At 52.8% G+C, this 57,671-nt stretch carries 55 protein-coding genes (2 of these 55 only partly in view); 31 read left to right on the plus strand and 24 right to left on the minus strand.

Translation table 11 applies throughout. From position 1 onward, the window contains the following. The 7 genes from HCH_RS23750 to HCH_RS23780 form a co-directional block, all read left to right on the plus strand. On the plus strand, positions 1–1,009 hold the 3' portion of the coding sequence (locus HCH_RS23750; RefSeq protein WP_011399026.1) for a cation:proton antiporter. The gene continues 779 nt to the left of window position 1, outside the view; the window shows 1,009 of its 1,788 coding nt (coding positions 780–1,788); its start codon lies beyond the left edge, outside the window; its stop codon occupies positions 1,007–1,009. 117 nt (positions 1,010–1,126) lie between these two features. Further along, positions 1,127–2,128, plus strand: coding sequence for a DUF3187 family protein (locus HCH_RS23755; RefSeq protein ID WP_011399027.1), 1,002 nt, complete (start codon positions 1,127–1,129; stop codon positions 2,126–2,128). A gap of 206 nt (positions 2,129–2,334) precedes the next feature. Further along, on the plus strand, positions 2,335–2,898 hold the full coding sequence (locus tag HCH_RS23760; protein WP_011399028.1) for a YfaZ family outer membrane protein: 564 nt from the start codon (positions 2,335–2,337) through the stop codon (positions 2,896–2,898). A 198-nt stretch (positions 2,899–3,096) separates the two neighbouring features. Next, on the plus strand, positions 3,097–5,433 hold the full coding sequence (locus tag HCH_RS23765; protein WP_011399029.1) for a hypothetical protein: 2,337 nt from the start codon (positions 3,097–3,099) through the stop codon (positions 5,431–5,433). A gap of 133 nt (positions 5,434–5,566) precedes the next feature. Further along, the gene (locus tag HCH_RS23770; RefSeq protein ID WP_011399030.1) at positions 5,567–6,391 is read left to right on the plus strand and encodes a glucosaminidase domain-containing protein; all 825 of its coding nucleotides are present in this window, start codon (positions 5,567–5,569) and stop codon (positions 6,389–6,391) included. A gap of 107 nt (positions 6,392–6,498) precedes the next feature. Next, positions 6,499–6,915, plus strand: a complete 417-nt coding sequence (locus HCH_RS23775) for a YkvA family protein (protein WP_011399031.1) — start codon at positions 6,499–6,501, stop codon at positions 6,913–6,915. Between the two features lie 159 nt (positions 6,916–7,074). Then, the gene (locus tag HCH_RS23780) at positions 7,075–7,977 is read left to right on the plus strand and encodes an acyltransferase (RefSeq protein WP_011399032.1); all 903 of its coding nucleotides are present in this window, start codon (positions 7,075–7,077) and stop codon (positions 7,975–7,977) included. A gap of 153 nt (positions 7,978–8,130) precedes the next feature. Here HCH_RS23780 and HCH_RS23785 read toward each other — a convergent pair whose 3' ends face one another. Then, positions 8,131–9,507 carry a DUF1329 domain-containing protein gene (locus tag HCH_RS23785; protein WP_011399033.1) on the minus strand — a complete coding sequence of 459 codons (1,377 nt, stop codon included), beginning with the start codon at positions 9,505–9,507 and terminating at the stop codon, positions 8,131–8,133. A gap of 39 nt (positions 9,508–9,546) precedes the next feature. Then, positions 9,547–11,349, minus strand: a complete 1,803-nt coding sequence (locus tag HCH_RS23790) for a DUF1302 domain-containing protein (RefSeq protein WP_011399034.1) — start codon at positions 11,347–11,349, stop codon at positions 9,547–9,549. 500 nt (positions 11,350–11,849) lie between these two features. Here HCH_RS23790 and HCH_RS23795 point away from each other — a divergent pair, with 500 nt between their 5' ends. Next, positions 11,850–13,031 (plus strand): thiolase family protein, encoded by a 1,182-nt coding sequence (locus tag HCH_RS23795; protein ID WP_011399036.1) that lies wholly within the window; start codon positions 11,850–11,852, stop codon positions 13,029–13,031. Between the two features lie 64 nt (positions 13,032–13,095). Here HCH_RS23795 and zapE read toward each other — a convergent pair whose 3' ends face one another. Then, on the minus strand, positions 13,096–14,208 hold the full coding sequence (gene zapE / locus HCH_RS23800; RefSeq protein WP_011399037.1) for a cell division protein ZapE: 1,113 nt from the start codon (positions 14,206–14,208) through the stop codon (positions 13,096–13,098). Between the two features lie 380 nt (positions 14,209–14,588). Between zapE and HCH_RS23805 the strand changes: the two genes are divergently transcribed. Further along, positions 14,589–15,074, plus strand: a complete 486-nt coding sequence (locus HCH_RS23805) for a YhcB family protein (RefSeq protein ID WP_011399038.1) — start codon at positions 14,589–14,591, stop codon at positions 15,072–15,074. A gap of 26 nt (positions 15,075–15,100) precedes the next feature. On the opposite strand, the gene HCH_RS23810 is transcribed toward HCH_RS23805, so the two are convergent. After that, positions 15,101–15,862 carry a Nif3-like dinuclear metal center hexameric protein gene (locus HCH_RS23810; protein ID WP_011399039.1) on the minus strand — a complete coding sequence of 254 codons (762 nt, stop codon included), beginning with the start codon at positions 15,860–15,862 and terminating at the stop codon, positions 15,101–15,103. A gap of 66 nt (positions 15,863–15,928) precedes the next feature. On the opposite strand from HCH_RS23810, the gene HCH_RS23815 reads away from it, so the two are divergent. After that, a complete protein-coding gene (locus HCH_RS23815) occupies positions 15,929–17,017 on the plus strand; it encodes a S1C family serine protease (RefSeq protein WP_011399040.1) in 1,089 nt (362 codons plus the stop codon). A gap of 7 nt (positions 17,018–17,024) precedes the next feature. Here the strand turns inward: HCH_RS23815 and hisC are convergent, their stop codons facing one another. From hisC to HCH_RS23865, 10 genes are all read right to left on the minus strand, one after another. Continuing rightward, positions 17,025–18,116, minus strand: a complete 1,092-nt coding sequence (gene hisC, locus HCH_RS23820) for a histidinol-phosphate transaminase (RefSeq protein WP_011399041.1) — start codon at positions 18,114–18,116, stop codon at positions 17,025–17,027. A 4-nt stretch (positions 18,117–18,120) separates the two neighbouring features. Beyond that, complete coding sequence (gene hisD / locus HCH_RS23825) at positions 18,121–19,416, minus strand: histidinol dehydrogenase (protein ID WP_011399042.1); 1,296 nt, start codon at positions 19,414–19,416, stop codon at positions 18,121–18,123. A gap of 76 nt (positions 19,417–19,492) precedes the next feature. Beyond that, complete coding sequence (hisG, locus tag HCH_RS23830; protein WP_011399043.1) at positions 19,493–20,128, minus strand: ATP phosphoribosyltransferase; 636 nt, start codon at positions 20,126–20,128, stop codon at positions 19,493–19,495. Between the two features lie 29 nt (positions 20,129–20,157). Beyond that, a complete protein-coding gene (gene murA, locus HCH_RS23835; RefSeq protein WP_011399044.1) occupies positions 20,158–21,420 on the minus strand; it encodes a UDP-N-acetylglucosamine 1-carboxyvinyltransferase in 1,263 nt (420 codons plus the stop codon). A 26-nt stretch (positions 21,421–21,446) separates the two neighbouring features. Beyond that, positions 21,447–21,689: a BolA family protein gene (locus tag HCH_RS23840; protein ID WP_011399046.1), complete on the minus strand. Its 243-nt coding sequence runs from the start codon at positions 21,687–21,689 to the stop codon at positions 21,447–21,449. 136 nt (positions 21,690–21,825) lie between these two features. After that, positions 21,826–22,158: an STAS domain-containing protein gene (locus tag HCH_RS23845; protein WP_011399047.1), complete on the minus strand. Its 333-nt coding sequence runs from the start codon at positions 22,156–22,158 to the stop codon at positions 21,826–21,828. After that, entirely contained in the window at positions 22,158–22,811 is a 654-nt protein-coding gene (locus tag HCH_RS23850) for an MlaC/ttg2D family ABC transporter substrate-binding protein (protein ID WP_011399048.1), read from the minus strand. Before HCH_RS23850 ends, HCH_RS23845 begins: the two co-directional genes overlap by 1 nt. A gap of 81 nt (positions 22,812–22,892) precedes the next feature. Continuing rightward, positions 22,893–23,342: an outer membrane lipid asymmetry maintenance protein MlaD gene (mlaD, locus tag HCH_RS23855; RefSeq protein WP_011399049.1), complete on the minus strand. Its 450-nt coding sequence runs from the start codon at positions 23,340–23,342 to the stop codon at positions 22,893–22,895. 1 nt (position 23,343) lies between these two features. Further along, entirely contained in the window at positions 23,344–24,123 is a 780-nt protein-coding gene (gene mlaE / locus HCH_RS23860; protein ID WP_011399050.1) for a lipid asymmetry maintenance ABC transporter permease subunit MlaE, read from the minus strand. Next, positions 24,095–24,934: an ATP-binding cassette domain-containing protein gene (locus HCH_RS23865; RefSeq protein ID WP_011399051.1), complete on the minus strand. Its 840-nt coding sequence runs from the start codon at positions 24,932–24,934 to the stop codon at positions 24,095–24,097. Before HCH_RS23865 ends, mlaE begins: the two co-directional genes overlap by 29 nt. Positions 24,935–25,244: 310 nt before the next feature. Between HCH_RS23865 and HCH_RS23870 the strand changes: the two genes are divergently transcribed. The 12 genes from HCH_RS23870 to yjgA all read left to right on the plus strand — a co-directional run bounded on the left by HCH_RS23870 (position 25,245) and on the right by yjgA (position 34,566). Then, positions 25,245–26,222, plus strand: coding sequence for a KpsF/GutQ family sugar-phosphate isomerase (locus HCH_RS23870; protein ID WP_011399052.1), 978 nt, complete (start codon positions 25,245–25,247; stop codon positions 26,220–26,222). Continuing rightward, a complete protein-coding gene (locus HCH_RS23875; RefSeq protein ID WP_011399053.1) occupies positions 26,222–26,758 on the plus strand; it encodes a KdsC family phosphatase in 537 nt (178 codons plus the stop codon). The genes HCH_RS23870 and HCH_RS23875 overlap by 1 nt, the downstream gene beginning before the upstream one ends. Before the next feature lie 4 nt (positions 26,759–26,762). Beyond that, on the plus strand, positions 26,763–27,341 hold the full coding sequence (gene lptC, locus HCH_RS23880; protein WP_011399054.1) for an LPS export ABC transporter periplasmic protein LptC: 579 nt from the start codon (positions 26,763–26,765) through the stop codon (positions 27,339–27,341). Next, the gene (gene lptA / locus HCH_RS23885) at positions 27,325–27,849 is read left to right on the plus strand and encodes a lipopolysaccharide transport periplasmic protein LptA (RefSeq protein WP_011399055.1); all 525 of its coding nucleotides are present in this window, start codon (positions 27,325–27,327) and stop codon (positions 27,847–27,849) included. Before lptC ends, lptA begins: the two co-directional genes overlap by 17 nt. Beyond that, a complete protein-coding gene (gene lptB / locus HCH_RS23890) occupies positions 27,846–28,571 on the plus strand; it encodes an LPS export ABC transporter ATP-binding protein (protein WP_011399056.1) in 726 nt (241 codons plus the stop codon). Before lptA ends, lptB begins: the two co-directional genes overlap by 4 nt. A 122-nt stretch (positions 28,572–28,693) precedes the next feature. Next, positions 28,694–30,190: an RNA polymerase factor sigma-54 gene (locus HCH_RS23895; RefSeq protein ID WP_041598896.1), complete on the plus strand. Its 1,497-nt coding sequence runs from the start codon at positions 28,694–28,696 to the stop codon at positions 30,188–30,190. 115 nt (positions 30,191–30,305) lie between these two features. After that, positions 30,306–30,614 (plus strand): ribosome hibernation-promoting factor, HPF/YfiA family, encoded by a 309-nt coding sequence (hpf, locus tag HCH_RS23900; protein ID WP_011399058.1) that lies wholly within the window; start codon positions 30,306–30,308, stop codon positions 30,612–30,614. A gap of 6 nt (positions 30,615–30,620) precedes the next feature. After that, a complete protein-coding gene (ptsN, locus tag HCH_RS23905; RefSeq protein ID WP_011399059.1) occupies positions 30,621–31,085 on the plus strand; it encodes a PTS IIA-like nitrogen regulatory protein PtsN in 465 nt (154 codons plus the stop codon). Positions 31,086–31,111: 26 nt separating this feature from the next. Then, on the plus strand, positions 31,112–31,972 hold the full coding sequence (gene rapZ, locus HCH_RS23910; protein WP_011399060.1) for an RNase adapter RapZ: 861 nt from the start codon (positions 31,112–31,114) through the stop codon (positions 31,970–31,972). A gap of 94 nt (positions 31,973–32,066) precedes the next feature. Continuing rightward, positions 32,067–32,336 carry an HPr family phosphocarrier protein gene (locus tag HCH_RS23915; RefSeq protein WP_011399061.1) on the plus strand — a complete coding sequence of 90 codons (270 nt, stop codon included), beginning with the start codon at positions 32,067–32,069 and terminating at the stop codon, positions 32,334–32,336. Positions 32,337–32,574: 238 nt separating this feature from the next. Continuing rightward, positions 32,575–33,936 carry a magnesium transporter gene (gene mgtE, locus HCH_RS23920; protein WP_041598897.1) on the plus strand — a complete coding sequence of 454 codons (1,362 nt, stop codon included), beginning with the start codon at positions 32,575–32,577 and terminating at the stop codon, positions 33,934–33,936. A 90-nt stretch (positions 33,937–34,026) separates the two neighbouring features. Next, entirely contained in the window at positions 34,027–34,566 is a 540-nt protein-coding gene (gene yjgA, locus HCH_RS23925) for a ribosome biogenesis factor YjgA (RefSeq protein WP_011399063.1), read from the plus strand. Positions 34,567–34,572: 6 nt separating this feature from the next. Here yjgA and HCH_RS23930 read toward each other — a convergent pair whose 3' ends face one another. From HCH_RS23930 to HCH_RS23960, 7 genes are all read right to left on the minus strand, one after another. Then, entirely contained in the window at positions 34,573–35,406 is an 834-nt protein-coding gene (locus HCH_RS23930; RefSeq protein ID WP_011399064.1) for a carbon-nitrogen hydrolase family protein, read from the minus strand. Then, a complete protein-coding gene (locus HCH_RS23935; protein WP_011399065.1) occupies positions 35,406–39,278 on the minus strand; it encodes a YhdP family protein in 3,873 nt (1,290 codons plus the stop codon). Before HCH_RS23935 ends, HCH_RS23930 begins: the two co-directional genes overlap by 1 nt. Positions 39,279–39,390: 112 nt before the next feature. After that, positions 39,391–40,875 carry a ribonuclease G gene (rng, locus tag HCH_RS23940; protein ID WP_011399066.1) on the minus strand — a complete coding sequence of 495 codons (1,485 nt, stop codon included), beginning with the start codon at positions 40,873–40,875 and terminating at the stop codon, positions 39,391–39,393. A 4-nt stretch (positions 40,876–40,879) separates the two neighbouring features. Further along, positions 40,880–41,485: a Maf family protein gene (locus HCH_RS23945; RefSeq protein WP_011399067.1), complete on the minus strand. Its 606-nt coding sequence runs from the start codon at positions 41,483–41,485 to the stop codon at positions 40,880–40,882. Then, on the minus strand, positions 41,478–41,951 hold the full coding sequence (gene mreD, locus HCH_RS23950; protein WP_011399068.1) for a rod shape-determining protein MreD: 474 nt from the start codon (positions 41,949–41,951) through the stop codon (positions 41,478–41,480). Before mreD ends, HCH_RS23945 begins: the two co-directional genes overlap by 8 nt. Before the next feature lie 5 nt (positions 41,952–41,956). Continuing rightward, positions 41,957–42,868, minus strand: a complete 912-nt coding sequence (mreC, locus tag HCH_RS23955; RefSeq protein ID WP_337998594.1) for a rod shape-determining protein MreC — start codon at positions 42,866–42,868, stop codon at positions 41,957–41,959. Between the two features lie 65 nt (positions 42,869–42,933). Continuing rightward, on the minus strand, positions 42,934–43,971 hold the full coding sequence (locus tag HCH_RS23960; RefSeq protein ID WP_011399070.1) for a rod shape-determining protein: 1,038 nt from the start codon (positions 43,969–43,971) through the stop codon (positions 42,934–42,936). A gap of 331 nt (positions 43,972–44,302) precedes the next feature. On the opposite strand from HCH_RS23960, the gene gatC reads away from it, so the two are divergent. The 3 genes from gatC (at position 44,303) to gatB (ending at position 47,612) form a co-directional block, all read left to right on the plus strand. Next, entirely contained in the window at positions 44,303–44,590 is a 288-nt protein-coding gene (gene gatC / locus HCH_RS23970) for an Asp-tRNA(Asn)/Glu-tRNA(Gln) amidotransferase subunit GatC (RefSeq protein WP_041598898.1), read from the plus strand. Between the two features lie 72 nt (positions 44,591–44,662). Further along, positions 44,663–46,117, plus strand: a complete 1,455-nt coding sequence (gatA, locus tag HCH_RS23975; protein WP_011399073.1) for an Asp-tRNA(Asn)/Glu-tRNA(Gln) amidotransferase subunit GatA — start codon at positions 44,663–44,665, stop codon at positions 46,115–46,117. 52 nt (positions 46,118–46,169) lie between these two features. Next, positions 46,170–47,612 (plus strand): Asp-tRNA(Asn)/Glu-tRNA(Gln) amidotransferase subunit GatB, encoded by a 1,443-nt coding sequence (gene gatB, locus HCH_RS23980; RefSeq protein ID WP_011399074.1) that lies wholly within the window; start codon positions 46,170–46,172, stop codon positions 47,610–47,612. A gap of 56 nt (positions 47,613–47,668) precedes the next feature. Here gatB and rimO read toward each other — a convergent pair whose 3' ends face one another. Then, positions 47,669–48,988, minus strand: a complete 1,320-nt coding sequence (gene rimO, locus HCH_RS23985; protein WP_011399075.1) for a 30S ribosomal protein S12 methylthiotransferase RimO — start codon at positions 48,986–48,988, stop codon at positions 47,669–47,671. A gap of 261 nt (positions 48,989–49,249) precedes the next feature. Between rimO and HCH_RS23990 the strand changes: the two genes are divergently transcribed. The 3 genes from HCH_RS23990 to cysN all read left to right on the plus strand — a co-directional run bounded on the left by HCH_RS23990 (position 49,250) and on the right by cysN (position 52,565). After that, a complete protein-coding gene (locus HCH_RS23990; RefSeq protein WP_148212651.1) occupies positions 49,250–49,630 on the plus strand; it encodes a PilZ domain-containing protein in 381 nt (126 codons plus the stop codon). Between the two features lie 305 nt (positions 49,631–49,935). Next, positions 49,936–50,844 (plus strand): sulfate adenylyltransferase subunit CysD, encoded by a 909-nt coding sequence (cysD, locus tag HCH_RS23995; RefSeq protein WP_011399078.1) that lies wholly within the window; start codon positions 49,936–49,938, stop codon positions 50,842–50,844. A gap of 65 nt (positions 50,845–50,909) precedes the next feature. Further along, positions 50,910–52,565, plus strand: a complete 1,656-nt coding sequence (gene cysN, locus HCH_RS24000; RefSeq protein ID WP_011399079.1) for a sulfate adenylyltransferase subunit CysN — start codon at positions 50,910–50,912, stop codon at positions 52,563–52,565. A 64-nt stretch (positions 52,566–52,629) separates the two neighbouring features. Here cysN and HCH_RS24005 read toward each other — a convergent pair whose 3' ends face one another. Beyond that, the gene (locus tag HCH_RS24005; protein WP_011399081.1) at positions 52,630–53,754 is read right to left on the minus strand and encodes a pyridoxal-phosphate-dependent aminotransferase family protein; all 1,125 of its coding nucleotides are present in this window, start codon (positions 53,752–53,754) and stop codon (positions 52,630–52,632) included. Between the two features lie 202 nt (positions 53,755–53,956). Between HCH_RS24005 and HCH_RS24010 the strand changes: the two genes are divergently transcribed. Beyond that, positions 53,957–54,997: a nucleoid-associated protein gene (locus tag HCH_RS24010; protein WP_011399082.1), complete on the plus strand. Its 1,041-nt coding sequence runs from the start codon at positions 53,957–53,959 to the stop codon at positions 54,995–54,997. A gap of 55 nt (positions 54,998–55,052) precedes the next feature. Here the strand turns inward: HCH_RS24010 and HCH_RS24015 are convergent, their stop codons facing one another. Beyond that, positions 55,053–55,388, minus strand: coding sequence for a DUF1820 family protein (locus HCH_RS24015; RefSeq protein WP_011399083.1), 336 nt, complete (start codon positions 55,386–55,388; stop codon positions 55,053–55,055). A gap of 223 nt (positions 55,389–55,611) precedes the next feature. On the opposite strand from HCH_RS24015, the gene miaB reads away from it, so the two are divergent. Next, positions 55,612–56,952 (plus strand): tRNA (N6-isopentenyl adenosine(37)-C2)-methylthiotransferase MiaB, encoded by a 1,341-nt coding sequence (miaB, locus tag HCH_RS24020; RefSeq protein WP_011399084.1) that lies wholly within the window; start codon positions 55,612–55,614, stop codon positions 56,950–56,952. A gap of 35 nt (positions 56,953–56,987) precedes the next feature. Further along, positions 56,988–57,671 carry the 5' portion of a PhoH family protein gene (locus tag HCH_RS24025; protein ID WP_011399085.1) on the plus strand. The gene runs 285 nt beyond the window's last position, so 684 of the gene's 969 nt are visible here — the first part of the coding sequence; its start codon is at positions 56,988–56,990; the stop codon falls past the right edge of the window.

The raw sequence follows: 57,671 nt of genomic DNA on the forward strand, positions 1-57,671 counted from the left end.
GGTATCGATCCGCAATCTGGTCGGTTTTAAAGAAGACCTGCGGGTTCTATTGCTTTCCTCTATGTTCATCGTCCTCGCTGCACGCCTTGATGTACAGGATCTGGAGCATATCCACGCCGGCAGCTTCGCTTTCCTTTTACTTCTGGTCTTTCTGGTGCGCCCCATCGCGGTATGGGCGTCCACGGTGAAAAGCAACCTAAGCTGGAAGGAAAAGTTGTTTCTATCCTCCATGGCGCCTCGAGGCATCGTCGCAGCTGCGGTGGCGTCTCTCTTCGCAGTACGTCTGCAAGGCATCGGTTATGAGGAAGCGGAGGCGTTGCCTCCCACCATGTTCCTGATCATTATGGGCACGATCCTCATCTATGGGCTGGGAGCCAGGCCTCTGGCGAAAAAGCTGGCGTTGTCCGACGACAATCCGCAGGGTTGCATCATTCTCGGCTCCAACGCTTTCACCAATGCGCTTGCGAAAGCGTTGAAAAATGAAAATGTGAGCGTGCTGATCGTCGACGCCCGGTGGAGCAATATTAAAGAAGCCCGTATGGAAGGAACGCCAACATTGCTGGGCAACGTGCTTTCCGAACAATTACTGGAGCGCGTTAACTACACTGGTATGGGACGTTTTCTGGCGCTGACGCCCAATCTGGAGCTGAACTCTCTCGCTTGCATCCGTTTTTCTGACATATTCGGCGTTAAAGAAGTGTATCAGCTCGGCGAACCTGAGGATAAAGACAAGCCCGCTCAGTGGATACCCGAGGATTTGTCCGGGGTCGCCCTGTTCTCCACTCAAGCCACTTACAACCACATCATGAAACGGCTGAATCATGGCGCCGTCATCAAGCGCACTCCTCTTACCAAAGACTTCACCTACGAACAGTTTAAGGAAAAGAATCAAGACCAGGACCCATTGCCGCTATGTTTAGTGGGTGAAAACGGGGGGCTAAGCTTCTTCACTGTGAAGAAAAACCTGCAGCCCAAACCGGGCCAGGTATTGATCAGCCTCGTGGGTTAACGCTCGCAGCTAAAATTTCTGAATCGCCCCGCCAGTTTCACTTCCTTCCGTGAGAGAGAATGAAACGGGCGGGGCGACTCATATAACTTGGCATGACATGAAGGAATCATCCAACCGATGACGTCGTTAAAAAAAATAACTTACGGGATAGTTCCCCCCTGCGTCTGTGTACTCTTGTCCTCCCACGCGATGGCGCTGTCTCCCACTCCTTTCGAAGTGGGAAACTTTTCCCCCCTTGCCCAGACATTTGGACTGCCGTCTATTCAAACGGCGCTGAACACGGCGCCATCCGGCTTTGAGATCAGTTTGCAACACGCCACCGCAAACACGTATGTCACACACGAGAACATTAACGAAATTTCCTATTTTGACGGCGAGGTGGCGATAACCTCGTTATCGCTGCGCTGGCGCTTCACAAATGACGCCGAACTTACCTTGAGAGCGCCCTATGTCGACCACAGCAAAGGCCTATGGGACGACTTCATCTACGATTGGCATGAATGGTTCGGCCTCCCTCAGGGCGGCAGGACACAGGACGCCAACGATCAGTTCGCCTATGTGTACCAACGCAACGGCGAGCGGCTGCTGAACTTTCGTGAAGAAGCTTCCGGCATTGGCGACGTCCGTGTCGGTTACTCACAACAGTTGCGCTTCTGGGAACAGGATTGGCTGGCGCAACTGGAAGTAAAAGCGCCAACCGGAGACGCAGACAAACTCACTGGCAGCGGAGCCTGGGATCTCTCGGCAGGAATAGGTTGGGAAGGCGCGGTAGCAAGCCCTGAACAACGCTTTATTCCATTCGCCGGAGCCGCCGTCAGCTACCTTGGCGATAGCGACCTCGACCTTGCGCCATTACAAAAAAACTGGGCGCTGTCCCTGCGGGCCGGCGGCCATTGGCGCGCCTTGCCTTACCTCACCCTAACCGCACAGATAGACAGCCATTCAGGGCTTTACCACAGCCAATTACGCGAGTTAAGCAATTTCTCGTTGCAGTTGACCACCGGGGGACAAATAGCCCTTAGTGATTCACTGGTATTGAATATTGCTATCGCAGAGGACCTTAACACCACCATCACACCAGACTTTGTCGCCATTCTAGGCATGACCTACGGTTGGTGACTTATTAATAGCCAGGCCGTCAGATAACCGGTTATTAATTTGAGCCGACATTCGCCTGTGGTTAAGATGTCGGCTTGTCGCCTTTAGCGCCTGAGGGCGTATTTCCGCAATCCGCTACTTGTTATTTCGTAGATGGACACATTCCGCAAACGGAAGTTCGCCGGAAACTTTTTCTCAGAATGATTAAACCAGGAGCAACCATATCCATGAGATTTTTAGGGCTTAACGCGGCTATCGGCGCCGCCGCACTGTTGGGAGCCAACATCGCAACCGCTTCCGAACTAGACTTCAACATTGGCGATGAGTCCGTTAACGTGCAGGTCAATATGTTGCCGCAATCCAGAGATTTCGAAACAGGCCTTGGCTACCTGTACCACAAAGGCGGCGGTCACCTGCTCAACGGCGATCTGCATGCTCGGGGACAAACCGCCATCGGCAACCTGCCGACTACTGTTGGAATTGGCGCCCAACTCGACGTTTTTACCGAAGGTGACGTCGACGGCTCAGCCATTGCATTAGGCGGCTACGCGCACATCAAGATTCCCGCCGTCCCTGGATTGGGGCTCAAAGTAGCAGGCCATTTCGCGCCATCCATCACGTCCTTTCAGGACGCCGAGCAGTTCTCCCGTTTTGACGTAAAAACCACCTATCGCGTTATTCCCAACGCCGATATTTATCTGGGATACCACGTCATCAAAGCGGACATTGAACGAAATAATGACATCACGCTGGATGAAGGTTTGAACGTCGGATTCGCCTTGCAATTCTAGTCTCTGTAGAAAGCTTATCGCTTTCACCTGGACAGTCTCCCGCCGCAGAAGGCGCCTCTTCGTCTTCTGCGGTGATTTCTTCCCTTCCATCCCTGCGCCTCTCCGGCTGGGACTGCTTCACAGAATCCTCATACCAGGGTTTTCCGCCCTCCGTAAAAACCCTTAGACTAGCCGCAACAGCCTCAATAAGAATCAACAATGGAATTGCCTATGTCATTGCGCGAGCTGAAAAAAATTTCCGGGCTCCTGCTGCTTGCATCCGTACTCTCCGCCTGCGGCGGCGGCGACGAATCTCTTGATGGCGCCGGTGGTTATACACCGCCCAAGAACGACAACAAAGTTGATCCTCCCGCTGGCGACGCCAGTGGAGAAACGCCACCCGACCCCATTGACGCCAGACAAGTCAATGTCGCAGTGCTCGCCACCCCAGGCATGCAAGAAGCCACGGTCGCACAGAAAATATTAAACGCTTTTCTGCCGGCTTCGGCCTACGCCATCTCCGCAGGAGACAAAGTTGCAGCCAACCTGAGCGTCCAACAGCTGGATTATCGCGGCAATGTCATTTCCGGCGGTGTGATATCAAGCAATGACTATTCCGTCAATCGCTCCAGCGACGGCAGCTACACCATCACCTTCGACGGCTCTATTCCTCAGAGAATTGACTTGGTTATTGCCGCGGAGCTCAGTAACGGCTCAGTGATTCGCACCGGCCTGCCCAACGCAAACAAAGGGATACTGATCACCGCCGCGTCGGAATATGCGGTCAGAGACTTCTTTAGCAGCCTGAGTTCTCAGGCCGAGCTTGACGGCATGATGCCCTGCAATGACGGAGGGGACTCCTGTGGTTCACAAGCAGCCGCGCGCATGCTGAACTGGGCGGCGTTGATGAACGGGGTGCAGGATTTTGAAGTGACCCTGCCGGACAACGCAGATCTGGAAGAAACGATGGCGTTTCTTGGCGACAACGAATTATTTGACGACTTCGTCGATCAGTTCATCGCCACCATTCGCGAAACAAAGATCGACGGCGCAACCTCAACCAGCATTGCCCCCGTACTGGAAAACAGAGCTGGGCTGTATAACTCCGTTTTATTCGCCGCCGGCTTGAATCAAGGCTTGCCCAACGGCTCCCCAACCGTTGTGTTCTCTAACCGTATCGCCACCATCAAAACCAACACGTCCGCAGAGGTCACCACTTACTCCTACCCCATCGCCAGCTTCACCGCCACCGTATTGGGCATTATCAATAACATTATCGTCGAGCAGGTCCCCTGGGAGCGTCATAGCCTGACGCAAGTCTCCGACGACGTTTTTAACCCGGGGGCGCAAGCAGAAGAGGACGATATCAACGCCCATGTCGGCTCAACGTTGACCTACCTGTCCCCAAGCGGCTTTTTCGATATGGCGCGTCTGCAAACGCAGTTCATTACCCGGGAGGACAGCGTCAGCCCCACCGGCTGGCTGACCAACCCCTTCTACACTCGTCTGTACACGACGAAGTCGACCAACGACGACAGCACATCCTCACCTTCTATGGCCTCCGCCTACCTAAGCGATGGATTTGCGATTGAGCTGGCCGCTAAATCAACTGGAGGATATAGCCGCGAGCTGACGCTGGAAAAACTAAATACTTTCGGCTGGCTTTTCCACAGCCGGCAATCTTCAGATTTCAGTACTTCCGTTATAGACGGCGGCGACTATGGCGTGATCAGCCTGCGACAAAAACTCGATACAGACCCGGTTATGTCTGTCACTGGCACCATTCACCACTGGCAAGCGACGTCGAGCAATATTGCGCAAACTCAACCCGCTCCGGTTGCTGGCGATCCCGACATTTATCATACCTATCAGATGAGCCGCAGCGCCGACGGCTCCGCGTCCGGCGTAGGCGTATCAACGGAAACCCCAGAGTCTCTGGCGCTGGAGCGACTGCCCACTATCAAGTACAACAATGACGACAAAGCCTATGAAACGCAGTACACCGGACGTATCAAAGCGGGCGCGGCAACTGGGGTCAGTGATCCTTCCGGCAATGTACTGTCGTTCAATATCGACAGCGAAACGGAAGGCCAAGGCATCATTCATGCTGTAAGGCTGTCGGACACTGACATCAACTACACCGGCGCAAGCTATGTGTTGTACGGCAATAGCTTCGGCATCAGCGCAGGCGCAACAGTGTTCGGGAATCACAACCTCTCCACCTTGACCTTCGACGACGCCTCTGTCGCCACCTTACACCTGAACGAACGTCGGGTAACGCAGACCATTGGCAGCCAAACGCTCAGCGATATTGAAAATCACGATGGGGACTACTCTCTGACGCCACAGGCGTCTCCAGCCGCCAATACTGGAGCCGACAGAAACCTTCTCAAGTTGGATTTCACCGACCCGCAACCCGCAGGCGGAGAAACGCTGACAATGGAAGGATTCGCCGCCAGCGGCGGCAATCTGCTGGTGTTATTAGTCCGTTACGGTGACCGTATCGGGCTGGTATACGGCTTCAAGCAACAAGCGTTAACCGCAAATTCAGATTAAACGACGACTCCCGCCCCTGCTCTCCGCACTAATTGCGCGGGGAGCAGACATTACCGCCCACTACCCCAAAGTGTTGAATCAGCTAAACTAAATACGCACAATAAAATCTGCTCGCAAAAACGATGGGTAGTACATGAAGAATTACCGCAGTTATGCCGTTATTGCCTTTAGCGGCGCTTTGGTTTGGCTTTTTACATTTTCGCTCTGGTATGACTTACATGCTCTAGTAGTTAAGGAAGATAAGAAAGAGCTCAAGCCTCAAAACGTCAACCTGACGCCAACAGCCCCACTTCCGGATTTCAGCAGTTATCAAGATGTCGGAGAAAAGAAAGAGGCTTTTTTCTCTTATTTGTTGCCTCTGGTGCAACAAGCCAATCGACAAATCAAGGAAGAGCGTCAATTCATCCAAAAGATGCAGCGTCAGACTACTTTCTCCACTGAAGACACCGCACGCCTGCAACGCTTGGCGGAAGCCTATCGGGCGCCATTTGATAACGCTTTTAATAACGACTTTTTCAAGCTTATGCTACGCAGAGTGGATACCATCCCCCCCTCTCTGGTGCTGGCGCAAGCCGCCAATGAATCCGGCTGGGGCAGTTCCCGCTTCGCCCGTGAAGGCAACAACTTGTTCGGACAATGGTGCTTCAAACCTGGATGCGGCATAGAACCCGCGCAAAGAGCCTCTCACCTGAAACACGAAGTGGCGCGCTTCGATACCATCTATCACTCTGTGATGAGCTACATGCGCAACCTCAACCGGAATCTGCACTATATCGATCTCCGCAAGACCAGAGAAAAGCTAAGGGCGCAAGGACTCCCTGTCACCGGGCAAAGCCTGACTCCAGGTCTGGCGAAGTATTCTACCCGGGGAGAAGCCTATATTGCAGAAATACAGGGACTGATCCGCGCCAATGACTTGGAAAAGTATGACCAACCCAGTGACGCCGCAATGCTTTGATTATTCAGGCTTTCCAGATGAAAATGCAAGCGTTGGTTATTTAATTCAGAATTTGCTGGCGGGGTTGCGTAAAATGAAATGGATTCCATCCGACTATGGGACAAACTATGAGTATCAATCTAGCCCGTAACCGCTTCTCCGAGCCCCCCCGTATTGAATCGGAAAATCATCCGCCGGTTTCTGGCGCCCGGCTGTGGAAAAAGGTGAGCGCAGCCGCCTCCGCCGCTGGCGTCACCACGGTAGAGCATGCATTGACGCTCTATTACACCGCCGCATCGCCTAACACGCCGATGTGGTGCAAAACGGTCATCTACGGCGCTCTGGGGTATTTCATATCGCTTATAGACGGGATTCCCGACCTGACCCCGATCCTGGGTTACACCGATGACCTTACGGTCATGGCGGGCGCCATCGCTACTATCGCCGCGCACATCACACCAGAAATACGACATCAGGCGCAGGAAAAAACAGCGGTCTGGTTTAAAACCGATAAGAAGCATTCATCTCAGCAAGGGAGTAATTGATGGCGGCATCGCACGTAAACTGATCCACACTGCACAAGAATCGGGGCGACTCGCCCGCTGGAAAATAAACGCCGAAAAACGCGACAGGCGACCTACATATTCGCCTGGATAAGCAAAATTCAGATTTCCTGAAAACACAATAACGAGATATTTCGACTAATGTTGAGCTTTCTTCCACATTGGCTACGGGGCGTTCTAGCCGTCCTCTTGATCCTGCTTTCAACGACTATTTTATTTCCTTTCGTACTGGCGCTGGCTTTTATTAAGCTGCTGATACCGGTTAGCGCCTTGCGTAAACACTGCACTATTGCGCTGATAGGCATCGCTGGACTGTGGATCAATATTAATAATGGGCTGTTGTATCTTCTTCATGACATCCAGTGGGATGTGAAAGGCGATGGCGACCTCAAACCTGATGACTGGTATCTGGTAACCTGCAATCACCAAACCTGGGCCGACATCCCCATTGTACAGAGAGTGCTTAACGGCAAAGTTCCAATGTTGAAATTTTTCCTTAAGCAAGAGCTGATTTGGGTACCGTTGATCGGCGTAGCCTGGTGGGCGTTAGACTTCCCGTTTATGAAGCGCTACACCCGAGAACAGGTTGAACGCAATCCCGCCTTGAAAGGCAAAGATCTGGAAACCACAAAAAAAGCCTGTGAGAAATTTAAATACACTCCCGTTACCGTATTCAATTTCCTGGAAGGGACACGTTTCACCCAGGCCAAACACGATCACCAGAAGTCGCCCTACAAGTACCTGCTAAAGCCCAAGGCCGGCGGCGCTGCGTTTGTCTTAGGGGCGATGGGAGAGCATTTGCATACGATGCTCAACATCACCATTCACTACCCTGGAAAGGCTCTGGGTTTTTGGGGATTGGTCTCGGGGCAGATCAAAAAGGTGGTGATCCGTATTGAAAAAATCCGCATTCCCGATCAGTTTCTGAGTCGAGACTATATGAACGATGCTGAGTTCCGCTCAGAATTTCAGGAATGGATTGCACAACTATGGAGAAAGAAAGACGAACAATTAGAGCAGCTCCACCGGCAATACGCGTCATGAAACCAGCAACGCCTGGCTCCATGCGCTTTAAAGCTATGCTCAATTATTCACGCTATTAATCAGGCAAACAAATAGCTTCCTTCTATTTGTCTGCAACGACAGGGCCTGCACAGGTCAGGCCCTGTCTCCCGCGGCTAACCGCGCATGACGCGCTTACTTCCTTCCCGACCGTCTCAACGCTGCGGGAGTAAAGTCCTGAGAGCTGGCCTCCAAATTGAACTCATATCCCTTTGGCTCTTCATTGGTTAAGCCCAGAGCCAGATAGCGTCCGGAAAGCAGGTCATATAGGACTTCTGCGGAGAACCAGGAAATCTTCTGATCGTAGAAGTAAACATGGTGCCCTTCCGCAACGCGCCACAGTTCGCCACGGCCGTCATAATGATCCGCCAAGCCAATTTGCCAAGTATCCTCGTCAACATAGAAGACGCGCTTCGCATAGATATGTCTGGAGCCTGGCTTCAGTGTGCCCTCCACCACCCATACGCGGTGCAATTCGTAACGCGCCATGTCCTGATTCAAATGACCAGGCTGCACCAGCTCGGAATATTTCACTTTTTTCGAGCTGAGATCATATGCGTTGTAGGGCAAATAGATTTCTTTCTTGCCCAGCACTTTCCAGTCATAACGATCCGGCGCGCCGTTGAACATATCGAAGTTATCGGTGGTGCGCAGACCGTCTGATGCGGTGCCAGGACCATCATAGGCGACCTGAGGGGCGCGACGCACGCGACGCTGACCTTCGTTGTAGATCCAGGCGCGACGAGGCTCCTTAACCTGGTTCAGTGTTTCATGCACCAGCAATACGTTACCCGCCAGTCGCGCTGGGGACTCAATTTCCTGCTTGAAATAGAAAATAACGTTGGGGTCCGCGCCGGACTTATAGTCAGACAACGAACTCACATAACTTAACTGCTCGGAAAAAATAACTGGCGTGAAATCGCCGTTCGCCAATGGCGTCACCTGCGCCACGCGTCGACTCAAAGAGCCGCCGCGCCAGCGGGTGATGTGGTTCCAAATGATCTGCTTGGCCTGCTCGGAAGAGCTACCGCTCAAGATAGGAAACGCCACAGCCATCTGGTAGTCGGTGATGCCGTTGCCGTCCGCGACCAGCTCTACAGAAGTCGCGTTGTGCTTCGCCGCATCATAGACCTTTTGATCGTAAGCGGAAGTGCGATGGGTGGGATATACCTTAATCTTGTAGCTGCCGGGGTATTTCTTCAGCATCGCCATCTGACCGGCGGACAGGTGATCTTTATACTGGTCCGCATTGGACGCGCTAATCACGAATTTGGGCTTTTCCGCCGCGAACGGATTAATGTAATCAACGCCGTCATAGCCAGCAGGAATGGTCTTCAACCCACCCTCCCAAGCCGGAATGGTTCCGTCAGCATTACCCGCTTTTTCCGCACCGATGGGCGTCAAAGTATCGCCCAATTTAGACGCTTCGCCCGCTGGCGCCTTGGCCCAGGCGAGTGAAGACGATATCGCCAACGCTAAAGCGCTGAGTTTTATTATTGCATTCAATCTCATTGAGGCTACCTCATAAACCCTTAATAACTTAACTAAACCCTAAAATGATACCGATACGCTTGCAGAAACGTTGTCCCGGTCATTGAGGTAATTGTACGGCTCGCCCCCGAAGAAATTGGTGTAGCCAATGGAGGCGGAATATTTATTCAAATAGACGCCTTTCAGAGTCAGGCCTACCGCTTTAGAGCCTTCTTTAAACGGCGCTCCGGGCTCCGGCGCATACCCTTTGACGTCATGACTCCACGCCAATGACGGCTCTAGGTTAATGCCTGCAAACACATTGGGATAATCCAAGGTGAAACGCATACGGTAGCCCGCGGAGAAGTCAGTAACAAAACCTTCATTCTCACAAAAGGAAGGATTGAGATTTACATCGTCGCAGCTTGCTCCTGAATCGTTGACAACCGGCCCGGTACCATAGGTGCTGTCCCGACCTAAGCGGGAATCATTTGGCAAGTCATGCACAAACACCGCTCCAATTTCAGAAACGAATGTCAGCCTGCTTGCTCCGAGGACCTGATCGATAAACTTGATAAAGGTTACCTGAGCTTGCGTTACCGCGAACTCTTCATAACCCTGTATAACATCGCCAGCGGAATCGTCAGCATCGTAAAAAGCGCTGTAAGGCTGATTCTTACTTGCGGCCGTCAGTTCAAAAGTGTTTCTCTGAATTGGCAAATTTGGGCGGTAGGTTAACTCCCCCCCAATAGACCAGCCATTATCCGTGCTGGTATTAAAGCTGACGCCAAAAAGCTGTATATCTTCAGGGAACTCTATAAAGTATTTGGCGCCGACGCCGCTTGCGCCCTCTCCTTTAACGAATGAGGCGTATGGCAGTCTGCTATGGTAATTAATGTAATAAAAACCAAATTCAGTATCCCCCAGATCAGCGGCATACCACCGCACCGCCAAACCGTATTGACCGTTATTATCAGCCTCCCGGTCTCCAAGCCTTTCATTCACTAAAGCGCCAGTACCAGCATCAAGATTAATTACCTGTGATTCAGGAAACTGAGCCAGAGTATTAATTCCACCACAACCATCAGGACCTGAGTCGCTATTGGAAAAGAAAGTTCCGCAAGGGTCCGCTTCGGCTTTCTCCCATTCAATCTGGTAAAAGAACTCTGTCGTAAGGTCTTCAGTTAAGCCCACCGATGTATAGAACATATTGACTGGGAGCAATACATCCTTGACTTCGGCCCCTGGCGCCCGAGCGGCTGAGGCGTCTATCGGATTGATAATATTCACGCCGCCAAGGATAAATGTGCTTTCCCCCCAACTGACTACCTGCCGTCCCAATCTAGCGTTCACTGGCGTATCGCCAAAGTACCAGTCACCCCAGACATACGCGTCAAGAAAGCGCACGTCTGCGCCCGCCTGCTCCAACGCCTGATCGTTCAATGGCCGTGTCTGACCGACTTCATCATACGCCCGGCCTTCATCCATTAACTCTTTGTCGTAGAAGTAGCGCAAACGCGTAAAGCCGCCGTAGTCGCCATAGCGCAACATTAAATCAGAGGTGCCCTTGATAATTTTTGAGTAAGTCTCGCCTTTCTTAAAGTTCCAGTTGCCGTTGTCGCTATTGTGAGAGGAAGCGGCATCTGAGTAGGGCCCTGCGCAGCTAGCGCCTTCACAGCGCCCCTGGTTGCCAGGACTCAACTGATTCTTATCGCGATCGGATATCCGCCAGCTTGCTCCGGCGGTAAGGGTGGTGTCCAGCGAGCCTTCAATATCGCCCAGATAAAATTGAAACGCCTGCGCCGGAGCAGAGATTGTCGCCGCCACTGCGACGGCCAACGGTAATTTGGTCCACTGACGCCAACGTTTATTTTTATTTATCATCGAACGCTACTCCGTTATTTTTCTTAGATCTTCATGCCATGCAGGAAGACGTTCTGTGTAAACCCAATTTTTTGTTTTATTGTCGACCTCTAGAAGATGTAAAAGACGTGAAAACACGGCGGGATCTTCTACGATGAAAGTCTCATACACTATAGACGCTAATGCCCGGATTCACCAACAGTCTAAATAAAAAACGCAAGTTATGAAAAAATAAGAAAGTTATGGCTTTTATCCAGGATTTTCAGGACGTAAACAGTTATCAAATTCGGCCCGGTTTTACATGGGTGTTTTTTACGGTATTCACGTTATATAAGAATTGCTAAACAGGTCTCATTACTCACTCTGTATTCTATCTATTTATACGCTCGCCCTAACGAAAAAGTATCCCGCGCAGCCACGTTGCATTTGCATCGTAAGCGAGACATGATGAAATCAAGGTCAGACGGTTTCGCCGTCAACGAAAAATAAAAGATACACACCAAAAACAATAGGAGAAAAACATGAATGCGAGAGAGGTCGTAATTGTGTCTGGAGCCAGAACGCCAATGGGCGGTTTTCAGGGCTCCCTGAGTTCATTGACGGCTGTGGAACTGGCTGCGGCGTCTATTAAAGAAGCCATATCCCGCGCCAACCTGCAGCCTGACGACATACAGGAAGTCATCATGGGCTGCGTTCTTCCCGCAGGCTTGAAGCAAGGCCCCGCGAGACAGGCGATGCTGGATGCGGGCATCCCCAATTCTACTGGCGCCACCACCATCAACAAGTTGTGCGGCTCCGGCATGAAAGCCACGATGCTGGCGCATGACCTGATCGTCGCAGGGACCAATCAAGTCATGATTGCCGGCGGTATGGAGAGTATGAGCAATGCGCCTTACTTGTTGCCAAAGGCGCGCTCAGGCTACCGCATGGGCCACGGCGAAGTAAAAGACCACATGTTCCTCGACGGATTGGAAGACGCCAAAACCGGGCGCCTGATGGGTTCATTCGCTGAGGAAGTCGCCGGTAAATTCGGCATCACCCGCGAACGTATGGACGATTTCGCCATCAGATCGTTAAAGCTTGCCCAGGAAGCGATTGAAACCGGCGCGCTGAAGGACGAAATTGTTCCTGTCACAGTGTCGACGCGTAAGGGAGATGTCTTAGTAGAGCATGACGAGCAGCCAGGCGCAGCCAATCTTGAAAAGATCCCCACGCTGAGACCCGCATTCCAAAAAGATGGCTCCATCACCGCAGCTAACTCCAGCTCCATCTCCGACGGCGCTTCCGCTATGGTTTTAATGAGTCGTGAGGAGGCTGACCGGCGCGGCGCGAAGCCTTTCGCCAGAATCGTCGCTCACAGCACGCACTCCCAGGCGCCCTCAGAGTTCACCATCGCGCCTATCGGCGCCATTCAAAAAGTACTACAGAAAGCGGGCTGGTCTAAGGACGAAGTCGATCTGTTTGAAATCAATGAAGCTTTCGCCATGGTGACAATGCTTGCGATTCAAGAGCTGGGCTTGGACGGAGAGAAAGTCAATGTATTCGGCGGGGCCTGCGCCCAGGGACACCCCGTTGGCTCAACCGGCTCGAGAATCATTATTACCCTGATGCATGCGTTGAAGCGTCTCGGCAAGAAGCGTGGCGTAGCGGCGCTCTGTATCGGCGGCGGCGAAGCAACTGCTGTCGCCATTGAGCTTGTCTAAACCGAAACAGTTCGTGTGATGTAGAAAGGGGCCGCATACGGCCCCTTGCAGAATTTGAGGAAAATCAGGGACGGTGCGGAGAAGCCAGGTATTCCTGAGATTGCATTTCCAGCAATCGACTCTCTGTTCTTTCAAATTCGAACCTGAGACGCTCGCCCTGGTATATCTCGTTAATTGCAGCGGCGGCGGAAATAATCACCTTCACGCGGCGGTCATAAAACTCATCCACTAAGTTAATAAATCTCCGCGCCTGATCTTCTTTATTCGCCTCAAGTGTTGGGACGTTGCTTACGAGCACGGCATGAAACTCACGGGCCAGCTCTATGTAATCGTTCTGACTGCGGGGACCATCGCACAGCTCTTTAAAGTCAAACCAGATAACGTCATCCGCCCGACGTATGGCGTTCAGCTTGCGGCCATTAATCAGAATATCGGTTTGATGCGCCCCTGCTTCCACAGCCAAACGTTCATAGCTTTGCGCCAGGCTCAACTGAGCCTCTTCATCCAAAGGATAATGATAGAGCTCCGCCTGCTGTAGCGTTCGCAGGCGATAATCCGTGCCTCCGTCGACATTCACCACTTCCGTATGCTGATTCAACAACGCGATTGCCGGCAGGAACCGTTGCCGTTGCAGGCCGTCTTTATACAGCCCGTCAGGCACAATATTGGATGTGCAAACCAATGAAACTCCCCGCTCAAACAACGCTTCAAGCAAGGTGGCCAGGATCATAGCGTCGCCAATATCGGTGACAAAGAACTCATCGAAACAGATGACCCGCGCTTCACGGCTAAAATTATCTGCGACAATCTCTAGCGGATTCTTTTCCCCTTTAAGCTGCTTCAGCTCCTGATGCACCCTTTGCATAAAACGGTGAAAGTGCACGCGCATTTTGCGCTTGAAGGGTAAACACTCATAAAAAGTGTCCATCAGGTAAGTTTTGCCACGCCCAACGCCGCCCCAGAAGTACAAGCCTTTCTCGGGAGTCGTATCTGCTTTGGTCAGCCCGATTTTCCGCGCCAGGCGCTGTATACGACTGGCTTGAAGACGTTTGCTTTCCGCCGCTGTCAGACGTTCAAACAACACCTGCAGTTTTTCAACCGCCATTTCCTGAGCGGGGTCATAGGAAAAATCCTGGCGTTCGAGATCTTGTCGATACTTTTCAATAGGAGTCGTCACTGCCTGACTCGCCTCACTGATAAATGATGTTCAAGTCGCCAACTCATTATATTGACATGGCAATGATATTGGCATGTTAACAATCAGGCGCATGGATACGCCTGCGCGGCGGCTAGCCGCGGGAGACAGGGCCTGACATGTGCGGGACCTGTCTGCCTGATTAATAGTTGGCCGAAATTGGGCGCTTATTTTGCCTTTTTCTAGACATATTGACTACATGGGTAGGGGATATTCCCGATCCCTTCACACATGGCGTCGTTGCGAGGGACCTGTGCGACCAAAAGCTACCTGCCGGCAATGGAAATCGAAACGCTTTTGTCGGTATACTAACTCACTCCTCCGGTTCACAATTCCTTGCAAATTTAAGTGTTGAAAGAATTATGGGATCTACCATTGTTATAGCGGCGGTAACTTTTCTGGTCGGTTTAGGCCTGGGCGTTCTGCTGCACAAGCTGTTGCACTCTGAAACCGCTAAAAACCGGCGTTTGGAACGCCAGATCGATCATCTGCAAGATCAACACACCCGCTATCAAGCGGAAGTTGCTGAGCACTTCTCTCGTACGGCGGAAATGCTGGGCAAACTCAACGCCAACTATCGCGACATATTTAATCACCTGGCCGTCGGCGCCGAACGCCTGTGTAGCGACAGTGAATTCAAATCCCTGGTGTCATCCGCCACGCCCTCACTATCCGTAAAGCGCAAAGAGGGCAAGAGCAAAGTCGAGGAAGAATCGGTCTTTGAACCGCCTCGGGACTACGCCCCCAAGGCTGACCCTAAAGAAAAAGGTACTTTATCGGAGGATTATGGGTTCGAGAGCCGCTCACATAATTCCCCAGAAACGACTTCTGAAGGCGAAAAATATTAACCCAGCCTTCACGTGCGATAGTCCGGTTAAACCGGATTATCGCCATCGAAGTAGCTAATTTCCACGTCCACGTTTTCCGCCAGCGCCTTACCTAGAGCCTGCACTCCATAACGCTCTGTCGCATGATGGCCCGCCGCCACATAGACAATTCCCTGCTCACGCGCGCTATGCACAGTCTGCTCGGAAATTTCGCCGCTTAAGTAAACATCCACCCCCAAACTTACGGCTTGGTCAATGAACCCTTGCGCTCCTCCAGTACACCAGGCGACAGTGCTGACTACTTGGCCGGGGTCGTCACAAATAACCATAGGCGCACGCTGCAGTCGGTTACCAATGTGTTCAGCCAGGTCGCTGACTAACATTGGCTGAGGTAATGCGCCGCGCCACAGCAACCCTTCCACATCCCCTGCTTTCACTCTGCCCTCAACGGTAAAGCCCAGGTGCGCCGCCAGAGCGGCGTTATTGCCGTAGTCAGGGTGAATATCCAGCGGAAGATGGTAGGCGATCAAGCTGATCTCGTGCTGCAGCAGTTTGGCGATACGTCTGCGTTTCATACCGACAATCGCCGCACTTTCGCCTTTCCAGAAGTAACCGTGGTGCACCAGCACCGCATCAGCGCCTTGCTCTATCGCAGCGTCCAATAATTGCTCGCTGGCAGTAACGCCACACAGTATTTTGCGAACGTTCTTGCGCCCTTCCACCTGCAAACCATTAGGGCAGTAGTCCCTGATCCGGTCCGGTTGTAACCAGCTGTTCAGCAGTGTCATTATTGTCGAGATATCAGTCATGGCGTACTCCTCAGTCATTGCAGTTATGTTAACATTCCGCGCCAGTGCCGCCAAAGAACGAGAAAAATGAGACAGTTAGCAGCCTATGGAATCGCCGTGGCAATTGGTTTGTCAGCCGCCGGCGTCTATCTCTTTTTTATGAAGCATCCAACATTGCAGCCCCAGCCGGCATTGACTTCATTCGCCGACGCCGTTGAGCACACGCTGCCTTCCGTCGTCAATATCTATAGCGAAGAACCCAATCCTGCGCTGTCCGACGCCATTTGGAACAATCCGCTATTATCGAATTATTCCAAGAATATTACGCCTCCCGAACCTACGCTAAGCAGACTCGGCTCCGGCGTTATTATCGATGAAAAAGGCCATATTCTGACCAATTACCATGTAGTGAAATCCACAGAGCTGATTAGGATCATGCTGTCCGACGGTCGGGAGACTCCTGCAGAAATTGTAGGCCTGGACAGCGAAGCAGACCTCGCCGTACTAAAGCCTAAACAGGACGGGCTTCAGCCAATCCCGGTCAGCCAATCTCAACCCCGAGTGGGGGACATCGTACTGGCGATCGGCAACCCGTTTGGCGTCGGCCAGGCCGTGACACAGGGCATCATAAGCGGCTTGGGACGATCAAACCTGGGCCTGGCCACCTATGAAAACTACATTCAGACTGACGTAGCCATCAACCCCGGCAATTCCGGCGGAGCCTTGATCAACGCCAAAGGCGAACTGGTCGGTATCGTCACCGCTGTGTTCTCCACCACTGGCGGCTATCAAGGTATTAGCTTCGCCATTCCCGCGCAGTCAGCCATGGCGATTGCACAGGACTTAATCCTATATGGCCGAGTTATTCGTGGGTATCTGGGGGTGGAAATGCACGAGCTGGCTCGTCATGAAGCGGACTTTTTTGGCCTTACTGACACTAATGGATTACTGATAACAGGCGTCCAACCAGACAGCCCAGGCAGTAAAGCCGGATTGGAAGCTGGCGATGTGCTTTTGATGATCAACGACATGCCAATGAGGACGTCACAACAGGCCAGAGACTTTGTTTCACACAACAAGCCTGGGGATCAGATCAAACTGACGGTGTTCAGGCGGGGCCAGACCATAAATCTAACCGCCACCTTGCAACAGCGCTCAGGCAATGATGGGGAATAACCTGAGGTTATCCCCTCACCGCCGCCAAAGCCCCTGACAGCGCTTTCAGCATAGCCTCATTTTCCTCATGGCTTCCAACCGTCAAACGCAAACACCCAGCGAGCTTGGGATGCCCGCCGTCCAGCAGCTTAATCAAAACGCCGCGTCTTTTCATTTCGCTGAAAACAGACTTGGCCGGCAGGTCGACACGCACCAAAATAAAGTTCGCCTCGCTTGGATAGACTGTCACGCCAGCCACTCCGTCAAGCTGGGCGCTCAGCCAGCTACGCTGCTCCCGCAGCGCTTCCGTTTGCTTCACGAACTCTGGAAAGTGCCGAATGGCGGTCAGAACAGCGTTTTGCGTCAGGCAATTGATATTGTAGGGAAGGCGCACTTTATTGAGTTGCTCAATCCATTCCTGCGCGCCAAACAACATACCAAAACGCAGCCCCGCCAACCCGACTTTTGAGAAAGTACGCATCACCACAACATTATCGTATTCGCTGACCCAAGACATATAGTCTGCGTTGGTAAAAGCCGTGTAAGCCTCATCAATCACCACCAGCCCAGGGCTGGCCGCAACAATCTGGCGCAGTGTTTCATCATCAAACAGGTTGCCTGTCGGATTGTTAGGTTGAGCAATGAAAACCAGTGCGGGTTGATGACGCTTGATCGCGTCCAGCGTCGTCTGAGCGTCTATCTGGAAGTCGTCATTCAACGGAACGCCCACATATTCGGCGCCAATGAATGTCGCGATCATCTTATACATGACGAAGCTGGGCTCAACGGAGAGTATTGTCCGTCCGGGTCCAGCTACCGCCATGGCGAGAATCTGAATGATCTCGTCAGAGCCGTTGCCGAACAGCATGTCCGCAGAAGCAGGCAAGCTATAAAGCTCCCTTAACGCCGTTCTGATCGCGCCAGCATCAGGATCTGGATAGCGGTTAATGGCCGCATCGCGCAGATCCACCCCTAATTCGGCCTTTAACGCAGCAGGAAAGTCGAAGGGGTTTTCCATTGCATCCAATTTAATCAGACCTGAAGCGTCCGCAACGTGATACGCGGAAAGCGCCTGAACTTCAGGACGCACCCACTGGAGAATTCTGTCTTTAACGGACATAAGCCTACTCCTCGACTATGCGATATTCTGCGGAGCGCGCGTGGGCGGTCAGCCCTTCTCCACGCGCGAGCACAGAAGCAATTCGCCCAGCGTCGGAGGCGCCGCGACTGGAGAAATTGATCAGGGATGAACGCTTCTGGAAGTCATATACCCCCAAAGGACTGGAGAAACGTGCGGTTCCAGACGTCGGCAACACGTGGTTCGGCCCCGCGCAATAGTCCCCCAATGCTTCCGCCGTATAACGCCCCATAAATACGGCGCCGGCATGCCTGATTCCAGGAAGCAACGCATCCGGGTCAGCAACCGAAAGCTCCAAGTGCTCCGGCGCGATAAGGTTAACCACGTCAATGGCGTCATCCAGGTCAGCGACTTTGATAAAGGCGCCCCGCTCTTTTAAAGAAACTGAAATAATATCTTTGCGCTCCATGTCCGGCAGCAGCTTTTCAATGGATGCTTTCACCGCAGACAGACAGGCTTCATCTGGTGAGATAAGTATCGCCTGAGCATCCTGGTCGTGCTCCGCCTGCGAGAACAGGTCCATAGCGATCCAATCTGGGTCCGTTCCCCCATCACAAACCACACAGATTTCCGAGGGCCCTGCAATCATGTCGATGCCAACAGTTCCGAACACCATTCGCTTCGCCATAGCCACGTAGATATTGCCTGGGCCGACAATCTTATCGACCTTGGGGACCGTCTCAGTGCCATAGGCCAAAGCCGCCACGGCTTGCGCGCCGCCGACAGTGAACACCCGATCAACGCCGGCTACCGCCGCCGCGGCGAGCACCAATTCATTCACTTCGCCACGAGGCGTCGGCACAGTCATGATAATGGAGCCCACACCCGCTACTTTCGCGGGAATCGCGTTCATGAGCACAGAAGAGGGATAAGCAGCCTTGCCGCCCGGGACATAAATGCCGACGCGGTCTAAGGGAACAACCTTTTGCCCCAGGACAGTTCCATCTTCCTCTTGGTAGGTCCAAGAGGGTTGCGCCTGCCTTTCATGATAACGACGAATGCGCCCGGCGGCGCTTTCCAAAGCGCTTTTCAACTCAGGAGCAATAGAGGCGAGAGCCTGCTGCAGTCGATGATGCGGGATTTCCAGGGCGCTCATTGAGGTCGCGCTCATATGATCAAAGCGGTTGGTATACTCTAATACCGCTTCATCACCACGAACGCGCACATCTTTCAACACGTTCTCCACCACGCGATTCACTTCCGCGCTGTCGTCTTCCTGAAACGCCAGCAAGGCTTCCAGTTGCGACTTAAAATCCGCCTGACTGCTATCTAGTTCACGCATATCTGCAGTTCGCCTCATCCGCTACTTCATTAGTGTTGGCCCACATACCCTCTGCTCAAAACGAGGGCTCTTCAAATCACTCTGCGCCCACCGCCTGCGCCAGTTTGTCGAGTATGGGCTGCAAACTGGCGTGTTTCATTTTCATTGAGGCGCTGTTGGCGATCAGCCTGGAGCTGATGTCACAAATCTTCTCACGCGGCTCCAACCCGTTGGCCACCAGGGTATTGCCCGTATCGACAATATCCACAATTTCGTCCGCCAGGCCCATAAGCGGCGCCAGCTCCATACCGCCATACAACTTAATAATGTCGGCCTGAATTCCTTTGCCGGCATAGTAACGCTTGGCGATATTAACGAACTTGGTCGCCACCTTGATACGCCCGGATTTGGGCGCTGCGCCTTTCATCGCCGCCGTCATCAGACGGCAAGTGGCGATTTTGAGGTCTAACGGCTCATAAAGGCCATCATAGCCGTGCTCCATCAGCACATCCTTACCCGCCACCCCCAAGTCCGCCACGCCGTGCTGCACATAGGTCGGCACGTCTGTGGCGCGCAACACAACCAGCCTCACATTGGGCTGGTTGGTTGAGAAGATCAGTTTACGGCTCTTCTTGATGTCGTCTTCCGGCTCAATATCGGCCGCCGCCAACAGCGGCAATGTATCGTCCAGGATACGCCCCTTGGACAGGGCGATGGTGATGATCGCACTCATTACAGGATTCCGGATATTGGTGAATTGCTTCAGCCCGGCAGCCGACGTATTTTCGCGCCTAACAACTGCATTTTTTCTTCAATACACTCATAACCACGGTCAATATGATAAATGCGGTCTACAAGGGTATCTCCTTCCGCCACCAATCCGGCGATAACCAAACTGGCGGAAGCTCGCAGATCGGTCGCCATAACTGGCGCGCCGGTCAGAGACTCTACACCTTCCACAATCGCAGTGTTGCCTTCCAGTTTGATCTTCGCGCCCATGCGGCGCAGCTCCTGCACGTGCATGAAGCGGTTTTCAAATACGGTTTCAACAATAGCGCCCGTACCTTCCGCCACTGTGTTCATGGCGACGAACTGCGCCTGCATGTCAGTTGGAAAAGCAGGATAAGGAGCTGTGCGCAGGCTCACCGCTTTCGGTCTAGCGCCTTTCATATCCAGCTCAATCCAGTCCGGACCAGTGCTGATATGTGCGCCAGCTTCATCCAGTTTCAACAGAACCGCTTCCAAAATGTCTTCGCGGGTGTCTTTCACTCTGACTCGGCCACGGGTCGCTGCGGCGGCGACCAAATAAGTCCCGGTCTCGACTCGGTCCGGCAGTACGTTGTAGCGGCAACCATGCAGACGCGGCACACCGTTAATTTCGATAGTTGAGGAGCCATGACCACGTATATCCGCGCCCATTGCAATCAGGCATTCGGCAAGATCAATGACCTCAGGCTCACGAGCGGCGTTCTCAATCACTGTCTTACCATCCGCCAGCGTCGCCGCCATCAAAAGGTTCTCCGTGCCGGTCACCGTCACGGTATCCATGTAGATGTGCGCGCCTTTCAAGCGGCCATTGACTTTCGCTTTGATATAGCCGCCTTCGACTAAAATATCCGCGCCCATGGCTTCAAGGCCGCGAATATGAAGATCAACAGGCCTGCTTCCGATAGCGCAACCGCCGGGCAAAGAGACTTCCGCCTCGCCAAAGTGGGCCAGCATCGGTCCCAGCACCAGAATGGAGGCCCGCATGGTCTTCACCAGCTCATAGGGCGCAGTCAGATGCTTGATAGTATTGGCGTGCACTTCCACACACATTTTTTCGTCGATCATCAGCTCTACGCCCATGCGGCCCAACAGCTCAATCATGGTGGTGATGTCATTAAGGTGCGGCAGGTTGCCGATAGTGACGGGTTCATCCGCCAACAGCGTTGCAGCAAGAATTGGTAATGCGGAGTTTTTCGCACCGGAGATGCGGATCTCCCCATTAAGCGGTTTGCTACCGCCGATCAATAATTTGTCCATTAAACTTACCTGGGTTGGAAAACGAATTATTTATTCGCGGCGGCCCACTCATCGGGAGTGTAGGTTTTGATGGAAACAGCGTGCACTGTGCCATCAGCGATCAGATCATGAATGCAGCTGTACACCGTTTGCTGCTTTTTGACGGGAGAAAGGCCGGCGAAACGTTCGCCGACGGCAACAACCTGATAATGATAGCCATCGCCTTCCACACGGACTTCACAGTCGGACAGCTTTTCTTGCAAAATTTCTTGCAATGCTTCGGGTTGCATGCGCCCACTCCTCGTTATTCGTTAGCTGAACTAAACGAAGCATTTTACCCCAAGCAGGAGCCAGGCCCAAGTTATGGATTGGAAACAATTTGCAGCGACCGCCGCAAATTGTTTTTTTGAAGGGATATTTATTTAGCTAGACTGCCTCATCCGCCAATGGCAAAACAGTCTCTACTCCGCTAACCCGCGCAATATCGAACATTTTACCGGTCAAACCCGAAACGCTGACATTCAGGCCTTTTGCTTCCGCCGCCGCAACCAGGCGCAGCAGCAATGATATCAGCACACTTTGCGCATTTTCGACGAGAGAGACATCAATGCGCAGTGGGGAGGTCGCATCCGCAGCTTGCACCGCCTTTTCGCCTTCGGCCAACAAGTCAGCCACATTAGAGAGATCAACGATCCCCGAAATACTGAGCGCCATCTCTTTGGATTGCGCATCCTTAGCGCAGGTCAATCTCGCCGACATTACTTCGCCTCGCCAGTCAGTTCATCCTCTTCGATCCGACTGGACCAGCCATCTACGACTTTGGTGATATCGCCATTGTGCACGCTAACCTGCTGCTCGAAGCGATCCTTGAAAGCAAGCCCGATATTCACGCCATTAACGATGACATTCTCCAGCAACCATTTACTGTCGCGATTTTTGTACATTGAGTAGATAACCGGATACTTGTTGCCAGACGCAGAAATCACTTCCAAATCCACACTTGCGCGCCCTTCGTCCCGTGGATTAATGGTTGCCGTCAATACGTTGACTTTAAATTCGCCACTTTCCACCAGCGCCTTGCCGTAAGCATCAAATAAACTCTTTTTAAATACCCCAACAAACTTCTCTTTAAGCTCATCACTCGCTTCTCTGCGATAACGTCCCATCACTCGCGCGGCGATGCGCTCAAAATCAACCACATCTTCAAGCGCATCTTCCATCACGCCGTAGAATTTTTGCGGATTATCGTAATAAGTCTGCTTTTCTGACTGTAGTTTGAAAACCAGCATTTTGGTGCTGTCCTGCACCACGCCAAAAACGTCTTGCTGCGCGTTGGCCTGCGCAGCAACTGCGAACGCCGCCATCGCCATGACTGCGAACACGCGCCCAATATTCTTCACTGTTAACATCATGTTAATTGCCTAACTATTTCTTTGACTGACCAGTACTAACCAAAATTCACAACTTCTTTCTGAATTCAGAAATACAGCGATCTACTGACTTGTTGCAAAATCGCTTATCAGCTTCTCTAAATTCAGCGCACCCTGCGTGCTATAAAAGAAGTCTCCGTCCTTCAGGGCTTCCTCGTCCCCACCAATGGAGACATTAATGTACTTCTCTCCCAGGAGACCGGCAGTGCTGATGACTGCGACACTGTCCGCGCTTAGATAGTTCACATCCGCATCAATATCCATCTCCACGACAGCCTTGGATGACTTGGGGTCCAAAGAGATGCTGTTGACGCGCCCAATCGTGACGCCGGACAAGGACACTTTACCCCGCACTCTTAACCCGCCCACATCAGTAAATTCCGCATACAATTTATAGGTATCCTGCGTCGGGCTCAGAGACAGCCCGCTCACTTCGAGCGCCAATAAAAACAACGCCCCAATGCCGGCGACAATGAACGCCCCTACAGATATCTCCAGCGTACGAATCCGCATATTAAAAATCTCCAAACATTACGGCGGTCAAAATAAAATCCAATCCCAATACAGCTAACGACGAGTACACCACTGTTTTGGTGGTTGCGGAACTGATGCCTTCCGAAGTCGGGACAGAATCATACCCCTGAAACACGGCGATCCACGTGCATACGACGCCGAACACTATACTTTTGATAATCCCGTTAAGAATGTCATCGGAAAAGTCCACGGACGCCTGCATATTGCTCCAAAAGGACCCTTCATAGACGCCAAGCCATTCCACCCCAACCATTTTACCGCCCCAGACGCCCACCACGCTAAATATCATGGCCAACATCGGCATCGCGATAAATCCGGCAAGAAGCCGCGGCGCAATAATCTGCCGCAATGGATCGACCCCCATCATCTCCAGGCTGGACAACTGCTCAGTCGCCTTCATTAACCCGATTTCCGCAGTCAGCGCAGAGCCGGCGCGACCAGCGAATAACAGCGCAGTCACAACCGGCCCTAATTCACGAACCAGGGTTAAGGCGATCATCTGGCCTATGGCCTGCTCTGAACCGTAGTCCACCAGAATATTGTAACCCTGTAGACCAAGCACCATACCTATAAACAGCCCGCTAACGACAATAATTACAAGTGAGAGAACGCCAACGGAGTAAAGCTGCTTGAGTAGGAGCGGAAACCCTTTCATCCGTGGAGCGCCCAGTAGCGACCCAACCAAGAAGATTCCCGCCCGACCTAGCGCACCAAGCGAAAGCAGGCCGTTTCTACCAAGCCTTTGTAGAAAATCCAGCATCCTGGTCTCCTCGTAACAAGTCCTCCGCATAGTCTGTCGCGGGAAAGTGGAAAGGCACCGGCCCGTCCGGTAAACCATTGAGGAACTGCTTGACGAAGGCATTCCCGCTGGAGCGCAATTCTTGTGGACTGCCCTGCCCCATCACCTTGCCATCGGCGACAATGCACAGATGGTCCGTGATACTCATTGACTCCTGAATATCATGAGACACCACCACGCTGGTCAGCCCCAAAGCATCATTGAGCAAGCGGATCAACTGGACAATAACCCCCATAGCAATTGGGTCCTGGCCAGTGAACGGCTCATCATACATCACCATTTCCGGGTCCATCGAAATAGCGCGCGCCAAAGCCACGCGGCGAGCCATACCTCCTGACAATTCGTTTGGCGTCAAATCACGCGCGCCACGCAGTCCCACTGCGTGCAGCTTCATTAATACCAGATCCCTGATCATCGCTTCTGGAAGTTGTGTATGAATCCGCAAGGGGAATGCGACGTTCTCAAAGACAGTGAGATCCGAAAAGAGGGCGCCGGATTGAAACAGCATCCCCATACGTTCGCGCAACTCATATAACTCTTTGCGCTTCAGCTTCGGCACATTAAAGCCATTCACCCAAATGTCGCCTTTGTCGGGTTTCAGTTGGCCGCCGATTAATTTGAGTAGAGTGGTCTTACCCGTACCGCTGGGCCCCATAATCGTGGTGACCTTGCCTTTGGGTATATCGATGTCTACATTATCGAAGATAAGCCTGTCGCCTCTGGCGAAGGTAAGCCCCCTGACTTCCACGTAATTGGAGGGGTTTTGCGTCATCTAAAATCACCTTAATCGCCCAGCCTGCGTAAACGCCCCCTTCCTGGAAGCATTAAGTATCCTAAAAACATAACCTTACGGCGGCTTAGACGTTGCTGCCAAAAATAGCCTAAACAGCTGCGGAATATATCAGAAGATGTTTTAACTGCCCACATCTTTCCCGGCAAGTTGCAGCAACCCTCGAGCGTCGTATAATACGCAAGCCTCGCCAAACGCCATTTCTTCGCAAGATTGTTTAAGCACGGCGGCGAAGAAACATTACCGCGACGGGATATCCGCCACTGTTAAAGTCATCAGGAACGCCAGATTAATGAGCCATCACGACCATGAGTACATAAAGGCCGCAAGACGCACCATAGAAATGGAAGTTCAGGCGGTCCAAGCGCTAAGCAGCCGGATAGACGACGCTTTTATTAAGGCTTGCGACCTTATGCTGAACTGCAAAGGGCGCGTGGTGGTCACAGGAATGGGCAAGTCAGGGCATATAGGCAATAAAATCGCCGCTACGCTGGCTTCCACGGGCACACCCTCGTTTTTCCTCCACCCTGGTGAAGCGAGCCACGGCGACCTCGGCATGGTGACTCCCAACGATGTCGTATTGGCGATTTCCAACTCAGGCAACACTGCGGAAATTGTCACTATACTTCCACTTTTGAAAAGAATGGGAGTCCCATTAGTCAGCATGACCGGCAAGCCGGACTCTACTCTTTCCCAGATTGCAGAAGCCAATATTGACGCGAGCGTCGCCACAGAGGCATGCCCGCTTGGGCTCGCCCCTACATCCAGCACCACAGTTTGCCTGGTGTTGGGAGACGCGCTGGCAATTGCGCTACTGGAAGCGCGCGGTTTTACAGCGGAAGACTTCGCATTCTCTCATCCCGGCGGCGCTCTGGGTCGCAGGCTATTGCTGAAAATATCCGACATAATGCACTCTGGAGATGCAGTCCCTGTCGTCAGAAGTGGCGCATCCTTGAGTGAGTCGCTCTTACAAATGTCACAGAAAGGCCTTGGCATGACGTGTATCGTCGACGAAGACGACAAACTTCTTGGCGTGTTTACTGATGGCGATTTACGCCGCACTCTAGACAAAAACATCGATATTCGAAGCTGCGCCATCGATGTTGTCATGACGACCCACTGCAAGTCCGTTACCAAAGACATGCTCGCCGCGGAGGCGCTTGGCTTAATGCAGGAGAAAAAAATCAACGCTCTGCCTGTCGTCGACGCCGACAAGAAAGTCATTGGAGCATTCAATACCCAGGACATGCTGCGTGCAGGAGTTATTTAATGTCGCCGTCTCTGACTGAACAACAGATTCAAGCTTTAAAGCCCATTAAGCTCCTGGCGCTGGATGTAGACGGCGTCCTGACGGATGGGACTCTTTACTTCGGCGAATCCGGCGAACAACTCAAGCCTTTCTCCATACTCGACGGACTCGGCGTCAAGCTACTGCAAAAAGCTGGAGTAACTGTGGCGATCATCACCGGCCGCAAGTCCGCCATGGTCGCCAAAAGAGCTGGCGATCTGGGCATATTAGAGTTACTGCAAGGCCGCGAGGACAAGCTTGTCGGACTTAATGAGATTCGTGGCAAGCTTGGTTTAGAGCTTGATGAGTGCGCCTATATCGGCGACGATTTACCCGACCTTGCCGCTATTCGCAGCTGCGGATTTGGCGCCACCGTCCCCAATGGCCACTGGTTTGTCCGTCAACACGCCGCTTATTGCACTTCCGCCCAGGGCGGCAAAGGCGCAGTCAGAGAGGTGTGCGACATGATTCTGGCGGCCAAAGGATTGCTCCACACCTCTCTGGAAGCCTATCTATAACTTCATGACAGAACTGCTCAGACAATATAGCAAGTGGCTATACGCGGCTTTGGCGGCAATTCTGGTTATTTATCTGGCCGCCTATCAAGACGAAGCAAACGTACCGTTCTTCGAGGAAGAGCAACTCCTGAAAGACGAACCTGACGCCTTTGTCATTAACGCGGTTTATACGACTTACAACAAAGAAGGCGTACTCACCAGTCGCTTACAAAGCCAATTGGCGAAACACTATCCCGATACGGACACCGGCGTATTGACGCGCCCCAACCTGGAAATCTTCCAGCAAGGAGAGAAAAGTTGGCATGTAGAGTCTTTGGAAGGCGAACTGCTCATTAAGCAGGACACCCTGAAGCTGCGCGGAGACGTGGAAGTAAATGGCGCTTCCGACGACGGGGCGCCGATCCTCATGCAAACGCAAGCACTCGACTATAACAACAAGTCACGCTTTATCAGCACCGATCAACCCGTTAAGATAACTTCAAATATCAATCAGTTAACCGCTGTCGGAATGGAGGCGGACATTGATAAAAAGCTTATTGTATTACTTTCTCAGGTAACCGGCGTTTATGCACAACCCAAGTAAACTATTCACAGCGGCGCTGTTGGTGGCCCTGGTTTTCACTCCATTAAGCCACGCTTTAGACCTTCTTAACGGGAGCGACGAACCAGTGCGTATTAAAGCCGGGCGCTGGGAAAGAGATGGTCAAAAGGGCATCGACACCTATATCGGCAATGTCGTCATTACCCAGGGCAAATCCAGCATCGAAGCGGACAAAGTTGTTTTATACACTGACGACAAGGGCATCAGCCGCTTCCAAGCTACGGGTAAGCCCGCTCACTTGGTGCAATTTGACGCAGAAAAACAAACTGAAACCCACGCTTACGCAGAAAGCATGGACTATGATCGCAGCCAGAGTAAAGTCGTTATGCGTAACCATGCGCGCATTCTCCAGGACAATAGTTCAGTAGAAGGCGAAGAAATTATTTATTTCACAGACAAACGCTTAGTCACAGCGAAGGGAGCCTCATCGGGCAATCAAACCGAGCAGGTTGAAATCATCTATCATCCGCCCAAATCTAATAAACAATGAGCACTCTCGCCGCCAGAAACCTGGCCAAGGCTTACAAAAAACGGCCTGTAGTAAAAGATGTCTCCGTTGAAATTCGCAGCGGCGAAATCGTTGGCCTCCTCGGACCTAACGGCGCAGGCAAAACCACCTGCTTCTACATGGTGGTGGGACTGATCCCCAGCGACAAAGGCAGCGTATTTATTGACGATGCCGAAATCACCAGCCTGCCCATGCACGGGAGAGCGCGCAAGGGCATTGGCTATCTACCTCAGGAAGCGTCCGTATTTAGAAAGCTGTCTGTGGAAGACAACATTTACGCCATTCTTGAGACCAGGGCGGATCTGAACCGCAAGGAACGCAAGCAAAAAATGGAGGAGTTGCTCCATGAATTTCACATAACCCACATTCGTAAAAGCCTTGGCATGAGCCTCTCCGGGGGTGAACGCCGCCGCGTGGAAATCGCTCGCGCGCTCGCCACGGAGCCAAAGTTTGTACTACTGGACGAGCCTTTTGCCGGGGTGGACCCTATTTCCGTCAACGACATCAAGCAGATTATCGAACATCTTAAAAAGCGCGGCATCGGCGTCTTAATTACAGACCATAATGTGCGCGAGACCTTGGATATTTGTGAACGCGCCTATATTGTCAGTGAAGGATTTATTATCGCAAGCGGCGCCCCTAGTGATATCCTTGCCAACCCAAAGGTTAGAGAGGTCTATCTGGGTGACCAGTTCAAACTTTAGTTTAACCGGCGGCTTCCATTCAAGATGGACCCCAAGGCTCAAGAGCTTAGGATTAAAGCGCTCAATAACTATGACAAACTCACAAGATCTGTGCCTGAATCGGTGGTAAGCATCAGATGGTTATGAAAACTTCATTGCAGTTAAAGCTGGGTCAACAGCTCACTATGACCCCGCAACTGCAACAAGCAATAAAACTTTTGCAGCTTTCAACACTGGATTTACAGCAAGAGATTCAACAAGCGCTTGAGTCCAATCCCATGCTGGAAGTGTCTGAAGAGGAAGAGTCCCCCAACCACGTTCAGAACGATACGATCAGCGACATGCTCGCCAATAACTCCAGCAAAGAGCGAGCTCAAGAGTCCGGCATGGACGAAGGCGGGTTCGCCGAGGAGGATAACTGGTCCGACTCCATACCGAACGACTTGCCCGTCGACACCGCCTGGGACGATGTCTTTCAAAGCGGGTCAAGCAGCTACAGCGGCGGCGAGGATGACGAATACGATTTCGAGTCCCGCAACAGCAAAGGCGAAACCCTGCAAGATCACCTTCTCTGGCAACTCAATCTTACCCCCATGTCCGACATTGACCGCATGATCGCCGTTGCGATAATCGATGCGGTCAATCCCGACGGCTATCTTTCCCTCACTCCCGATGAAATTCACAGTGGGCTGCAGACTGAGGGCGAAGAAGAAATTGAGTTGGACGAAGTACGCGCAGTGTTAAAGCGCGTTCAGCAGTTTGATCCTGCCGGGGTCGCTACTTGTAACCTGCAGGACTGCCTGCTGAGCCAGCTGAATCAGCTACCCAAAGATACGCCCTGGTTAGGACAGGCCAAACTCGTGGTCAGCCATTACATCAACTTGCTTGGCAATCGCGACTATGCCCAGTTGATGCGCCGCAGTCGCCTGAAGGAAGACGACCTGCGGGAAGTGCTCAAGCTGATTCAAAGCCTGAACCCAAGACCGGGAGAAGGCATTCAGGAAAGTAATACCGAATATGTGGTTCCTGATGTTATCGTCAAAAAAAACAATGGCCGCTGGCTGGTGGAGCTGAACCCGGAAATCGCCCCTAAGATCCGCATCAATCCAGGCTATGCGGGCTTGGTGAGACGTGCGGACAATAGCTCCGACAACACTTACTTACGCGATCAGTTACAGGAAGCGCGCTGGTTTATCAAAAGCTTGCAAAGCCGTAATGAAACTCTGTTGAAAGTTGCGTCACAAATCGTCGAACATCAGCAAGGATTCCTTGAGTACGGCGAAGAGGCGATGAAGCCGCTGGTGCTGCACGATATTGCGGAAGCAGTGGAAATGCATGAATCAACCATTTCCCGGGTGACCACCCAGAAATATATGCACACTCCTCGCGGCGTATTTGAGCTGAAGTACTTTTTCTCCAGCCATGTCAGCACAGACACGGGTGGCGAGTGTTCTTCGACCGCTATTAGAGCTATTATCAAGAAGTTAGTCGCGGCGGAATCACCGAAGAAACCTTTGAGCGACAGCAAGATTGCTGCGCTGCTCGGCGACCAGGGCATCAATGTCGCCCGTCGCACGATCGCAAAGTATCGGGAGGCGCTTTCCATTCCGCCTTCCAATGAACGTAAGCGATTAATTTAAAAGGAGGAATACAGGCATAAGACTTAAATCAAATAGTCACAAAATGGATGTGCTAGTATTTTTCATGGAAGTGCAAAATTCATAATGCACCGTATATTGGCATTAGGAGCAAAGTATGCAAATGAACATCACCGGACATCAAGTCGAGTTAACTGAAGCACTGAAAGACTACGTTAACAACAAGTTCGACAAACTTGAACGACACTTCGACAGTATCAGTAATGTCCAAGTTACGCTCTCCATTCAAAAACAGCGTCAGATTGCGGAAGCAACCATGCACATTAGCGGCGCTGACCTGCATGCCAATGCTGAACACGAAGATATGTACGCGTCCATTGACGCGCTGGTGGACAAATTAGACCGCCAGATCCTCAAACACAAAGAGAAGCACGTTGATCGGATGCACGGCGCATCCGCCAGATAACAGAACATGGCCCAAACCACACTAACTATTGAGTCTATTATCTCGCCCGCCCTCACACGCTGTGGGGTGTCGGGCTCGAGTAAGAAACGCGTTCTCGAATATATCGCCAATCTGATTGCGCAACATTTTCCGTTTTTGGACGAGAACGCCATTTTTACCAACCTGGTATGCCGTGAGAGACTCGGCAGCACCGGTATCGGCCAGGGTATTGCGATCCCCCATTGCCGTCTGGAAAACTGCGATCGCATTATAGGGGCTCTGATTACGCTCAAGGACAAAATCCCTTTTGACGCCATAGACAACGAACCCGTCGACCTTCTGTTCGTTCTGATTGTGCCTCAGGAGGCTACCAGCGAACATTTAGACCTGCTGAGCCAATTGGCCCAGAAGTTCAATGACCGTCGCTTCTGCGAACATCTACGCGACTGTGACAACGACGAAACCCTGTTCAGGAGGGTGCTGGAGAAATAGTCCAGCTTCGATGGAAAGAGGAAGACATGAAGCTGATTATCGTAAGCGGTCGTTCAGGCTCTGGAAAAAGTACGGCGCTCCATGTCCTGGAGGATATGGGCTATTACTGCATCGATAACCTGCCTATCGGTCTCCTCTCGCCTCTCACCCAAGAGGTGCTGGACCAGGGAAAAACCCAAAACCAGCAACTCGCCGTCAGCATAGACGCGCGTAATCTTTATAGGGATTTATCTGATTTCCCGTCTATTTACGCCGCTCTGCAAGCGCATAATATTGATGTGGAAATCATCTATCTTGACGCTAACGACGCCACCTTGATCAAACGTTTTCATGCAACGCGTCGCAAGCACCCGCTGAGCAGCAAAAGCACATCGCTGAAAGAAGCCATCGCCAAAGAGAAGCAGCTATTGGAGCCGATCGCCACATTGGCGAACCTCTATATAGACACCAGCGATCTTTCCATCTACCAGTTACGAGATCAGGTTAAGATCAGGGTTATCGGACATAAAACCCAAGAGCTGGCCCTACTCTTTCAGTCGTTCGGCTTCAAGCATGGGGTACCGTCAGATTCCGACATGGTGTTTGACGTGCGCTGCCTCCCCAATCCTTACTGGGATACCGCGCTGCGCGGCTACAAAGGCACCGATCAGGAAATCATTGAATTCCTGAAGCAGCATCCGGAACCGGAACAGATGCTGCAACATATCATCAGTTTTCTTGAGACCTGGATTCCGCACTTCCAGAACAGCAACCGCACCTATATGACCATCAGCATCGGCTGTACTGGCGGGCAACACCGCTCTGTCTATATCTGCGAGCGCCTGGGAGAGCATTTCAAGAAAAAGTATGATAATGTCCAAGTGCGCCACAAAGAGCTGGCGCAATAAGGTTCTAATAATAAAAAGCCACTGCGGCTTAACAATTAAACCGGCCTGAATCCAACATTCAGGAAACTTCAATCTTTTATACTCATCGCGCCCCATGATCCAGGAACAAGTCACTATTATTAATAAGCTTGGCCTGCACGCCCGAGCGGCGGCCAAATTCGTGTCCACCAGCGGCCGATTCGCAAGCAAGATCAGAGTAGCCAAAGAAGGCCAGGAAGTTGACGGAAAAAGCATAATGGCGGTCATGATGCTCGCCGCCAGCAAGGGAACGCTTCTCACATTGAAAATAGAAGGCCCAGACGAAGAGGAAGCTTTTCACGCCATCAAGGCTCTGATCGAGGATTATTTCGGAGAGGGCGAATAGTCCCTACTGCTTTTGGGGCACATCGCCCCACCTCTTCCAAACACTTGAAACAATACAAACCGCTTGAATAAAGTAAGACAATTCCCTGATTTTCCTTAGACTATTTTTCGTCTTAACTTACACTTTATAGTGGGCTCGCTTATACTGGCGCCACAACGGCGCAGAGCCTGTCTCTGTATTTTATCCGGCAATTTCCTCGCTGCCCGTTGCGGGCCGCCCTAAACGCGGATGTAAGTCTATGTCTCAAGCGACCGAAAAAAGCACTGCCAAGGTCCGTATGCGCTCCATTGCGGAAGCGCTGGAAAGCGGGTCTTTGCAGCAGGTCGCGCGCATCCTGAACGGCGGCCTATCTCCCAGCGATATCGCCCACTTGCTGGAATCATCCCCGCCCAATGAACGGAAGTTACTCTGGCAGTTAGTCGATGACGAACTGGATGGCGAAGTCCTCCAGTATTTGAGCGATGAAATCCGCTCCGACTTCCTGAGCGAAATGAATGCGCAGGACGTCATTGAGATCGCCGAAGACTTCGAAGTCGACGACCTCGCCGACTTGCTACAGCAGTTGCCGGAAGCCGTCATCCAGGAAGTTCTGGAGACCATGGACGCCCAGGATCGTCAGCGCCTGGAAGAAGTACTGGCCTATCCAGAGGATTCCGCCGGCGGTCTGATGAACACGGACATGATCACCGTGCGTCCGGACATTACCGTCGATGTTGTGCTTCGCTATCTGCGCAGCCACAAAAGTCTGCCCAACATGACCGACAGCTTGCTGGTGGTGAATCGAAAAGACGATTTTATCGGCGTACTCCCTGTCACCACGCTATTGGTGTCCAGTCTTAGTTCCACTGTGCGGGAGATCATGCGCACGGATGTAGAGCCGATTCCTGCGACGGTTTCAGATAAAGAAGTCGCCACCCTGTTCGAGCGCCACGACTTGGTTTCCGCTCCCGTCGTCAACGATAAAGGCAAGCTGGTTGGCCGCATCACCATCGATGACGTGGTTGACGTTATCCGTGAAAACGCCGACCACGAAATCTTAAGCATGGCGGGTCTGGACGAAGAAGAAGACATGTTCGCCCCCATCATGAAGACCGCTAAAAGTCGCGCCGTCTGGCTGGGCATAAACCTGATCACCGCATTTCTCGCTTCTGCGGTCATTGGTATCTTTGAGGCCACCATTGCAAAAGTGGTCGCTCTGGCCGTGTTGATGCCTATTGTCGCCAGTATGGGCGGCATCGCCGGCAGTCAGGCGCTCACACTGGTCATCCGGGGGATGGCTACCGGCAAGGTCAGCTCCAATAACATCCGCTGGCTGATGAATCGGGAGTTTTTGGTAGGCGCCTTTAATGGCGTACTCTGGGCTTTTGTCGTGGCGACCGCCGCAATGGTGTGGTTCAACGACGTCACCATTGGCGTCCTTATCGCCTCCGCGATGTTGATCAACCTGACCGTGGCGGCCATCGCCGGTACGGCTTTACCGTTGATACTAAAAACCCTGAAAATAGACCCCGCTTTGGCCGGAGGCGTCATCCTGACCACGGTCACAGACGTGGTTGGGTTTATGTCATTTCTGGGACTCGCCACCATCGCCTACGCCTGACCAGGCGCAAGGGCGAATAGCTGTCTATTCTTATCTTATTTGAGCGCTGTGTTACCATTTTAGTTTCCGAGAGTTGATTCGAGCATTTCAATGAACCATTCACATCACGACGACGAATTCGAAGACGATTATTACGACGAAGAAGATCTGCCGCCCAGTAAATCCAGCCGTAAACGGGCGATGGAGGCGCTGCAGAAACTAGGGAAGCAACTGACCGAGCTTAGAGCTGACCAGCTTAGCCAGATCCCCCTCACCGACCGTCTACATGAAGCGATTCACGCCTACAATAAAATTGGCAGCCATGAAGCCAAACGCCGCCAGTTGCAATTTATCGGCAAGTTGATGCGGGATATGGACGAAGAGGAAGTTCGCTCATTTATCGACAAGTTCGATCAGGGGTCCGTTCAACAGACTGCGGAACACCACCGCCTTGAACGCTGGCGAGAATCGCTGATATCGGAAGGGGATCAGGCGGTGACCGAATTCATGAATCAATACCCGAATACGGAGGCGCAACACCTGCGCCAACTGATCCGCGCTGCGCAAAAAGACATAACGGAAAACAAGAATCGCGGCGCCGCCAAAAAGCTGTATCGCTACTTGAAGGAAATTGTCGACGACGCCGAGTGAAGAGCGCTACTTGAGCCTGCGATGTGCGAGCACGGGCATACTCGTCCGCACGTCCTGCAGCTTCGCCTTATCCAGAGTGGAGAGAATGACGCCCTCTCCTTCTTCCAGGCACGCCACGACTTTACCCCAGGGGTCGATAACCATGGAATGCCCGTATGTGCGACGGGACTCTGAATGACAACCTCCCTGATTGGCCGCGGCGATATACACCTGATTTTCTATCGCGCGCGCGCGCAATAACGTTTCCCAGTGCGCCTCGCCCGTCACATACGTGAATGCGGAAGGAACCGTCATCAACTCCGCCCCCTGCTCCGCCATCGCGCGAAACAACTCGGGAAAACGCAAGTCATAGCAAATCGACAAGCCGATTCTGATCCAGGGGGTAGCGATCACCACCACCTGCTCGCCCGGCTCAAATATGGCAGATTCGCGATAGGCGCCATAGGCATCTTTCACATCCACATCAAACAGATGGATCTTATCGTAACGCGCAACTGTGGCGCCGCTATCGTCAAACACCCAGCAGGCGGAACGCACGCGCCCATCAATCGACGCGCCGTCAGGACGTTGCGCGCAGGGCAAGGACCCCGCAATGATCCAAACCCCAAACCGTCTCGCCAGCCCAGCGAGAAAACGCCGGATAGGTCCTTCGGCGTCCGCTTCCGCAGCACCGATATCCAGCGAGCGTTTGCTTTCGAACAGCGCAAAATTCTCCGGCAGCAACACCAGCTGCGCGCCGCCATTAGCCGCTTCCGCCACCCAGTGCTCCACTCGGGCCAAGTTATGCTCTATATCACTGGTGCTGACCAACTGCACTATCGCCAGTGTGAACTCGCTCATCAATCCGCTCTCCTTCTCTGTGAGGCCGAACCGCCGCTGCTGTTATCAAATATCTGCTGCAGACTGACCTCTGGGTTATCCAATGTACCTTTGATTTTATATGTGGCGCTGGTCATCCGGCTGAGCGGATCGCCCAGTAGCTTGTCGATCAGAAACAAGGCGCCCCCTACTTGGGGAGCCCCCACCAAGACCGCCGCCAGCGGTAGATTTTTCGTTACCGGCAGTACGACCACCATCTGCATATCCAGAGCGTCATCAACCAGACTGGTCTTACCGGTTATCTTGAACCCGCTGGAAAGAGTCTGGATCGCAAGCGGGCTTTCAAAGTTCATCACCCCTTCCTCTATACGCGCCTCCCCCTCAATCTGGTCATAGGCCAAGCCCTTACGGTACAGATCAGAGAAGTCCAAACGCAGGCGCCGGGTAATTGAATCGGTGTTCAGGATGCCAAACACCCGGAAGATGTTGGCCGAGTTTGACGCTTCGCGGAAGACGCCATTGCTCATCTTGAAGCTGATTTGCCCGGTAACGTCTTTCCACTGAAACTCAGTGGGGCCGCCCTGCCAGACTATGCCTGTATTGAAGCTGTAATCTTCAGCAGTTAATGGCGCTTCTTCCGCCAGATTTTCATAAAAGCGATCAAAGTTGGCGCCTTTCAAGTCCCCCGTGAGAATCGACGTCTGATGGCCGGTTTGCGGGTCCATTAGCCAGCTTAGCCTTGCCGTCACCGTAGCGCCGGCGAGACGCCCAAACATATTACTGAATACCACGCCATCTTCCCTGGGCTGCGTCACCCAGGCCCAGCTTCCAAGCTGCTTGCCTCCCAGGCGCAGGTCTTCGATATCCACCTGCGCCAGGGGCACGTCCGCAGGGGTCATACGTTTCTCCACCGCCGTGGCGGCGCTATCAGAGATATACAGACGCTGGAACTTGGCGAAGGGCGGCTTACTGGCGTCATCATGGATAGACAAAGTTCCTGTGAGCCTCTCGCCATCATCCAGCGAAATATCGAGCCCCCCAGAACGCCGCTGCAGACGCGCATCCACCTGATTGAACCACTCGCCGGCGACCTCCAGCCTTCCAACCTGCATCGACACGTGATTCAGCCAATCCGGCGCATTTGCCGGTGTATCCCCCATATCAGCGCCGAGAAATTCTTGCAGATAAGTCCGCCACTCAGACACCGATAATCGCGCTAGTTGTCCAGACACATTGACGCCGCGCGCAGGCAGCTCCAAGCCCTCAGGCGCCTTATCCCCTGTTATAAACGCCAGTGCGCCTCGACTGATCGCCCCCTCACTGACTTCAAAACGCGCGTTCAGAAGATCTTTTACGGAGACAGACCAGTTTTCACGACGGCCTTCCGTTTCCCAATCGCGCACAATGGACAAAGGAACACTATCCTGCATCGATTTGCCGAAAGGGGCCGGAGCCTGAATGTCCGCGCCCAGCAGTTCACTGTCCAGCCGCAGCCGGAAACGACTTTTGTCAGTATGATCGAGATCCAAGGCGAGGAGATAAGGTAGCTGTCCTGATAACGGAACATTCCGCTCAACTTTGAGCCAATCCAGCAGCGTAGGAGCCTCAATCTTGCTCGCCAGCTTTAACGCCAATGTTTTCCGTTGCTCCGACCAGTTTGATGTCGTTACATCCAGGTTTGCAGGCTGTCCAAATATCGTCCCTTGCATCCCTGTCGCCCGGATGCCATTGGCTGTACTAAAGGAAAGATTGCCCCGTAATTCAGTTAACGCCAGATCATTGCGATGAGACTGTAAACTCAGTCCCGCCGCTTTTAACTTGAGGTCGACGCGAGGCGGGCCAACGCCAACCGTGTCTAACGTCAAATCCAACACGCCAGAGCTGGCGCCGCTGACAGACCAATCCTCCACAACCGGCGCAGTTACACTGGCGATGGGCGATTTTTTCAACCAGTAGTCCCAATCGCTTTTCTGGGGTCGAATATTCGCGCTGATATGGAGCAGCGAGTCCGCCCCACCGCCGTCTCGCTTCACTTTCACCGAGCGAACCCGCGTGCCGGCGACCGTTCCCTCGCCGACAATAGCGCTCAACTCGCCTCCGATAATCGCGAGACGCGCATCAAAGTTTTCCAACTCAGGCCAACCATCTGCGTAATGCAAACGCCCGTCCTTCAGATTGAAAAACATCTGTGACCGGTGATTGGTAGCGGTGGCCAACGGCCCCACCACACCAGAATAGAAGTAGCCGCCGGTAGTCACCCGACCGCCTTTAACAGCCTGCTGCAACCAGCGATTGAGTTCCTGTGGAATGACATGCCCCGGCACAAGCAGAGAAGCCACCCGAGCGTCCGCATTCTCCACACCGATCGCCAGCTCCAGATTAAGCTCACGGGACTGATCATGAGGCAACAATATACTAAAAGCGCCACTCAACTCCGCTTGCAGCCCATTAATCTCTTTCAGACGCAGACCGTTTCCAAAAACATACACATAATCATCGTCGCCACGCCATTCAACACGCCCTTCGCCGACGCTGAACGTCCACCCGGCGTGATACAGCTCAGGAAAGTTCAGCTGCATCGCCGATCCTTTGAAGATGACTTTACCGCCATGATTACGCACCTGCAGAAAACCATCGATCCCAGCGCCGCCGGGAGCCCCGCCATGAGGCGCGACTCTCACTTGGTCCAGCTGCGCGAGCAATTCAAACCGCCCCTTCGCGCCAAGATTAAAGCCGATGTTGCGCAGCGCCCCTTCCGGTTGGTAACTGGCGAGGCGTCGCGACGCATTATCAGGCAAAATACCGGCGGCGACACTTAAGCGAGCAAGAAGGCCCAGATTCAAATTGTCCAGGGACATCCGAACTGCGCCCTCGGCGTCTATATCCACCAGCGCGCGCGCATCGCGCCAACTGTCTCCCGCCCAATCCAGTCCAAGATCATACGCTGAGACTTTCCAGCCGCCCTGTTCGGTCAGCACAGCGTTGAATCTCACCCGGATATCCTGCAGAGGCACCATAGTGGTCCGATCATCCGTCCAGGCTAATCGGGGGACGTTCATGTCCCCAGTGATATCAACAAGCCGATTGTCCTGCAGCGTCAACCAAAGAGCCCCCGCGGCCTCTATATCCGTGGCGCGCAAGCCGTGTTCGGAGAACAGACTTAGCAACGGGTCCAACGCTTCCCCCCTGCGCCAGCTGAAGTAGGCTTCGCCGTTCAGCTTTCCTGAACTCAGCAAATCACGCGCATTGACGGAAAACAGCCCTAAGTCGGCATGGTCTCCTGCTCGCAGAATTCGGCCCGAGGCAGCCAAGTCATCTTCTTCAACTTGAATCGTCAATACCGGAATCAACCAACCCGCCACTTGACTGTCGCGATAACGCCAATGTAAACGAATTTCCCGAAACTCCAGCACCGGCGAAGCCATATAATCCGCCAGCCGCCGCCAGTCCAGCGCTCCTCCGCTATTCGCTTTCTGCTCCAATCCTGGGAGCCGCCAGCCGCCGCTCAAGCTCTGTTCCAGGTTAACGGAGACATCGCCGATTTCTACTCGACTCAAAGCCAGTTTCAACGAAAACAGCGATTTCACCATGTCTGGTTGCACAACGAGGGAGTCCAGCGTCATCGCGCTGTCGACTTTCTTGGGGTCGGTTAGAGTGACGTTTTTGAGGGTGACGACGGGATCGAAGCCATCCCAGCTCCCTTCCAGCGCCTCCATTTTGACCGTCGCGCCCAGGGATGCGGAGAGACGTAATTCAAGGTCCTCCTTGAACACCGATACGGCGTCAAAGAAGTTACGTCCTAAAGAAAGATAAGTGGCGACCAGGACCAACAATGCGATAGCCACATACCATATCCATTGCGTGATCTTGATTAACACGGATTTTATGGTCATGACTGGATCGGACCGCCGGCGATATACGTCTATGCTTGATTAATCTGCGCCGACGACAAAAGCTCAGTATTGCCGCCGGCCGGTAATATCTAGAGAAAGTGTGCGCTGCAATTTATTGCAAAACAACATCAAACTGCTCCTGGGTATACATCACCTCCACTTGAAAACGAATACGCTTACCAATGAAGGTTTCCAGATCAGCGACGCTGTCCGACTGCTCATCCAGTAACAGATCCACTACCGCCTGCGCCGCTAACACCAAATACCCCTGCGCGTCATAGGTGCGGTTAATCCGCAAAATCTCACGGAAGATTTCATAGCACACGGTCTGCGCCGTCTTGACCGTGCCGCGGCCATCGCAGGCGGGACAAGGCTCACAAAGCATCTGCCCCAGGCTTTCAGTAGTGCGCTTGCGAGTCATTTCCACCAGTCCCAGCTCACTGACACAGCTGATTTTGGTTTTGGCGTGATCGCGCTCCAGCATTTTTTCCAACATACGCAACACTTGGCGCTTGTGCTCCTCGTCCTCCATATCAATGAAGTCGATGATGATGATGCCGCCCAGATTGCGTAGCCGCAGTTGTCGCGCAATGGCGCGCGCCGCCTCAAGATTGGTCTTAAAGATGGTTTCTTCAAGATTGCGATGGCCGACAAACGCCCCCGTATTAACGTCAATGGTGGTCATCGCCTCAGTCTGATCAATGATCAGGTAACCGCCGGATTTCAGTTGCACCTTGCGGCTCAGCGCCTTCTGCAGCTCATCTTCAACACTGTACAAATCAAAGATCGGACGCTCGCCAGGATAGTATTCCAGCTTATTGCGAATCTCAGAGACAAACTCGTCTACAAACTTAAGCGCCTTATGAAAGCTTTCTCTGGAGTCGATGCGTATTTTTTCGGTATAGGGCCGCACGAGATCTCGCAGCGTACGAATATACAACGGCAAGTCTTCATATATCGGTCCTGGAGCCGGCGAAGACTTGATCTTCTCCCGTAAAGACAGCCAGAGCTTTTGCAGAAACAGAATATCGGATTTCAACTCTTCCGAGCCGACCCCCTCCGCAGCCGTGCGAATGATAAAACCAGCGCCATCAGCGGAATTGGCGTCTTCTGTGGTGACGCAAAGCTGAATAAGTTCCTTCAGGCGGTCACGCTCGGCGTCATCCTCTATACGCTGGGATATCCCGATGTGGTTGTTATCCGGCATATAAACCAAATAACGGGATGGAATGGATAGTTGCGTGGTAAGACGCGCGCCCTTGGCGCCGATCGGATCTTTGGTAACCTGCACGACCAGAGACTGGCCTTCCCGCAGCAAAGAGCTGATATCGGGATGCTTATTGCCGCCGTTGCGGTCCTCGCCGGGGTTCACCGTGGTGACGTCCGAAGCGTGAATAAAGGCCGCGCGCTCCAGTCCGATATCAATAAAGGCCGCCTCCATACCTGGCAACACTCGAATGACTTTGCCTTTATAGATGTTGCCGACAATGCCTCGCCGCTGACTTCTTTCGATATAAACTTCCTGCAGCATGCCGTTCTCGACGACAGCGACGCGAGTTTCCACCGGAGTCACGTTGATTAAGATTTCTTCACTCATGCAGTTAGTCCGACCAGATCTTGATTCCGAATTCCTTTAACAGCACGACGGTCTCGCAAAGAGGCAACCCAACAATGGATGAATAACTGCCTTCCACGCGCTCCACGAAACTCCCGGCCAACCCCTGAATGCCGTATGCGCCCGCTTTGTCTGCTGGCTCACCGGAATCCCAATAGCGCTGAATTTCCTGTTCGGACAACTCCCGGAATCGCACCCGACTTAAAGTCGTCGTCACCTTGCAACCCTCCGCCGCTACTAAGGCCACGGAAGTCAACACTTCATGCCATGTTCCTGATAGCCTGCGCAGCATGGCTTTGGCGTCGTCAAAATCAACCGGCTTGCCGAGAATGTCGCCTCCGGCCACAACCGTAGTGTCAGCGCCCAACACCACTATATCCTGTTGATCGCCACGCGCTTCAAATACCGCTGTCGCTTTTTCCTTCGCGAGGCGCTCAACGTAATCCGCCGCCGCCTCAGAAGGACGAACGCTTTCATCGATATCCGCGCTGGCGATAGAAAATTCACACCCCAGCCCGGCGATCATTTCACGCCGACGAGGAGATCCCGACGCCAGTACCAGGCGGCGCCTGCCAGGGTTGCCGTCAAACATTTTCCAGTTTTTCCATCAGTAGCGAAAACAGTGGCCACAACAGCGCCGAACTCAGGGCCCCTAATAAATAGGCCATATCCGTCGCGGGCTGGGCGAGCAATCCGTTAATCCAGCGGAACAGCATCAGCACAATACCGACAATGATAAACACAACAAAAGACTGCTGAATCAGAGGAAACATTTGCAGCCGTTGCAGCATCTTCAACACCAGATAAGCCTGCAGCGCCAGCGCCAGCGCATGCACGCCCAAAGTGCTTCCCATCAACACGTCCCATAGCAGCCCCACGCACCAACCGACCAGAATGCCGCAGGCGCCGGGATGCTTCAACGTCCAGTAAAACATCACCATGCATATGGACTCGGGCCTAAAATAAGCAGCGAATCCACCCAGAGGAATCAGACTGACGCAAAACGCCAGGAACAAGGTGAAAACGAACAAGACAGGGCGAAACTCGTCTCTGGGCATACGGCCTACTGAGTTGCTTCAGGCGAAGGTTCGTCGGAAACCCTGTCTCCCACCTCCGACGACTTTTTCTTAAACACTAACAAAACATGTCTGCTGCGGTTCAATTCGGACAAAGGGTGCGCTTCAATTCGCGCAAAGGGTTCGCCCGGGTCATGCACCACCGCAGTAACTTTAGCAACCGGATAACCCGCCGGGAATTTACCACCCAACCCCGAACTCACCAACAAGTCGCCAACAACAATGTCCGCCGTATCGGGAACATTTATCAGTTGCAGCCGGTCCAACACGCCAGAGCCGACAAGAATACCGCGCACGCCGTTGCGGTTGACCTGAATCGGCACCGCATGGTTGCTATCGGAAATCAATAGAACACGGGACGTCAACGGCGACACTTGCGTCACCTGCCCCATCAAGCCTTGCGAGTCGAGCATAGGCTGCCCGAGATAGACGCCGTCATCAGAGCCTTTGTTGACGACCACCTCATGCATATAAGGATCGGGATTGATACCGATGATCTCGGACACCAGCACAGAATCGTCCACCACGGACGAGGCGTTCAGCAGCTCGCGCAAACGATTAACTTCCGCGGTTAAAGACGCCAGGCGCTGGGACTTCGCCTCAAGAATCAAAAGCCGGTTGCGCAGCGCTTCATTTTCCTGCTGCAAATCGCGGCGCGATTTGACCGCGTCTTCAGTCCAGTCGACCACATCGGAAGGAGCGCTGACAACCCATTGCACAGGGGCGACCAGGGTCGCCAGCGTTTCACGTAACGAAGATAAAAGGTTGAAGTGAAAATCCGCGATTCCGATGGCGATGGAGAGCAAGGCCACCAATATCATTCGTGCGCCTAAAAACGGGCCTTCAACGAAGATATTTTTAATGTCGCAATCTCCCCAACAGTCCGGAAAGGAATTTATTTACAAACACAGAAAGCTACCATAAAACATGGCGAAAACAAGTGGTCAACTCCGTTAAAGAGTTGTTATTCCATAAAGAATAGACCACTGCCGCGTTTGTCGATAACTTCCAGCGCACGACCGCCGCCCCTTGCGACACAGGTAAGCGGATCGTCAGCAACGATCACCGGCAAGCCGGTTTCTTCTGTCAGCAAACTGTCCAGGCCGCGCAACAGTGCGCCGCCGCCAGTTAATACGATGCCCCGTTCAGCGATATCAGACGCCAACTCAGGCGGTGACTGCTCCAGTGCGCTCTTAACCGCCTGCACGATAGTCGCCAAAGCTTCTTGTAATGCTTCGAGGATTTCTTCGCTATTCAAGGTGAAACTACGGGGAACCCCTTCTGCGAGATTACGACCACGTACGTCGATTTCACGCAGCTCCAGGCCTTCATAGGCGCAGCCGATTTCCTGTTTGATGCGCTCTGCGGTGGCGTCGCCAATCAAACTGCCGTAATTGCGGCGCACATAAGCGGTGATCGCCTCGTCAAACTTGTCTCCGCCTACTCTTACTGAGTCGGCGTACACAATACCGTTCAGGGAGATAATGGCGATTTCAGTGGTTCCGCCACCAATATCCACTACCATGGAGCCGTTCGCTTCTTCCACGGGCAGGCCGGCGCCAATGGCCGCAGCCATAGGTTCTTCAATCAAAAATACTTCTCTGGCGCCCGCGCCAAGGGCGGACTCTCGAATTGCTTTACGCTCAACCTGGGTGGAACGACTGGGGATACAAACCAGTACGCGAGGACTGGGGGTAATGAAACTGTTTTCATGCACTTTGTGGATAAAGTGCTGGAGCATTTTTTCAGTAACGTGAAAATCGGCGATGACGCCGTCCTTCAATGGTCGGATCGCGGTAATGTTGCCCGGCGTCCGTCCCAGCATCCTCTTCGCTTCGGCGCCTACCGCCGCAACGCTTTTCTGTGCGCCCTGGTTACGAATTGCGACCACAGAGGGCTCATTGAGCACAATTCCTCTTCCACGAACATAAATCAGTGTATTGGCGGTCCCCAGATCGATCGACAGATCGCTGGAAAACAAACCACGTAATCGTTTAAACATTGAACGTTTGAATCCGTATTCTTTTTAGGGTTAGGCATGCTGCGGCAACTTTAACAGTGGCGAGGGGTCAGGGCAAGAATCATTTAGCCCCGCCCGCGCCCGGCCGCAAGTCATTAAAAAATCGTCATCAGAAAGGCCTGTTTCAGGGCGTTTTACTGGGAAAAAATCGCCAATTCATTTACAGACTGTACGCAAACCCTCTTATAATAGCCCTCTTTAATTTCCGGTGCGATCAGGAGCGCTGCAATGGCGTTCGCCAGACCGGACTCAACATCGAATTCTCGGATCAGATCCGAATCAAGCCAACCGCAACGCCCAGCAGGAGAATAATGTGACCATCCAGTCGGAACAGTTGGAGACCATCGCCAAGCTAGCGAGATTGGAAACGCCCGGCGACCAAGTGGCGAAACTGACCCACGATCTGGGACAGATTCTGGACTTTGTCGAACAGATGCAGAAAGTGGACACCAGCGCCATAGAGCCGCTGTCCAATCCGCTGGAAATGACCCAGCGGCTGCGCAAAGACGAAGTGACGGAAAGTAATCAGCGTGAAAAGTTTCAGGCTATCGCGCCAGCCACTGAGAATGGTTTGTATCTGGTTCCCAAAGTCATCGATTGACGCGACTGGAACGCCCGCCCCAAAGAACCTATTGCGAACGCCTTGCCGGCTATAGAAAAGTAAGAGATACGCATGTTGCCACATACTATTAGCGAGATCATAAGCGGACTCCGGGATAAACAGTTTTCATCCCGTGAAATCACCCAGGATTATCTGGCCAGAATCAAACGTCTCAATCCAGAATTGAATTGCTTCATCACCGTCACGGAAGATCTGGCCCTCTCTCAGGCGGAACAAGCCGACGCCCGTCTCAACGCGGGACAAACCTCCGTTTTGAATGGCGTACCTCTCGCGCACAAAGACGTCTTCTGCACGGAAGGCGTGACGACGACATGCGGCTCCAGAATGCTGGAAAAGTTTGTTCCGCCTTACGAGTCCACCGTCACCCGCAAATTTATAGATGCTGGCGCCGTCACTCTGGGTAAAACCAATATGGACGAGTTCGCCATGGGTTCATCCAACGAAAACAGCTACTTTGGCCCGGTGCGCAACCCTTGGGACACCGAGCGCGCGCCCGGCGGTTCTTCAGGTGGGTCTGCAGCGGCGGTTGCGGCCGGACTCTGCGCAGCGGCGACCGGCACGGACACAGGCGGCTCCATCAGACAACCTGCAGCATTTTGCGGACTGACCGGCCTCAAGCCGACTTACGGGCGCGTATCCCGTTTGGGAATGGTGGCTTTCGCCTCAAGCCTGGATCAGGGTGGCCCTTTCGCTCGCACCGCGGAAGATGCGGCGCTACTCTTGAATGTCATGGCCGGGCACGACCCAATGGACTCCACCAGCGCGTTGAATCCCACAGAAGATTACACCTCAGCGCTGGCGCAACCTTTGGCTGGCGTCACTATCGGACTGCCAAAAGAGTACTTCAGCAACCAGCTCAACGCAGAAGTTGAAAAGGCGCTGCAGGAAGCGATAAAAGTATACGAGTCTCTGGGCGCGTCCTTTAAAGAAGTGTCGCTGCCTCATACAGAACTGTCCGTGCCCGCTTACTACGTCATCGCGCCAGCGGAATGCTCAACCAACCTGTCTCGTTTCGACGGCGTTCGTTATGGTCATCGTTGCGAGAATCCCAAGGATCTCGAAGACCTGTATCAACGCTCTCGATCCGAAGGTTTCGGGGACGAAGTAAAGCGCCGCATCCTGATCGGAACTTACGCACTGTCCGCCGGATACTACGACGCCTATTATCGACAGGCGCAAAAAATCCGTCGTCTGATCAAGAATGACTTCGTGTCAGCGCTGAACGAAGTCGATGCGCTGTTATGTCCCACCACCCCCGATGTCGCCTTCAGGCTGGGTGAGAAAACATCCGATCCAGTGCAAATGTACCTGGAAGACATTTTCACTATCCCCGCCAGCCTGGCCGGCCTGCCTGCTCTTGGCCTGCCCTGCGGCTTCAAAGGCGGACTACCTGTGGGAATGCAACTGATCGGAAACTATTTTACTGAAGCCCGATTGCTGAACCTTGGACACCAATATCAGTTGAACACTGACTGGCATAAACGCAGTCCGGCCCTGGGCGAATAAGCCCACCCGCACTACACAAAGATTACGCAACCATTAGCGAAGAGGTCATATCATGGAATGGGAAGCGGTTATCGGGCTGGAAGTTCATGTTCAGCTCGCCACCAAATCCAAAATATTCTCCGGCGCAGCCACCACCTTTGGCGCAGAGCCAAATACTCAGGCTTGCGCTGTAGATCTGGCCATGCCTGGCATGCTGCCGGTAATGAATGAAGAAGCCGTGCGCATGGCGGTGATGTTCGGCCTGGCCATCGGCGCCGAAATCAACACGCGCTCGGTCTTCGACCGCAAAAACTATTTCTACCCTGATCTACCCAAGGGTTACCAAATCAGCCAGCTGGATCACCCTACCGTCAAACAAGGCAAACTGGACATCCAGCTTGAGAATGGCGAGAAGAAAACGATCACCGTCACTCGCGCCCACCTGGAAGAGGACGCTGGCAAAAGTCTGCACGAAGATTTTCATGGCATGACTGGCATCGACTTGAACCGCGCCGGTACGCCTCTACTGGAAATTGTGTCCGAGCCGGAGCTGCGCAGCGCCAAAGAGGCAGTCGCGTATTTGAGAAAGCTGCACTCCATCGTCACCTATCTGGGCATCTCCGATGGCGACATGTCTCAGGGCTCCATGCGCTGCGACTGCAACGTTTCCGTTCGTCCGAAAGGGCAGAAAGAGTTTGGCGTTCGCACCGAGATCAAGAACGTCAACTCCTTCCGTTTTGTCGAAAAGGCCATTCAAGGCGAAATTGAAAGACAAATCGACCTAATAGAAGAGGGTGGCAAGGTCACACAGGAAACACGCCTGTATGATGCGGACAAAGACAATACTCGCTCAATGCGCAGCAAAGAGTTCGCCAACGATTACCGTTACTTCCCAGACCCGGATCTGCTGCCGATTGAAATAGACGACGCTTATATTGAAGCGGTCCGCAGCACGCTTCCAGAGCTGCCGGAGCAAAAGCTGGCCCGTTTCTGCTCTGAGTACGGCTTATCTGATTACGATGCGGGAGTACTAGCCAGCTCGCGCGCGCAAGCGGACTACTTTGAAGCCGCAACCAAAATCGTCGGCGACGCCAAGCTGACAGCGAACTGGATAATGGGAGAGCTGGCCAAGCGCCTGAACCAGAACTCTTTGGACATCTCACAATCTCCCGTCACCGCTGAAGGGCTTGGCAAACTGCTGCTACGCCTGAAGGACAACACTATCAACGGCAAAGCCGCCAAGGATGTGCTTGAGGCCATGTGGAACGGCGAAGGCGAAGCAGATGAAATCATTGAGAAGAAAGGCCTGATAGCCGTTACTGACGATAGCGCCATCGAGGCTTTTGTTGATGAGGTCCTGGCGAATAACGCTGCCCAAGTCGAACAATATAAAGCCGCAGATGAAGCCAAACGCGGAAAAATGATCGGCTTCTTTGTCGGCCAAACAATGAAAATCTCAAAAGGCAAAGCCAACCCACAACAGGTGAACGAAATACTCGCCAAAAAGCTGAGTTAAGCCTAACAAAGAAGAGCCCTAAACGGGCTCTTCTTCATTCCGACTGCAAGGGCCGGTTATACTGGACGCCCCCACAAGTCATACTCATCCGCATCCTCTATCTCCACCGTGACCAGATCGCCCGGCTTCAGATGGGTTTGATTATCTAAGAACACCTGCCCGTCGATTTCCGGCGCATCCGCTTTGGAACGACAAACCGCCCCTTCTTCCACGACCTCATCAACGATCACATCCATGCGTTTGCCGATTTTCGCCTGCAGACGACTGGCGCTGATACGTTGCTGCACTTCCATGAAGCGTTCCCAGCGCTCCTGTTTGACCACCTCTTCAACTGGATCAGGCAGCTCATTCGCTGTCGCGCCTTCCACTGGAGAGTATTTAAAGCACCCCACCCGGTCCAATTGCGCTTCTTCGAGAAAATTCAACAGCGTTTGGAAATCTTCTTCCGTTTCGCCCGGAAAGCCGACTATAAAGGTGGAGCGCAGAGTAATATCGGGACACTGCTCACGCCACTTGCCAATTCTGTGCAGCACTTTTTCTGCATGGGCTGGACGACGCATATTTTTCAGCACGGACGGAGAGGCGTGCTGAAATGGAATATCGAGATAAGGAAGAATTTTGCCGTCCGCCATCAACGGAATGACGTCATCGACATGAGGATAAGGATATACATAGTGCAGTCGCACCCAAACGCCCATACGCCCAAGCTCATCGCAAAGCTCTTTCATTCGCGTTTTTACCGGGCGACCTTCCCAGAAGCCGGTACGGTATTTAGTGTCCACCCCATAAGCACTGGTGTCCTGAGAGATCACCAACAACTCTTTGACGCCGTTTTTCACCAGACGTTGCGCCTCGCCCAGCACATCGCCGATGGGACGACTCACCAAATCACCGCGGAAGGACGGAATTATGCAAAACGTACAACGGTGGTTACAGCCTTCAGATATTTTCAGATAGGCATAATGCTTGGGAGTTAACTTAACCCCAGTATCCGGAACCAAGTTAACGAACGGGTTGTACTCCGGCTTTGGCGCAACCTGATGCACCTGATTCATCACTTCGGTATAGGCATGGGGGCCGCTTACCGCCAGCACTTTCGGGTGCACTTCACGGATCACATCCTCTTTGGCCCCAAGACATCCGGTCACGATAACTTTGCCGTTCTCGCGCAACGCTTCGCCAATGGCGTCCAAAGACTCCTGCACAGCACTGTCGATAAAGCCGCAGGTGTTCACCAAAACGACATCCGCATCTTCATAGCTGGCTGATATCTCATACCCTTCCGTACGCAGTTGCGTCAGAATGCGTTCCGAGTCTACTGTGTTTTTTGGGCAGCCAAGGCTGACGAAACCAACTTTGCCGCTAGAAGAGGACATCTACCATCACCTGTCTATTCAGAAAAAGGCCGCCATTCTACCTAAGCTAAGCCCGAGAAAATAGATCAAATATCGCTCAAACTTCAACCAGCAACAAAGATTACACTTCGTAACGAAATAGCCACATTGTTACAAAAAAATCGTGCTCTCTATGCCAAAAAGATTAATTTTAAATCAAATTCAATTTGGTACACTTAGCCTTCCATGTTGAATGTTAGTATCATTACTTAACCGACTATGATTCAAAGCAGTCCATCCGTCATGCAAAGAAATCTGAGGCATCATCTGCGTATTCCAACGGATTTCGTCGCTCATATCACTACACGCGACCAACGGGAATGCGATGCGGCCATCCACAATATCTCCAGAACGGGCCTTATGCTTGAGTGCGACCGCTGCATCCTGGAGACACTGACGCCAAACGCCCTGAATTTCGCACCATTGCGACCTGTCTGCATCAACATTCGCTTCACATTGCCCCTGATTAAAAAAGAGGTCGTCGAAGTAGAAACTGAAATGCTGGTTATCTACACACGTCGACTGGCCCGCAACGCCTTCCATGTCGGCCTGCAATTCAAAGAGCTGACGCCGGAACAGACCCGTCAGCTTGAGCAATATATCGCCGAGAACAAGCTACGTTAGAAAATCCATCGCCGGATTTTCCAGGTTTTCATCTTAAGCTCTCTATTTGAGGCCAACAGCCCAAACAGGATGGAACCCCGAAAAGTTCGCCAGAGACAGCCCGCTATAGGCAGCGCCGCTTACCTGCGTAAATCAGAAGCTACTAAAAGGCCATAGAAAACTATATCGTCAGAATAAACTCTTCTAAAAGCCATTCTTCTTATAATCACCAAGTGTTTGGTATAGTAGATGTAGCTTTTTAACCCGATCATCCTCGGACGTCAGCCTTACCGGAGACCCCTTACTAAGGAGTGCAGTTGAAAAAAATGACTGATTACAACCTCACCCATTTAAAACAGCTGGAAGCTGAAAGTATTCATATAATCAGAGAAGTCGCCGCCGAGTTCGAGCGCCCCGTTATGCTCTACTCTATCGGAAAAGACTCTTCGGTGATGTTGCATCTGGCGCGCAAGGCCTTCTTTCCTGGCAAGCCGCCTTTCCCTTTGATGCACGTGGACACGACCTGGAAGTTTCAAGACATGATCACTTTTCGTGATCAACAGGCGGCCAAGTTTGGATTGGACCTGATTGTCCATATAAATGAAGACGGCGTGCGCCAAGGCATCGGTCCTTTTACACACGGCAGCGCCAAACATACCGACGTCATGAAGACGGAGTCTTTAAAGCAGGCTCTTAATAAGTATAAGTTCGATGCCGCCTTTGGCGGCGCCCGTCGCGACGAGGAGAAATCCCGCGCCAAGGAGCGTGTATATTCTTTCCGTGACTCCAACCATCGCTGGGACCCTAAAAATCAGCGTCCGGAGCTGTGGAACCTGTATAACGGGAAGATCAACAAAGGCGAGAGCATCCGAGTGTTCCCCCTGTCCAACTGGACCGAGCTGGACATCTGGCAATACATCTATCTGGAAAACATTGAGCTCGTCCCTCTTTACTTCTCCGCTAAGCGCCCAGTTGTCGAGCGCGACGGCACGATGATCATGGTGGACGATGACCGCATGCCTTTAAAGCCGGGCGAAACCCCGATGATGAAAGACGTGCGCTTCCGTACTCTGGGCTGCTACCCGCTGACTGGAGCTATCGAATCTACGGCGACTACGTTGCCGGAAATTATTCAGGAAATGCTGCTAACCACCAGCTCTGAGCGTCAAGGTCGCGTTATTGACCACGACCAGGCTGGCTCGATGGAGCAAAAGAAACGCGAAGGCTACTTCTGATCCATAGAGAGAAGAAGCGCCCTCAGGGAAGCATTCATTTAGCAGAATTCAATTGAGTACGGTCCATGTCACATCAATCAAACCTAATCAGCGAAGACATTCTCGAATATCTGAAGCAGCACGAGCATAAAGAGCTGCTTCGCCTTTTAACCTGCGGCAGCGTTGACGACGGCAAAAGCACCCTGATCGGTCGATTGCTGCACGACTCCAAGATGATCTATGAAGATCAATTGGAAGCCATCAAGAAAGACAGCGCTAAATCCGGCAATGCGGGCGAAAAGCTTGACTTGTCCCTGCTGGTGGACGGACTTCAGGCGGAGCGCGAGCAAGGCATCACGATTGACGTCGCCTATCGCTATTTCTCCACAGCCAAGAGAAAGTTCATCATCGCCGACACTCCTGGCCACGAGCAGTACACGCGCAACATGGCCACCGGCGCATCCACCGCGCAGCTGGCCATCATTCTGATCGACGCCCGTCACGGCGTTCTGAAGCAAACCAAGCGCCACACCTTCATCGCCTCACTGCTGGGCATCCAGCACATCTTGGTGGCGGTGAACAAAATGGACCTGGTGGATTACAGCGAAGAGCGTTACGAAGAAATCAAGCAGGAATACCTGAGTTTCGCTAAAGGCCTGACTCTGCACGACCTGAAATTCGTGCCGATTTCCGCTCTGGATGGCGACAACGTGGTCTCCAACTCCCCGGCGATGTCTTGGTACAAGGACAAGCCGCTGATGGAAATCCTGGAAACTGTGGAAATCTCCCGCGACAAAAACCTGTCTGATTTCCGCATGCCTGTGCAGTACGTTAACCGTCCGAACCTGGACTTTCGCGGCTATAGCGGCACAGTGTCCTCGGGGATTATCCGTAAGGGCGACCCCATCATGGCGCTGCCTTCCCGCAAAACCAGCACGGTCAAGTCCATCGTCACCTTCGAGGGTGAGCAGGAAGAAGCTTTCTCTGATCAGGCCGTGACGCTGACATTAGCTGACGAGATCGATATCAGCCGCGGCGACGTACTGGTTCGCCCGGATAATGTTCCGTGCGTATCCAATCGGATGCGGGCGCATATTGTCTGGATGAGCGAAGCGCCGCTGCTGCCAGGCCGTCAATACTACATCAAGCAGGCGACGCATCTGGCGACCGGCTCCGTCAGTCGCATCCATCATCAGATCGACGTTAACACGCTGGAGAAGAGCGAAACCGATACATTGCAACTGAACGAGATCGGCTCCTGCGAAGTTACGCTCAACCAACCGTTAGTGTTTGACCCCTATTCCCGCAACCGCACTACCGGCGCCTTCATCATCATTGACCGTCTGACCAACGTCACTATCGGCGCAGGCATGATCGAAAGCGCCGTTGACGATGCCGACATTGCAGCCTTCGCACCGATCACTGATGCGGAGCGGGAAGCCCGTAATGGTCATAAGCCCGGCTTGATTAAAGTCGAAGGCGAGCTGGCGGACAAACTGGCGTACGCTCTGGAACGCAACCTGTTTGAGCGAGGCAAGGCTGTAGTGGTCGTTGAGGAAACTCTGGCTGAAGCCACATTAACCGCTCTACTGAAAGCCGGCCTGCTGGTCATCGCCACCCAAGGCGTTGACTCTTATGAAGGTGAAGTCGCCGCTACGGTAAGCGCGGCAAACGAGAAAGAGCTTTCAACACAGGTTAACCGCGTCATCGGCGAGCTGGTGGAAAAGCACTACTTCGTATAAAGCTCTCTTAGCCAAGTCAAAGGCCCCAAGGCGACTTTTGTCCTGGGGCCTTTTTTATTGTCAGTTATTTCAATGCCTGCAAGCATTCGTCCAAAGCGCTAACCGCGCGATTCGCACATTCCACCGTGGCGTTATTTCCCATTAGTCCGATACGCCAGATTTTCCCTTGCAGCGGCCCAAGGCCAGCGCCAATTTCCATGTTGTAATCCGTCAGCAGCTTATTTCTCACCACCGCTTCATTCACTCCTTCCGGCACTTTAATCGCATTCAACATGGGCAAGCGGTAAGGCTCTTCCACCAAGAAAGATAACCCTAGCGATTCCATGCCTTTCACCAAAGCCTCATGCGCGGCCTTGTGCCTCGCCCAACGATTCTCCAACCCCTCATCCAGGACCAGACGCAACGCCTCGTGAATAGCATACAGAGTGTTGACCGGCGCGGTGTGATGGTACGCCCGCTGCCCTCCTTCAGCCCAATAGGCCATTACCAGACTCATATCCAGAAACCAGCTTTGCACGGGTTTGGTGCGAGTGCGAATACGGTCCGCCGCTTTTTCACTGAAAGTCACTGGCGCAATACCCGGCACTGCAGAAAGACACTTTTGCGCGCCACTGTATACCGCGTCAGCTTTCCAACCGTCTACGTCCACCTCTATACCGCACCAGGAAGTAACCATATCAACGACGGACAAAACGCCGCGCTCATGCGCCAGACAGCAGAGTGTTTCAGCGTCTGAGCGCGCGCCAGTGGAGGTTTCCGCGTGGACAAATGCTAACAATCTGGCCTGTGGGTGCTCGTTCAGAACCTCTTTAATCCGCTGCGGATCAACCGGACGCCCCCACTCAAACTCAACAACAATAGGTACGCCGCCTGCACGAACAACGTTTTCCACCATACGTTTGCCGAACACACCATTGACCGCAACAATCGCCTGATCACCCGGCTCCAGCAAATTCACCAAGCAGGTTTCCATGCCAGCGGAGCCCGGCGCGGAAACAGGCATCGTCAACCGATTATGAGTTTTGAACGTGACCTGAAGCATCTGCTTAATCTGATCCATCATATTGATAAAGACCGGATCAAGGTGTCCGATAGTAGGTTGCGACATCGCCGCAAGCACGCTGGCGGGGGTGTTCGAAGGTCCGGGCCCCAGCAGCAACCGGTTGGGAATAGTAAAGCCTGTACTCATGCTTGGTTCCTTGAATCATTGTTATGAATAAAGGAAGTCTACAAGACAACGCAACATATCTCACGGTTGCAGAGCAAAACTCAGAATACCCGCACAGCAGCCTTGCACTCTCTACCGGGGTGATTACAATCCGCCTTTAACTAAGACGTGGCTTTGTCCAGCGTCTCCCCGCACACTCAGGCTCGATTAAGGCTTACCAACTATGGCGATCAGCGAACTCAGCATTCAGGTACTGGAAAAATTCTCCGAAGACGACGCCAGCCAAACCCGGATTCCGCAGCAACTGCCCAAGACCGGCGCGGACAATGAAGCTGTTTTTCATACCTTACGTCGACTGTTCGCCGCCAAAACAGGTAAGGCTTTTGGGCGTATTAACCTTCATGCTGAAGGACAGAGTTTCGGTCCCTGGTTAAAGGATTGGTACGAAGGGAAAATGTCCTTCCAGCAATTGACAGAAAAAGGCCTGGCCGAATTCAAAGAAAAGCTGGATGTCATCCCACTCACTACACAGAGTTATTTACTGTGGATTCACGACCAGCAGGGCGACGCCCGCACCCTTTATATTTTTGTCCTGGAAAGCAGCGTCACCAATGTCGTCACCAACGAATTGCAAATAGAGCCCATTGAGCACCTGGACCCGCAAGCCATCACTTTCGCGCTGCGTATCGAACTGGACCCACTTTTCGCCAGCAATCAGCCTGACTGCGCCAGCGTCTATCTACAACGCAACCTGCGCAAGATAGGCGAAGCGGGCTGCCATAGTTTTGGTTTCGCCACCCATGTGGACACCGTAAAAGAAACAGAAGTGGTGTTGAGCGGCCTGGAGCGCTTCGCTGAATCATTAGATCCGAAGAGCGCCGCCAAGCTGAAGAAAAAGGCGGTTGAGTTCTGCTCAGACCAAGAGAAGCTGGGAGAAGCTGTACAAATTGAAGAACTGTCCATCGCCATTGATGAACAAAACCCCGACAAGTTCGCCCACTTTATGCGCGAAGCTATTCCAGAAGCCCCGGCAGCGTTGCGCCCGGACAGCCGCAAGCTGAAACAACTCGTCCGCTTTGCAGGCAGAGGCTCCGGGATGAGCTTGTCGTTCTCTTCCGAAGCAATAAATGAAAGCATTATTTACGACAGCGAGAAAGACGCCCTCATTATTATGGAGATCCCCAAGTCTTTGAAAGCGCAGTTAAAACGCTACTTAAGCCCTCAAGAAGAACAGGAACAAAATCAGAGCAACGACGACGAATAACACACAAGCGTGAAGAGGTAGCGACAGCGCCGGGGACACGGCGCCGTCATCAGTGCTAGCGATCCGTTTTCACTGGGGGACGAGGAAAGCTGGCCACTGTTCCTCCGGACTTGCCGGAGGAGATCTTTGCTGTTCCCTGCTGCTCCACTTCGTCGATACGGATGATGGAGGTCATGGGAATAAAGGAACGGCTTACCCCTGCAAACTCCCCTTTGAGCTTCTCTTCCGCAGGATCGACCAGTAGCTGTGAGCGCTCACCGAACAACCAGTTCTCCACCTCAATAAACCCATACAGCTCGCTGGAATAGACTTTACTCGCGTACAGCTCGAATACCTCATCCTGATTAAAGTAAACGACCCGAAAAACTTTTTTACTCGTCTTATTCGACATAAACACACCTGTAAATTCAATCGCTCAACTATCCGTATCGCCCTCGTAAGCCTTGAGAACAAAGGGGAGACGCTGAAAACCGGCGCAATCATATCACAGCCGCCACAGAGCTCTGGAGTCCATACTGCTAACTTTTTGAACGCCCCCCTACACTAGAGCCCGCCTAAAACGTATAATACGCGGTCCCAATTTTTAAGTTCGCAGATTCTTCGGGTGGTTTTGAATGGCGCAAAAACTCTTTATTAAAACCTATGGCTGTCAGATGAACGAGTATGACTCATCGCGCATGGCTGACTTATTAGGTGAGAGTCATAGCGTTGAACTCACCGACAACCCCGATGAGGCGGATATTTTACTGCTGAACACCTGTTCTATCCGGGAAAAAGCCCAAGAGAAAGTGTTTCATCAGTTAGGCCGCTGGAAAACGCTTAAAGAAAAGAATCCTAATCTGCTGATCGGCGTCGGCGGCTGCGTCGCCAGCCAGGAAGGCGATGCTATTCGCGACCGCGCACCTTACGTAGATATGGTGTTTGGCCCACAGACCCTGCACCGCTTGCCGGAAATGGTCAACTCCGTCGCCCATCAAAAGATCCCTATGGTGGACGTCACATTCCCCGAAATTGAGAAGTTCGACCGCCTGCCTATGCCCAGCAGCGAAGGCGCCAGCGCCTTCGTCTCCATCATGGAAGGCTGCAGCAAGTACTGCACATTCTGCGTGGTGCCCTACACTCGCGGCGAAGAAGTCAGCCGCCCTGTAGACGACGTGATCGCGGAAATCGCGCATTTGGCCGGACAAGGCGTGCGGGAAGTCAACCTACTCGGCCAGAACGTCAACGCATACCGGGGACTGACGCACGACGGCGATTATATGGATTTGGCGGAGCTGATCACTTATGTCGCCTCGGTCGACGGCATTGACCGCATTCGCTACACCACTTCGCACCCGGTCGAATTTTCCGACTCGCTTATCGATGTCTACGCCAGCGTTCCCAAGCTGGTTAGCCACCTGCATTTACCGGTGCAAAGCGGCTCCGACCGCATACTGAACCTGATGAAGCGCGGCCACACTGTCGCTGAATACACAGACAAGCTGCGTCGTCTGCAAGAGATTCGTCCTGACATCAGCCTGTCCTCTGACTTCATTGTTGGCTTCCCAGGGGAAACTGACGCGGATTTCGAGGAAACCATGAATCTGATCAATGAGATAGGCTTTGACCACTCATTCAGCTTCGTTTACAGCGCGCGTCCAGGCACTCCTGCCGCCAACCTGGAAGACAACGTCTCCGAAGAGGCCAAGAAACAGCGTCTGGCGATTCTGCAGCAGCGCATCTTGCAGTTCGCACAGGACATCAGCCGTAAAATGGTCGGCTCCACCCAGCGTATTTTGGTGACAGGCGTATCCAAGAAAGATCCTGGCGAACTACAGGGGCGCACCGAAAACAATCGAGTGGTGAACTTCCGTAGCGACAGCCACGATATTATCGGACGTTTTGTAGACGTCACCATCACCGCAGCCCTGCCCAACTCACTACGCGGTGAACGCGTTGACAGCCTGGACTACTAAGTCCAGGCCCACATCACACTATCAGGCGATAAATTTTGAACGAACCAGCCATCAGCTTTAAGCTGGAACCTGCCGACCCCATCAGACTGCAAGCCCTATGTGGGCAATTTGATGAAAATCTGCGCTTAATCGAACGCCGCCTGAAGGTCCGCGTCGCCTATCGCGGGCATGCCTTCACTCTGTTTGGGGAAGAAAAGAACGCTCAGGCGGCGGCGGAGATCATCCGCCACATTTACCGGGAAACCGAAGCGTCCACTTCTATTGAGCCCGACACGGTGCACTTGTTTATTCGCGAATCCGGCGCTGAGGAAGAAGACGAAGCAAGCAGCTCTTCCGACGGCGTCGTTATCCGCACGCCCAAGCTGCATATCCGGCCCCGCGGTCAAAATCAGATTCACTATGTCAAATCGGTCCTGCAGCACGACATCAACTTCGGCGTCGGCCCTGCCGGCACGGGCAAGACCTACCTGGCGGTCGCTTGCGCTGCGCAAGCATTAGCCGATGATCAGGTGAAGCGCATTCTGCTGGTGCGCCCTGCGGTTGAAGCAGGAGAGAAACTAGGGTTTCTACCCGGTGATCTGGCGCAGAAAGTCGACCCTTATCTGCGCCCTCTGTACGACGCGTTATACGAAATGTTCGGTTTCGAGCACGTTAATCGACTACTGGAAAAAGGGCTGATCGAAATCGCCCCACTCGCCTTTATGCGCGGTCGTACTTTG

The sequence above is a fragment of the Hahella chejuensis KCTC 2396 genome (assembly GCF_000012985.1).
GTDB lineage: Bacteria > Pseudomonadota > Gammaproteobacteria > Pseudomonadales > Oleiphilaceae > Hahella > Hahella chejuensis.

What these genes read in the sequence shown, in the direction of transcription:
- HCH_RS23755 (WP_011399027.1), top strand. Translation starts at nt 1,127, where the DNA reads ATGACGTCGTTAAAAAAAATAACTTACGGGATAGTTCCCCCCTGCGTC.
- HCH_RS23760 (WP_011399028.1), top strand. Translation starts at nt 2,335, where the DNA reads ATGAGATTTTTAGGGCTTAACGCGGCTATCGGCGCCGCCGCACTGTTG.
- HCH_RS23765 (WP_011399029.1), top strand. Translation starts at nt 3,097, where the DNA reads ATGGAATTGCCTATGTCATTGCGCGAGCTGAAAAAAATTTCCGGGCTC.
- HCH_RS23770 (WP_011399030.1), top strand. Translation starts at nt 5,567, where the DNA reads ATGAAGAATTACCGCAGTTATGCCGTTATTGCCTTTAGCGGCGCTTTG.
- HCH_RS23775 (WP_011399031.1), top strand. Translation starts at nt 6,499, where the DNA reads ATGAGTATCAATCTAGCCCGTAACCGCTTCTCCGAGCCCCCCCGTATT.
- HCH_RS23780 (WP_011399032.1), top strand. Translation starts at nt 7,075, where the DNA reads ATGTTGAGCTTTCTTCCACATTGGCTACGGGGCGTTCTAGCCGTCCTC.
- HCH_RS23785 (WP_011399033.1), bottom strand. Translation starts at nt 9,507, where the DNA reads ATGAGATTGAATGCAATAATAAAACTCAGCGCTTTAGCGTTGGCGATA.
- HCH_RS23790 (WP_011399034.1), bottom strand. Translation starts at nt 11,349, where the DNA reads ATGATAAATAAAAATAAACGTTGGCGTCAGTGGACCAAATTACCGTTG.
- HCH_RS23795 (WP_011399036.1), top strand. Translation starts at nt 11,850, where the DNA reads ATGAATGCGAGAGAGGTCGTAATTGTGTCTGGAGCCAGAACGCCAATG.
- HCH_RS23805 (WP_011399038.1), top strand. Translation starts at nt 14,589, where the DNA reads ATGGGATCTACCATTGTTATAGCGGCGGTAACTTTTCTGGTCGGTTTA.
- HCH_RS23810 (WP_011399039.1), bottom strand. Translation starts at nt 15,862, where the DNA reads ATGACTGATATCTCGACAATAATGACACTGCTGAACAGCTGGTTACAA.
- HCH_RS23815 (WP_011399040.1), top strand. Translation starts at nt 15,929, where the DNA reads ATGAGACAGTTAGCAGCCTATGGAATCGCCGTGGCAATTGGTTTGTCA.
- hisC (WP_011399041.1), bottom strand. Translation starts at nt 18,116, where the DNA reads ATGTCCGTTAAAGACAGAATTCTCCAGTGGGTGCGTCCTGAAGTTCAG.
- hisD (WP_011399042.1), bottom strand. Translation starts at nt 19,416, where the DNA reads ATGCGTGAACTAGATAGCAGTCAGGCGGATTTTAAGTCGCAACTGGAA.
- hisG (WP_011399043.1), bottom strand. Translation starts at nt 20,128, where the DNA reads ATGAGTGCGATCATCACCATCGCCCTGTCCAAGGGGCGTATCCTGGAC.
- murA (WP_011399044.1), bottom strand. Translation starts at nt 21,420, where the DNA reads ATGGACAAATTATTGATCGGCGGTAGCAAACCGCTTAATGGGGAGATC.
- HCH_RS23840 (WP_011399046.1), bottom strand. Translation starts at nt 21,689, where the DNA reads ATGCAACCCGAAGCATTGCAAGAAATTTTGCAAGAAAAGCTGTCCGAC.
- HCH_RS23845 (WP_011399047.1), bottom strand. Translation starts at nt 22,158, where the DNA reads ATGTCGGCGAGATTGACCTGCGCTAAGGATGCGCAATCCAAAGAGATG.
- HCH_RS23850 (WP_011399048.1), bottom strand. Translation starts at nt 22,811, where the DNA reads ATGATGTTAACAGTGAAGAATATTGGGCGCGTGTTCGCAGTCATGGCG.
- mlaD (WP_011399049.1), bottom strand. Translation starts at nt 23,342, where the DNA reads ATGCGGATTCGTACGCTGGAGATATCTGTAGGGGCGTTCATTGTCGCC.
- mlaE (WP_011399050.1), bottom strand. Translation starts at nt 24,123, where the DNA reads ATGCTGGATTTTCTACAAAGGCTTGGTAGAAACGGCCTGCTTTCGCTT.
- HCH_RS23865 (WP_011399051.1), bottom strand. Translation starts at nt 24,934, where the DNA reads ATGACGCAAAACCCCTCCAATTACGTGGAAGTCAGGGGGCTTACCTTC.
- HCH_RS23870 (WP_011399052.1), top strand. Translation starts at nt 25,245, where the DNA reads ATGAGCCATCACGACCATGAGTACATAAAGGCCGCAAGACGCACCATA.
- HCH_RS23875 (WP_011399053.1), top strand. Translation starts at nt 26,222, where the DNA reads ATGTCGCCGTCTCTGACTGAACAACAGATTCAAGCTTTAAAGCCCATT.
- lptC (WP_011399054.1), top strand. Translation starts at nt 26,763, where the DNA reads ATGACAGAACTGCTCAGACAATATAGCAAGTGGCTATACGCGGCTTTG.
- lptA (WP_011399055.1), top strand. Translation starts at nt 27,325, where the DNA reads ATGCACAACCCAAGTAAACTATTCACAGCGGCGCTGTTGGTGGCCCTG.
- lptB (WP_011399056.1), top strand. Translation starts at nt 27,846, where the DNA reads ATGAGCACTCTCGCCGCCAGAAACCTGGCCAAGGCTTACAAAAAACGG.
- HCH_RS23895 (WP_041598896.1), top strand. Translation starts at nt 28,694, where the DNA reads ATGAAAACTTCATTGCAGTTAAAGCTGGGTCAACAGCTCACTATGACC.
- hpf (WP_011399058.1), top strand. Translation starts at nt 30,306, where the DNA reads ATGCAAATGAACATCACCGGACATCAAGTCGAGTTAACTGAAGCACTG.
- ptsN (WP_011399059.1), top strand. Translation starts at nt 30,621, where the DNA reads ATGGCCCAAACCACACTAACTATTGAGTCTATTATCTCGCCCGCCCTC.
- rapZ (WP_011399060.1), top strand. Translation starts at nt 31,112, where the DNA reads ATGAAGCTGATTATCGTAAGCGGTCGTTCAGGCTCTGGAAAAAGTACG.
- HCH_RS23915 (WP_011399061.1), top strand. Translation starts at nt 32,067, where the DNA reads ATGATCCAGGAACAAGTCACTATTATTAATAAGCTTGGCCTGCACGCC.
- mgtE (WP_041598897.1), top strand. Translation starts at nt 32,575, where the DNA reads ATGTCTCAAGCGACCGAAAAAAGCACTGCCAAGGTCCGTATGCGCTCC.
- yjgA (WP_011399063.1), top strand. Translation starts at nt 34,027, where the DNA reads ATGAACCATTCACATCACGACGACGAATTCGAAGACGATTATTACGAC.
- HCH_RS23930 (WP_011399064.1), bottom strand. Translation starts at nt 35,406, where the DNA reads ATGAGCGAGTTCACACTGGCGATAGTGCAGTTGGTCAGCACCAGTGAT.
- HCH_RS23935 (WP_011399065.1), bottom strand. Translation starts at nt 39,278, where the DNA reads ATGACCATAAAATCCGTGTTAATCAAGATCACGCAATGGATATGGTAT.
- rng (WP_011399066.1), bottom strand. Translation starts at nt 40,875, where the DNA reads ATGAGTGAAGAAATCTTAATCAACGTGACTCCGGTGGAAACTCGCGTC.
- HCH_RS23945 (WP_011399067.1), bottom strand. Translation starts at nt 41,485, where the DNA reads ATGTTTGACGGCAACCCTGGCAGGCGCCGCCTGGTACTGGCGTCGGGA.
- mreD (WP_011399068.1), bottom strand. Translation starts at nt 41,951, where the DNA reads ATGCCCAGAGACGAGTTTCGCCCTGTCTTGTTCGTTTTCACCTTGTTC.
- HCH_RS23960 (WP_011399070.1), bottom strand. Translation starts at nt 43,971, where the DNA reads ATGTTTAAACGATTACGTGGTTTGTTTTCCAGCGATCTGTCGATCGAT.
- gatA (WP_011399073.1), top strand. Translation starts at nt 44,663, where the DNA reads ATGTTGCCACATACTATTAGCGAGATCATAAGCGGACTCCGGGATAAA.
- gatB (WP_011399074.1), top strand. Translation starts at nt 46,170, where the DNA reads ATGGAATGGGAAGCGGTTATCGGGCTGGAAGTTCATGTTCAGCTCGCC.
- rimO (WP_011399075.1), bottom strand. Translation starts at nt 48,988, where the DNA reads ATGTCCTCTTCTAGCGGCAAAGTTGGTTTCGTCAGCCTTGGCTGCCCA.
- HCH_RS23990 (WP_148212651.1), top strand. Translation starts at nt 49,250, where the DNA reads ATGCAAAGAAATCTGAGGCATCATCTGCGTATTCCAACGGATTTCGTC.
- cysD (WP_011399078.1), top strand. Translation starts at nt 49,936, where the DNA reads ATGACTGATTACAACCTCACCCATTTAAAACAGCTGGAAGCTGAAAGT.
- cysN (WP_011399079.1), top strand. Translation starts at nt 50,910, where the DNA reads ATGTCACATCAATCAAACCTAATCAGCGAAGACATTCTCGAATATCTG.
- HCH_RS24005 (WP_011399081.1), bottom strand. Translation starts at nt 53,754, where the DNA reads ATGAGTACAGGCTTTACTATTCCCAACCGGTTGCTGCTGGGGCCCGGA.
- HCH_RS24010 (WP_011399082.1), top strand. Translation starts at nt 53,957, where the DNA reads ATGGCGATCAGCGAACTCAGCATTCAGGTACTGGAAAAATTCTCCGAA.
- HCH_RS24015 (WP_011399083.1), bottom strand. Translation starts at nt 55,388, where the DNA reads ATGTCGAATAAGACGAGTAAAAAAGTTTTTCGGGTCGTTTACTTTAAT.
- miaB (WP_011399084.1), top strand. Translation starts at nt 55,612, where the DNA reads ATGGCGCAAAAACTCTTTATTAAAACCTATGGCTGTCAGATGAACGAG.